This window comes from Lysobacter sp. Soil_N_51 (assembly GCF_057655755.1).
Map to the genome: position 1 here is coordinate 288358 of NZ_JBDGLR010000006.1, position 57671 is coordinate 346028.

A 57671-nucleotide genomic window follows, 5' to 3' on the forward strand; every position below is an offset into this window, starting at 1 on the left:
TTCCAGGCCACGCGCTCGCGGCTGGGGCCGGCGTACAGGCCGGCGAGCATGCCGACCCAGCGGTCGTATTCGGGTTTCCATTGGCCGCTGTAATACACGCTCTGTTGATACTGCTTGATCGTCGCGAACGAGGTCTTGAGTTCGCGCGCATAGGCCTCGTCGACGCTGCGCCACGGCACGCCGAGCGCTTTCCAGTCTTCCAGGCCGATCGGGTTGACCAGCATCAGGCGCTGCGTCGATTGCGGGTACATCAGCGCGTAACGCACGGCGAGCATGCCGCCCATCGAGTGGCCGACGATCGCGGCGCGTTCGATGCCCAGCGATTTGAGCAGGGCCTGGGTGTCGGCGGCCAGTTCGTGCAGGCTGTATTGATGATGCGCGGGCTTGCTGGATTTGCAGAAGCCGATCTGGTCGGGCGCGATCACCCGGTAACCGGCCTGGCTCAAGGCGGCGATCGCCGATTCCCAGGTCGCCGCGCAGAAATTCTTGCCGTGCAGCAGGACCACGCTGCGGCCGTTGGGCTTGGTCGGCCGCACGTCCATATAGGCCATGCGCACCGCTTCGCCCTGCGAGCGGAATTCGCGGTAGGCGACCGGGTAGGGGTAGTCGAAACCTTGCAGTTCCATGCCGTAGCTGGGGCTGGGGACGGCGGCTTCGTTCGCGGCGGGCGTGGCGGCGAGGCTCAGCGCCGGCAGCAGGGAACACAGGATCGCGGCGGGCAGGCGCATGGTCGTCGGCCGGAGAGGGGGGGAAGGCTCATCCTAAAGCAGGTGTGCGCTGGGTGATGCCGGCGCTATAGTCGCAGCGCGCAGTTCCCGTCACTGCCGCCATGGAGGCTTCAAGGATGGAATCGACGATCAAGTGCAGTGCGCTCGCCGCTTGTTTCATGCTCGGTATGAGCGTCGCGCCGGTCCGCGCCGGCGAACGCCTGCCGGTGTTGGACGAATCGCCCGCGTGCGCGCACCAGAAGCTCGGCGTGGTGACGATCGAAGCCGGCAATCGGGTCACCGAGGCGAGCATGGACCCCAACCCGACCCCGGTGAATTACGCCCGCGCCTTCGACCGTCTGGCCGAAGCGGCGGCGCAACAGGGCGGCAACGCGGTGGTGTTGCGGCAGCATCGCGCGACCTACTTCACCCGTTCCGGCAAGCGCACGCCCGAAGCGGTGCATGTGCGGCTCAGCGGCGCGGCGATCCGTCTCGACGGCGATCCGTCGGCGTGCCGGCTGGTCGTGGTCGATCCGCGTGAGTATTCGCACCGGCGCGAGACCGACAAGATCGTGCAGACGACTTCGGATAAGGCGTATCAGTCGGATTGAGCGGTCGGATCGAGCAGCCGCATCGAGCAGTCGGATTGAATGATCGAATTCGGCGGTGAGATCGATCGGGTCGGCGATCGGTGTGGATCGATCGCCGCGGCGACATGCCGATGGATGAGCGGCGTGTCGTTTGTGCAGTGGCGCGACGTGAGTCGGCTTTATTCGGCTTGCTCTGATCGGCTTGGCTCAGGCGGCCTGTTTTGACCGCTCTGTTCTAGTTGGCCTGTTCTAATCAGCCTGTTCCAATCGGCTAGCTCGAATCGGGCGTGCGCCAGCCGCCCCATTCCAGCGACCTGTTCGAACCGGCCGGTGCCAACCGGCCTGAACCGGTCCGGGCCAGCGCAATCGCCCTCAATGCGCCTGGCCGCCCGACTCGCGCAGCTCGCGCACCTGTCTCGCAGCCACCGCGCCGGTCTGCCCGCCATAACGACCGCGCAGCCACTGCGCCAGTTCGGCGACCTGGGCATCGTCTAGCTGATCGGCGAAACCGGGCATGTCCTGCATGCGTTCCAGTCCGGGCAGATCGTGTTCGGGCAGGCCGTCGAGGATCGCGACGATCAGATTGTGCGGATCGGCGTCGCGCAGGCCGCTGTTGCCGAGCAGGGCCGGCGCCACATGCGGCACCCCGGCGCCGTCGCGGCCGTGGCAGCCGGCGCACAGCGCGTAATAGCGTTGCCGCGCCGGCGAGGCGTCGTCGCCGGCCGCGAGCTTCGGGATGGCCGCGGGCGGCGGCGGTGTGTCGCCGCTGAGATAAACCGTCAGCGCATCGAGATCGTCGCCGCGCAGCCGGCTGCTCGACAGATTCACCACCTTGAGCATTTCGTCCGACGCCACCGCATGCGGGCCGATGCCGGTCGCCAGATAAGCGCGCAGGCCGGCGCGATCCCAGCCGCGCGCGGCCAGCGCCTGTGGCGTCAGCGCGGGCGCGGCGAAACGGCCGAGTGCGTTGTTGCCGGCCAGCGGACGATCGCGATCGACTTGTCCGAGCATTCCGCGCGGGCTGTGGCATTCGCCGCAGTGGCCGAGCGTTTCGACGAGGTACTCGCCGCGTTTCCACGCCGCCGACTGGCCCTGCGATGCGGGCTTGGCGGCGTCCCCGGCGAACAGCCAGTTCCAGGCATGGATGCCGGTGCGGATATTGAACGGGAAGCCCACACCGTTCTTGCGGTTCTCCTGCTTCACCGCCGGACGCGTCATCAGATAGGCGTAGATCGCGTCGCTGTCCTCGCGGGTGATCGTCTTGTACGACACGTACGGCATCGCCGGATACAGCTGATGGCCGTCGCGCGCTTCGCCGCGGGTGATCGCGTGGAAGAAGTCGTCGGCGCTGTAGCGGCCGATGCCGGTTTCAGCGTCGGGCGTGATGTTGGTGCCGTGGATGACGCCGAACGGCGAGGCGAGCGGCACGCCGCCGGCGAACGGCGCGCCGCCGGCGGCGGTGTGGCAGGCGGCGCAGTCGGCCGCGGCGGCCAGGTAGTTGCCGCGTTCGATCTGGGCGGGCGTGGTTTGCACTTGCACGGCGGGGCCGCGGTGGTACCAACGCGTGATCAGCCAGTCCACCAGCAACCACACCAGCGCGATCAGCGCCAGCCAGAACAGCAAGCGCAGGATCGAACGTTTCCAGCGGCGTCGGCTCATGGCGCCTTCTCCGCATCGCCGCGCTTGGCCGCACGATCGCTGACCAGCCCCGGCGTTTCCAGCACCAACTGCTTCACCGCCTGGTAATAGCGCACGTAACCGGTGCAACGGCACAAATGCGGATTGAGCGCCTCGGTGATCGTGTCCTCGACCTCGGCCGTCGCGATCGGACGTTTGGCCAGGCGTTCCAACAGCACCGTGGTCGCGTTGACGAACCCCGGTGTGCAATACCCGCACTGGAAGCTGAAGTGATCGAGAAACGCCTGCTGCACCGGCGACAGTTCGACGATCCGGCCGCTGTCGTCGCGCTTGGCGTGGCCTTCGACGGTGCGGATGCGCTTGCCGTTGAAGTAATGCGCGCCGGTGATGCAACTGCGCACTTCGCGCGGGCCTTGCTCGTCGTCGACGATCACCGTGCAGGCGCGGCACACGCCCTGGCCGCAACCGAAGCGGGTGCCGGTCAGGCCGAGGTATTCATGCAGCACGTCGACCAGCATCATGTCCTCGGGCACGTCGGCCGGGGCTTGCGCGCGGCCATTGATGTGCAAGGTCAGCGGAAGGGTGCGGATGCTCGGGCTGCTCATGCGCGCGCCTCCTGGTCGGGTTCGGTCATGGACGTGGCTTGCGGCGGCTGTGTTTTCGACGCTTCGGCCTGGGCAAAGGCGGCGAGGATCTTGTCCGGGGTGATCGGCAGTTCGCGCAGGCGCAACCCGGTCGCGTGCGCGATCGCGTTGGCGATCGCCGGCACGATCGGGATCATCACCACTTCGGCCATGCCCTTGGGCGCGTCGGTCGGCGACAGCGGAGGCAGCACTTCGCCGCTCTGTTGCCATACCGCGACATCGCGCGCGCGCGGCAGGGTGTAGCGGTTGAAATTCCAGGTGCCGTCGCCGGGACCGCCTTCGTACAGCGGCAGGAATTCGTGCAGCGCATGGCCGATGCCCATCGCCACGCCGCCCTGCAACTGGCTCGACACCAGTTCGGGCACGATCTGGTTGCCGCATTCGAGAATCGAATGGTGATTGAGCAAGTCGACATGCCCCGTGGCGGTGTCGACCGCGACCTCGGCGATCGTGCCGATCGCGCTGTAGTAGACGACGCCGGCGTTGTTGCGCTGCACCGGCGGATAGAACACCCGCGTACGTTCGACGATGCGGTAACCGTTCGCGGTCGGCGTGCCCGGCCCGTCGGCGCTGCCGTCGCCCCAGCGCAAGGCGAGGCCGTCGAGCGGCAGGCGCGGATCGTCGCGCAGCGGAAACTCGGCTTCGGTCCATTGCCAGCGATTGAAGTAATGCACGACCGCGCCGGTGGCGAGGCCGAGTTCGTAGGCCTTGGCCGCGAGTTGCTGCAGGCTCAAGGGCTGCAGTCCGGCCGCGCTGAGTTTGCCTTCGACCCAGCGCGCGTCCTCGCGCCGCGCCACCAGCGGCGCCAGCTGGCCGCCGCCGAAGCCCTGGCTCCACAGCGCCTGCGCCGCCGGCCACAGGCCCTGAGTGAACAGCAGACGCGCGGCTTCGCGGCTGCCGTGACTGAAGAAATAGGCCGAATTGCTGGCGCTGCTCGGGCTGGCGTAGTTCGGCGTCCAGCGCGGATTGCCGACGTGCGCGTCCTGGGTGGCCTGCGACATCAGCCACGGGTCGTCGGTGGCGAACATCGGCAATTCCGACCATTGGGTTTCGCCGGTCAGCACCTCGTCGGCCGGCCGGCCGAGCCATTGCGCGCAGACCGCGGCCTGGCTGGTGGCCATGCCGGTGCCCATCTCGATGCCGGTGTGGCGCAGCGCGATGCGGCCGTCGCGGCTGAGCGCGACCTCGGCGAACGCGGACTCGCCGCCGGTGCCGTAATCCTTCTGCACGCAACCGAAGCCCACGCCGTAACGCTTGCCCGGATGCGCGGCGTCGTACTCGGCCTTGCGCTTCGCGCGCTGCGTCCACAGCGGATGCTCGCGCGATTTCTTCAGCACTTCGTCGGCCCGCTGCAGCCCGGCGGGGATCGCGCCCTGGGTGTTCTTCATCCCGGTCGCGAACACGTTGCGCAGGCGCAGTTCGATCGGATCGAGCTTGAGCTCGGCGGCGATCTCGTCGATCAGCATCTCGGTCGCGCCCATGCTCTGCAAGGTGCCGTAGCCGCGCGCGGAACCGGCGTCGAGCGCGCGCGAGGCGATCACGGTGCTGCTGAGGTCGCTGCGCGGGAAGTAGTAGATCGACTGCGCCGCGGTCGCCGCGACCAGGCACACCGACGGCGAGAAATTCATCCGCCCGCCGCCGTCGCCGAGCATGCGCCCCTGAAACACTTCGAAGCGGCCGCTGGCGCGATCGAGCTTGAGCCGATAGTGCATGCGGAAGCTGTGGCGCTTGAGGCTGGACTGGAACTGCTCGTAGCGATCGTTGGCCAAGCGCACCGGTCGACCGTTTCCATACAACGCCGCCATCAGCACCACGAACGGGAACGCGTTGTGATCCTTGGAGCCGTAGCCGACCGTGTAGCACGGATGCAGCACCAGCCGTTTCACTCCGAAGCGGCTCGCGGCGAGCATCGGTGGGCCCAGTTCGGCGATCTCGTTCGGCGACTGGGTGGCGCTGACCAGATGCACGGTGCCGGTTTCGGCGTCGAACCAGCCGTTGCCGTTGTCCAGCTCCATCGCCGCGGTGTCGATCGATTGCGAGAAATACTCGCGTTCGAACACCAGCTTGCCGTCGCCGGGACGATCGAGTTCGGCCGCCATCGCGTCGGCATGCGCCACGCCCTGCGCGTCGAGCTTGCCGGCGGCATCGCCGGTCACCCATTGCGGGTTGTGCTTCTTGTAGCCGCTGGGGAACAGCACGGTGTCCTTGTAGCTCGAGTACGCGTCGTCGTCGAACGCGCTGGCGCCGCCGACCCGCACATAGCGGAACGTGGCCCACGGGTCGCGTTCGAGCGGCCCGGTCTGCGCGCCCCAACGGATCAGCTCGTCGCGGAACTTGAGCCGGCTCTTGGCGGCGCGGAAGCGGGCGAAATCGTTCCAGATCAGCAGCGCCACCGCCTGGCCAAGGTAGGCCGGGGTCTTGCCTTCGGGCAGCAGCAGGTCCTCGCCGTAGAAGGGCGGAAACGCGACTCCGTCGCGGGCCAGGTCGGCGGCGGTGACGGTGCGGTCGGGCTGCAGGTCGGCCGGCAGCGAGGACAGGTCGAAGCCTTGATAGACCCGGTCGGCCTGGGTCACGCGCAGCAGCATCGCGTGGGCCTGTTCGCGCGGCCATCCAGGCAGGTCGTGCGAACGCATGTCGTAGCTGAAGAGTTTTTCGCCGGTGACCTTGGCGGTGGCGTCGGTGCGGTAGCGGATGCGGCCGGTGGCCGGGTCCCAGGGCATCGGCCGCAGGCGTTCTTTTTCGAACAAGGCCGCGAGCGCGGCGCTGCCGGGGGCGGCGACGTAGACCGTAATGCCGGCGACCACGCTGCATTTGAGGAAGTCGCGACGGCTCAAGCGGGCTGGCATGGGCGGGTGGCTCCGGCTGGCTCTGCCCGATAGTAGGCCCATGTGGCCTGGGAAAACACGGTGAAATTCGCGGCTGGCGGAGGCGGTGTGGTCTGGCGGTGCCGGCGTTGGTCGCGCAGGGCGAGGCGGATGGTTTTAGGGGCGTGGGTTTAGCCGCACGATGTTGTCCCGATCGCATCGCATCCGCGTCGCGCCTGATCGGAAAGCGACGGGACCAAGCTCCCCACCCACACAAGATTACGGGGCGTGAGCGGCCGGGGTGGCTGGCGACGACGGCAAGGCCTCGTCGCACCATTGCCGTATCGCGCGCGCGGCCTGTTCGGGGCAGGCCTGCAGGATGAAATGCGGCGCATCGATGTCCACGCATCGCACCTGCGGCTGCGTATGCTGGATCGCCGACAGACTGTCGGGTCCGACCAACCGGTCGCGGGTCGCGCGCAGGTACAGTAGCGGCAGATCGATCTCGCCCAGCGCGGCGGTCGCGTCGACCGTGCGCACCGCATCGAGCCGATGCGCGAGCACCGCCGGCCGCACCGCATCCAATGTCGCCTCAATGCGCGCGCGCCATCGCGCGTCCGACCAACGGCCGAGCATCATTTGCGCGATCAGCGGGACGGGAACGCGCGACACCGGCAGTTTCGTCGCCCAGCGCGGCAACATCGCGGCGGACCAGGGCGACCACGGCGGTCGGGGTGAACGCGCGAACGACGCGCACAGCGCCAATCCGGCCAGGTTCGGCGGCCGTTGCGCGGCCAGCGCGATCGCTATCGGGCCGGAGAAGGATTCGCCGAGCAACAGATAGGGCCGGTCGGCCGGCAATTGCGGTTGCACGAATGCCGCGAGCTCGGCGTAACCCAGCGCGCGATCGCACGGATAGGCGATGACCTGGGTGTCGAAGCGCGGCGCCATCGCGGCGATGAAGTCGTCCAGCAAGGCGCCGGTGCCGTCCATGCCGGGCAGCACCAGGCAGCGCATCGCGGTCATGACGCGCGCGGCGCGTCCAGTTTCGCCGCCAGACGATCCAATGCCTTGAGCATCATCGATCGGTGCCGCGCGAGTTTCATCCAGGTCGGCAGCCGCGCGACCATGGTCTTGTTGCCGGCCGTGCGGTATCGCTCGCGCTGGTCGGCGGCGATGTAGCGCCTGAGCTCATCGATGTGTTCGGCGTTGTAGACCCACAACAGGCCGGCGCGGGTGCGTTCGATCAAGCGCAGCGGCAGGCCGAAATGCGGGTCGTGACCTTCGTTGTCGTGTTTGCGGCTGGCCGAGAGCGCGACCTCGCTGCTGTGTTTGCAGATCGGGCAACGCACCGCGACCGTGTCGGGGTGCGGGGTCCGCCGCGATTCGATAAGTGCGACCGGGGCTGTGCCGAAGCCGCGTTGGATCTGATTCACGCGCAGCCACTGATGGCCGCAATAGCCGCAGGGACGACGGCCGGTCAGGTGCACCTGGCCCAACCAGTCATTGCGTTCGCTGCGTGCGTCAAGCTGGCAATGCGTACACAGGAAGGCGGTCGTCCATTGCCGGTCCGCCCAGCTGGCGCGTACGACGCCGGCCTGACCGCAGCGCGGGCACACGACTTCGACGCGCTCGGCGAACGATGTCAGCCACTTGCCGGCATCTCGATGGCGCAGCGGTCCGTTCACCGCATCAGCACTCGATGACGTTGACCGCCAGGCCGCCGCGCGAGGTTTCCTTGTACTTGTCCTGCATGTCGCGGCCGGTGTCGCGCATGGTCTTGATCACCTTGTCCAGGCTGACCTTGTGCTTGCCGTCGCCGCGCATCGCCATGCGATAGGCGTTGATCGCCTTGACCGCGCCCATCGCGTTGCGCTCAATGCACGGGATCTGCACGAGACCGCCGATCGGATCGCAGGTCAGGCCGAGGTTGTGTTCCATGCCGATTTCGGCAGCGTTCTCGATCTGGCTGGTGGTGCCGCCGAGCGCGGCGACCAGGCCGGCGGCGGCCATCGAACAGGCCACGCCGACTTCGCCCTGGCAGCCGACTTCGGCGCCGCTGATCGAGGCGTTTTCCTTGTACAGGATGCCGACCGCGGCCGCGGTCAGCAGGAAGTTGCGCACGCCCTGCAGGTTGGCGCCGGGGCAGAAGCGATCATAGTAATGCAGCACCGAGGGAATGATGCCGGCCGCGCCGTTGGTCGGCGCGGTGACCACGCGGCCGCCGGCGGCGTTTTCCTCGTTGACCGCGAGCGCGTACAGATTGACCCAGTCGAGCACGGTCAGCGGATCGCGCATCGCCGCCTCGGGCTTGGTCGACAATTCGGCGAACAAGGCCGGCGCGCGCCGCGACACGTGCAGGCCGCCGGGCAGGGTGCCGGTCTGGCGGATGCCGCGCGCGACGCAGGCCTGCATCGCGTTCCAGATTTCGTCCAGGCCGGCGTTGATCTGCTCATCGGTGCGCCACACGCGCTCGTTGGCCATCATCATCTCGGCGATGGTCAGGCCGCTGCTTGCGGCCTGCGCGAGCAACTGGTCGCCGGAGTGAAACGGATAGGGCTGATCGGTGGTGTCGGCGACGATGCGGTCTTCGGCCGCTTCGTCCTGGTTGACCACGAAGCCGCCGCCGACCGAGTAGTAGTCGCGGGTGGCGATCACGTTGCCGTCGGCGTCGAACGCGGTGAAGCGCATGCCGTTGGTGTGGAACGGCAGTTTCTGCCGCTTGTTCATGATCAGGTCGTGCTTCTCGTCGAAGCCGATCTCGTGACGGCCGAACAGGTTGATCCGCTTGCTCTTGCGGATGCGTTCGAGCGCGGCCGGGATGATGTCGGGGTCGATCTGGTTCGGCCAATGGCCTTCCAGGCCCATCAGCACGGCTTTGTCGGTGCCGTGGCCGCGCCCGGTCAGGGCCAGCGAGCCGAACACCTCGGCGCGCACGCGCGCGGTGCGGGCGAGGTCGGCGCCGGGTTCGCCGCTGCCGTTGCCTTCGATCAGCCAGCGCTCGATGAAGCGCGCGGCGGCGCGCATCGGGCCGACGGTGTGCGAGGAACTCGGGCCGATGCCGATCTTGAACAGGTCGAAACTGCTGACTGCCACGGGCTTGCTGCTCCAACGAAGGGGGTCGGGCGTTGCTGGCGTGCCGCGCGGACCGGCGCACTGGTCGGGCCGCGGGGTGTTGAGCGGCGTATTCTACGCGCGCCCTGCCGCGGCGAGTGCCGCGCTGTTCACGCGCGTGGTATCGACCGTGGCAGGTTTTCCCGCCATACCGCAGCGAATTGACGATGAGCCCAAGCCGGACTGTGCTGACTTTGTTCCAACGCGACGATTGCCATCTATGCGACCTGGCGCTGGCGGTGTTGGCGCAGGCGCGTGCATCGGAGTTCGACAGTGTGTTCATCGACGACGATGAGGCGCTGGAGGCGCGCTATGGCGAGCGCGTGCCGGTGTTGCGCGACGAGGGGCGTGGGGTGGAACTGGATTGGCCGTTCGATGCGGGGCGGGTGGTTGATTGGTTGGGCGCGGCTGGGCGGGAGTGAGGGTTGCTGCGGATGCGGCGGGTAGGAGCGGCGTAAGCCGCGATTGCGTGATCACAGCGACCTCGCAGTTCGCGTCGTAGCTGCGCTCCCACGGTCGCGGCTCACGCCGCTCCTACAGGTAGGCCATGTGGCTCTCACCTGAAGTCAGATTTCATTGCCAGCGCTGCGAAGCCACTGGCTTGCGATAACAAAAGCACACCCGGAGGGCGGCGCACATGGATGTGCGCCGTGCACCACCGAGACAGGATGTCTCGTGTGGTGCATGCCCGCGAACGCACCGCACGCGCGGGCACTTGATCCATAAAAAAGCGTTTTTCTTTGGTTACCTTTCTTTTGTCGCTTTTGACAAAAGAAAGTAACTCGGCCGCTCGCGGACGAAAGCTGCTGATCTTGTTTTTGGCTTGAAGATTTTGAAGCTTCAAAACTTTGGAGCTTCAAAGCCTGAAGCAAGATCAAAAGCTTCCGCCACTAAAGCGGCGGGTCACTTTCTTTTGTCAAAAGCGACAAAAGAAAGGTAACCAAAGAAAAACGCTTTTTTTGGATCAAAGGCCCGCGAGTGCGGTGCATACGCGGGCACGCGCCACACGGGACATCCATGTCCCGGTGGCGCGCGACGCGCATCCATGCGCGTCGCCCTCCGGGTGTGCTTTTGCTCTCGCGAATTAGTTGGTTCGCAGCGCTGGATGGACTGCGCGGCTTCAGGCCCAAGCCTAAGGTGCATGGCCTACCTGTAGGAGCGGTGCGAGCCGCGACATCGCTCGATCAGGTCGCGAAGAACATCGCGATCGGAACGAAAAGCGTCGGGGCTTGAGCCCCTCCCACAAAGACTTCGTGCTCAAGGCGATCGACAAGGCGCCAAGCGGCCGCGTTGCGATTGAAGATGCCACGTTGCGGTGGGGAAGAGGCGCGTTGCAACCTCAAACGTGGGGTTGCGGTCGGTGAACCATGACGCGTCATCAACCCATCAAGCATCGCGGTAATGTCGCATCACGACGCCATTGCGATACCGGCGCGTCGCCGCGCGAATAAAACACCGGTGGATGTTCCACCCACGGCGCGCCATTGCGGCGCGCCGCGTCGATGCGCTTACTTCGCCGGCGCGAACACGACCTTCGTGCTTACCGCCACTTCGTTGGGAATGATCGACGTGTCGGCCCAGTCGCCGCCGCCGACGCCGAAGTCCAGGCGCTTGACCGTGGCCTTGCCGGTCAGCACCGGTTTGTCGCCGGCGGTCCAGGTGAAGTTCAAGGTCACCGGCTTGGTCGCGCCGCGCAGGTTCAGGCTGCCGTCGGCGGCGTAGTTGTTGCCGCCCAGGCTGCGGAACTTGGTCGCGGTGAAACGCGCCTGCGCGAACTTGGCGATGTTGAAGAAATCCGCGCCCTTGAGGGTGTCGTCGCGCTCGGCGTTCTTGCTGTTGGTGCCGGCCAGCGGGATCACCACGTCGAGCTTGGAGGTGTCCAGACGCGCCGGGTCGAAGCTCAGGCGCGCGGTGAAACCGGGGAACGTGCCGGCGAATACTTCGCCCTGGTACTTGGTGGCGAAGGTCAAGGTCGAGCCGGTCTGCTGCACGTAGTCGGCGGCGAACGCGGGCGCGGCGGCGAACAGGGCCGCGGCCAGGGCGAGGGATTTAATCTGCATCGAGGGTCTCCGAGGTGGAGGAGGGGGAGGAACCGGGAGGAAGGGCGTCGAGGGTCGAATCGCGTTCGGCCCGGCGGCCGCGCGGGCCTCGCGGCAGCATCCGGGTCAAGGTGTCGTCGTTCTGGAACAGGTGGTGATAGAACGCAGCGCCGGCGTGCGCGACGACCAGCGCCAGCAGCAGCCAGAAACCGTATTCGTGGACTTGATGGCTGAGCTGCGCGAGCTCTTCGCCGCGCGGCGCGATCTTAGGCAGGTTGAACAGGCCGAAGTACTGCAGCGGATAGCCCGAGGACGAATTGAACACCCAGCCGGAAATCGGCAGGGCGAACATCAGGACATACAAGGCCCAGTGGGTGAGCGAGGCGATGCGTTCCTGCCAGTGCGGGGTGCCTTCGACCGGCTTGGGCGCGCCGGCGTAGAGCCGCCACAGCAGGCGCAGCACGACCAGGGTCAGCAGGGTCAGGCCGAGCGATTTGTGCAGGGCGTAGATCTTGATCTTCGACGGCCCGTTGCTCATGTCGGTCATGACCAGGCCGATCACGGCGATGGTCGCGATCAGCAGCACGACCAGCCAATGCAGCAACTGGCTGACGGCGCCCCATCGGTCGGCGGTGTTTTTCAGAGTCATCGGCTGGGCTCCGGTTGGGGCTTGGCTGCGCCGGGGTCGGCGGGTTGGGGCGTGCTGGGTTGATCCTGCGCGGGTGGAGTATCCGCGGGCGATGTGTCGGCCGCGTCGTCCGCGGGTCCGGCACCGGCCGCGGCCGGTGCAGCGCCGACGTATCTGTCGCGCACCGCTTCGGCTTCGATGCGCAGTTCGACGTCGTCGCCGATCACCGATTTCCATGCGTCGATGCCGAATTGCGCGCGGCTCAGGCGCGCGCTCGCGGAAAAGCCGGCGGTGCGGTGGAACGGCGGCAGCGGATGGCGCTTGAGCTGGTTGAGCTTCACGTCCATGCACAGCGGCTTGGTCACGCCGTGCAGGGTCAGTTGGCCGCAGACCTGGGCGCGGTCGGGGTCGCCGGCGACCGGTTCGGTGCGTTCGGACACGAAACGCGCGAGCGGGTAGCGCTTGCCGTCGAGCAGGTTGGCCGCGAGCGTGGCCTTGTTCCATTTCGCGTCGCCCATCTCGAGCCGGGTCAGCGGCACCTGCACGTCCAATTGCGCGCTGCGCCAGTCGTCGCGATCGAAGCGCAGGGTGCCGGCGCTGCCGGACACGGTGCCGATCGCTTGCGAGAAACCGGCGTGGGAAATGGCGAACATCACCCGGGTGTGCACCGGGTCGAAGCCGTAGGTCTCCAGCTCCGCGGCGGCGGCCGCCGACGGCAGGGCCGCGAGCACGGTCAGGGCGATGGCGCGGCGGTGGATGGCGGACATGGCGGCTCCTGCAAGGTCCGGGGATTCTAGGCACAGCCGGGTAAGGTCGTGTCGAGTCGTGCGCAACGATCCGTTTCGGACGGCCGGTCCAGGCTTGATCGACCGACCGCTCGACGGCTCGATCGTCCGGGCAATCGACGGGCCAATCGACAGGCCGTCTCAGCATGGACTCCGGCCACGGCCGGCGCGGCACCGAAAATACGTATTTGCTTCGCGCGGCCCGATCGTCGAGCCTAATGCCTGGGGACATGGACTGCGCGCGCCCGGCAAAACTGTCAGGCGGGCGTCAGTGCGGGGTCAGGTCACTGTCAGGATAGAGTCATCGGCCGCCAGGACGGCGCGTCGGGGGAGAAGGAAGCCGGATGCTGCGATCGCTGTTATGCGCCTGCCTGGGCCTGTGCGCCGCCTTCGCGGCCGGCGCCGCCGTGCCCGAAGCGCCGCGCGCGCGCATCATCGGCGTGGCCGACGGGTTGCCGTCGAGCAAGGTCAACGGCATGGCCTTCGACCATGCCGGCTATCTGTGGCTGGCCACGACCGACGGCCTGGCGCGCTACGACGGCATCGGCATGAAGGTGTGGCGGCACACGCCCGGCGATCCGGGTTCGCTGCCCGGCAACGACCTGACCCTGGTCACGGTCGACGATCGCGACCGCATCTGGGTGTCGGCCGAGGGTCGCGGCCTGAGCATGATGGACGCGCGCCGCGCCGGCTTCGTGCATTACCGCCGCGCCGAGCAGCCGCGGATCGGCAGCGACGACACCTTCGCCGTGGCCAGCCGCGACGGCGAGGTCTGGTTCGGCACCTACGGCGGCGGCCTGCACCGGCTCGATCGCGACGGCCGCATCCACCGCTACATGCCCAAGGACGGCGATCCGCACAGCCTGCCGTCGCCGACAGTGCTGTCGCTGAGCTTCGACGACCACGGCGATCTGTGGATCGGCACCTTCAAGGGCCTGGCGCGCTGGACCGGCAACGATTTCGAACGCATCGCCGTGCCCGGCCCGGACCCGACCCCGTGGGTGATGTCGGTCACCCCGGTCGGCGATCAGCTGTGGGTCGGCGCCAAGACCGGCCTGTACCGGCGCGAGCGCGACGGCCGCTGGACCGATCCGGACTATTCGGTGATGTTCGGCAATCTCAACGCGGTGCTGACCCTGGCGCCGGACCGCGACGGCAATTTCTGGCTCGGCACCCAGCGCAGCATCTGGCGCGCGGCGCCAGGCGCGGTGCCGCTGCCGGTCGCGTTGGGGCCGGCGCGTCCGGCGCGACCGGTGCAGCAGATCGTCGGTCAGGACGATGGCTCGTTCTGGTTCCCGCTGGCCGGGGTCGGGGTGGGTTATCTGCGTTCGGACTGGCGCCGCATCGCCCAGTACTCGCGCGAACGCGGCACCTTGTCGAGCGAGCTGTACACCGCGGTGACGCCGTCCTCGCGCGGCGGTTTCTGGCTGATCGGCGCGCGCGGCGAGATCGAGCGGCTGGGCCTGGACGGCGTGGTCGAACCGGTCACCGACGGCCCGCACGATGCGATGGGCAAGGGCGGCATTCCGAATGCCGCGGTCGAGGACCGCCAGGGCCGATTATGGATCGCGACCAGCCGCAATAATCTGGTGCGGATCGATCCGTCGGGGATCTGGCGCGACTGGACCGTCGACACGCCCGAACCGGTGCTCGGCGGCGAGCCCGACCGGATGGTGATCGCGCCCGACGGCACCCTGTGGATTTCCTATCTCACCGAAGGCCTGCAACAACGCGACACCGACAGCGGTCAGGTGCTGGCTTCGATCCTGGTCGGCACCCAGCAGGGCATCGGCAGCGGCGATCTGGATTCGATGGCGTTCGCGCCCGACGGCGTACTGTGGATCGCCTCCGGCCAGGGCCTGCTGCGCCGCGACGCGGCCCGCAACGTCATGCGTCCGGTGCCCGGGCTGCCGGTCGACCGGGTGTTCGGTTTCGTGTTCGAAAGCGCGTCCAGCCTGTGGTTGCAGCGCTTGAACGGGCTGGAACATTACACGCTCGACAGCGGCGGCCGCTGGCGGCTGGAATCGCGCGCCGGGGTCGAGGACGGCATTCCCGCGGTCGAAGGCACCGGCCTGTTCCGCGATCGCGGCGGCAAGATCTGGTTGCCGACCTCGCGCGGCCTGTTCCGTTGGGACCCGCTGCGCCGCCAGTTGCGCCGCTTTGGTGTGCAGGACGGCATGAGCAGCCAGGAATTCCTGCGCCGCACTTCGGTGTTGACCCGCGACGGCGTGCTGGCCGCGTCGTTGTCGGACGGCAGCGTGGTGTTGATCGACACCGCCTTGCCCGATCCGCCGCCGCGTCAGCCGCGCCTGCAATGGCATCAGCTCGACGTGCGCCGGCATGGGCGCTGGGTGCCGCTGCCGTTGCAGAACCCGGCGCGCGCGTCGGGTTCCGAGCGCGCCTCGCGTTACGAATCGATGCCGTCGCTGGCGCCGGACGATCGCGAGATGCGCGTGCAGATGCGCCTGCTGTCGTTCGACGATCCGCAGGGCAATCGCTATTACACCCGCCTGGACGGTTACGACAACGACTGGGTCTCGGTTGGCGAAACCGGCGAGCGCGTGTTCGCCGGCCTGCCGTCGGGCAACTACCTGCTGCATGCGCGCGCGGTCGACGCCAACGGCAATGTCGCCGAAGAACGTACGTTGGAATTCAACGTGCGCCCGCCGTGGTGGCGCACGCCGCCGGCGTTGGCGGCGTTGATCGGATTGATCGCGTTGGCGGTGTGGTCGGGCGCGGCGGCGTGGCGTCGCAGGCTCAAGCGGCGCTTGTCGTGGCAACGCGCCGAGCACGAGCGCGAAGTGGCCAAGCAGGCGTCGTTGGCGAAGACGCGCTTTCTGGCGACGCTCGGGCATGAGGTGCGCACGCCGATGACGGGTGTGCTGGGGATGAGCGAGTTGTTGCTCGACACGCAACTGGATGAAAAACAGCGCGGCTATACGCAATCGATCAGACGCGCTGGCGAACATCTGTTGCGGTTGGTCAACGACGCGCTGGATCTGGCGCGGATCGAGTCGGGCAAGCTGGAACTCGCCGACGAAGCCTTCGATCTGCGCGCGCTGGTCGATCAGGCCGCCGAGTTGATGCGGCCGCTGGCGCAGCAGCGCGGCTTGAGCTTCGAGGTGAAGGTCGCCGCGAGCGCGCCGCAGGGCCTGCGCGGCGATCCGAGCCGGGTCTGCCAGGTGCTGATGAACCTGATCGGCAACGCGATCAAGTTCACCGAGGTCGGGCGGGTCGGGCTGGTGGTCGAAGCGCTGTCGCCGCAAGGCGTGCGTTTCGAAGTCGCCGACACCGGGCCGGGCTTGAACGAAGAACAGAAGGCGCGACTGTTTCGCCGCTTCGAACAGGCCGAGGGCGCGCGCACCGCGGCGCGTTACGGCGGCAGCGGGCTGGGCTTGGCGATCTGCCAGGAACTGGCCGCGGCGATGGAAGGACAGATCGCGGTGTACAGCGAGCCGGGGCAGGGGGCGCGGTTCGTGTTCGATCTGCCTTTGGCTGAAGTAGATCCGCCGCGGGTGGTTGCGGGTTCAACGCCGGAGCCTTCCTTGCGTGGCTTGCAGGTGGGGCCGTTGGCTTTGCTTTTGGTCGAAGACGATCCCACCGTGGCCGAGGTGATCGCCGGCCTGTTGCGCGTTCAGGGCCATCGGGTGACTCATGTCGCCAACGGTCTGGCGGCGCTGGCCGAAGTGGCGACCGCGAATTTCGATCTGGCCTTGCTCGATCTGGATTTGCCCGGCATCAACGGCCTGGACCTTGCGCGCCAGTTCCGCGCACAAGGTTTCGCCCAGCCGCTGATCGCGGTGACCGCGCGCGCCGATGCCGATGCCGAACCGCAGGCCAGCGCGGCCGGATTCGACCGCTTCCTGCGCAAACCGGTGACCGGCGCGATGCTGGCCGATGCCTTGCGCGCGGTGTTGCAACCGGCCGCGGAACCGGCGGTCGGCGACTAAGCCACCGCCGCGATTCGATCGCTGGGCGATGCAGCGGACCTAGCGCGTGTAGGGCATGAGCCCGACGCGTTTGCTTCGCTTCGCCCGATCGCTTCGAGTGCGTCGCAATTGGAGCCGCTGCAGGCGACCCGACGACAACGATGCGCTGCCTCAACGCAACCGCTTCGGCGCAGAACCGTGACGTCGCGCGTCTTTACCCATGATTCGACATGGATCCACGCCCCGCCCCGTGGCCCTGCGCGGTCGCGCGCTTGCGCCCGACCGGGGCCGTTGCGACGATAGCGCACCGGCCTTACCGGGAGAGAATCGCTCGCGGTCCAGGAGGAGTCCGTGTTGGGACGTAATCTGTGTCTGCTCCTGCTGTTGTTGTTCGGCGCTCAGTTCGCCATGCAGGCGCAGGCCCGCCTTCCGGAAACCCCGCGCTTCCGCCGCTTCGGCCAGGAACAGGGGCTGCCCAAGTCGGTGCTGGCGATGGAACTCGACCAACAGGGCTATCTGTGGATCGCCACCGAGGACGGCCTGGCCCGCTACGACGGCGTCGCGTTCAGCACCTGGCGCCACACCATCGGCCTGTCCGGCTCGTTGCCGGACAACATGCTCGAAGACCTCTACATCGACGGGCGCGACCGGATCTGGGTCGCCAGCCGCGACGGCCTGGCCTGGCTCGGCAGCGATCGCAAGGAATTCGTCCGCGTCGCGTTCGGCGGCGCCGATGCCTCGTGCAGCGACGATGTGTCCTACCTGACCGGCACCCCCGACGGCGCGATCTGGACCGCGACCTACGCCGGCCACATGTGCCGCATTGCCCCCGATGGTCGCAGCGTGCAGCGCTTCGTGCCCGGCGTCGGCGCCGGCGCGCGCCTGCCGCCCGGGCCGATCACCGCCTTGCTCGCCGATGCGCGCGGCCGCTTGCTGGTCGGCACCTTGCACGGCTTGACCCGCTTCGATAACGGCCGCTTCGGCCCGGTCGGCCGCGACGAAACCGCCGGCGTGCGCATCGGCGAGTTGTCGCAGGATGCCGACGGCGCGGTCTGGGTCGGCAGCCAGCGCGGCCTGTTCCGGCTCGACGCCAACGACCGCCTGACCCCGGCGCCGTGGCAGCTGGGCGAGGAAGCGGCCAACGCGATCGTGATCGGCGACCTGACCGGCGGCCGCTGGATCGGCACCACCGCCGGCCTGTACCGGGTCGACGCCGACAACAACGTGCGGCTGTTGCAGGACGATGCCGGCGACGGGCTGTGGGACCGCCGCAGCGGCCTGATGCAGATGCTGCGCGACAACGAAGGCGGGATCTGGTTCGTCACCTATTCGCAAGGCTTGGTGTATCTGCCGCCGGACTGGAATCGGTTCGCGTCGATCACTTCGGTCGGCAGCAGTCAGATCGACCGGCTTGATGCGCGCGACATCGCGCCCGACGGCGACGGCGGCTTCTGGCTGCTGACCGCGACCGATCTGTACCGGCTGCGGCGCGGCAGCGGCGAACTCGAAACCGTCGCCGACAGCCGCGGCCTCGGGCTGAAGTGGATGCACACGCTGTTCCTGCGTCCCGACGGCACGCTGTGGATCGGCCATTCCACCGGCCTGAGCCTGTTCGATCCGGCCACCCGCCAGGCGCGGGCGTGGCCGTTCGCCGCCTCGTCGAACGCTGCTTCGCAGGACCTCGGCGCGACCGTGTGGTTTCTGCACGAGTTGCCCGACGGCGGCCTGTGGCTGTGGTTCTCCGACGGCACCGTGCATCGCTACCGCGTCGACGGTACCGAACTGCCGCCGGGCGAGGCCGAACGCGTGCTCGCGAGCAGCGGTTTCGTGACCGGCGCCGGCACCTTCGTGCAAGGCCCCGACGGCCAGCCCTGGTTCGCGGGCATCGCCGGACTCAAGCGCTGGGACGGCCAGCGGTTCGTCGCCGTCGCCGGCGGCGATATCGACGATATCCAGGTGATGAGCTTCGCCGGTCCGCAGCGCCTGTGGCTGGCGCGCAAGGGCGCGCTGGAGGCCTACCGCTGGCAGGACGGCCGGCTGCGGCCGGAACTGCGCATCGACAACAACGCCGGCTATCCCGACACCAATGTCTCGGGCCTGCTGGTCAGTCGCAACGGCACGGTCTGGGCGACCACCGCGCGCGGTCTGCTGATGATGTCGCCCGACGCCAAGCGGCTGCGCCTGTTCGGCCTGGGCGACGGCATTCCCAATGTCGAACTGACCCGCACCTCGCCGCATCGCGGCGCCGACGGCGTGGCCGCGGCGCTGTCGCTGGACGGGCTGGTGCTGTTCGACCTGGACACGCCGTTTCCGGCCGCGCGGCCGCCGCGCCTGACCCTGGAAAGCCTCAGCGCGCGACGCGAGGAGGACGAATGGTCGCTGCCGGTCGATCGCGGCAGCATCCAGCTGGAATCCGACGATCGCGATCTGCGCGTGGTCGCGCGGCTGATGTCGTTCCTGGATCCGCGTTCGCACGTGTATCGCTTCAAGCTGGAGGGCTACGACCCGGACTGGATCGAACAGCGCGCCAACGGCGAGCGGGTGTTCTCGCGCCTGGAACCGGGCGACTACCGCCTGCTGGTCAAGGCCGCGGGCGCCGACGGCATCTGGTCCGAACCGGTCGGATTTTCGCTGCACGTCAAGCCGCCGTGGTGGCGCGCGACCTGGGCGCAGATCGTGTTCGCGTTGATCGCGCTGGCGTTGCTGGCGATCGGCGCGATCGCCTATCGCCGCCGCCTGGGCCGGCGCAGCGACTGGCAGCTGGCCGTGCACAAGCGCGAAGTCGCCGAGCAGGCCTCGGAGGCGAAGACCCGATTCCTGGCCACGCTGGGGCATGAGGTGCGCACGCCGATGACCGGCGTGTTGGGGATGAGCGAGTTGTTGCTCGATACCGACCTGGATGAGCAGCAGCGCAGCTACACGCAATCGATCAGACGCGCTGGCGAACACCTGTTGCGGTTGGTCAACGACGCGCTGGATCTTGCCCGGATCGAGTCGGGCAAGCTGCAACTCGAAGACCGTGCGTTCGACCTGCGCGCGATGGTCGAGGAAGCCGCCGAGCTGATGAAGCCGCTCGCGCGCCAGCGCGGGCTGGAATTCCGCATCGACATCGCCGACAGCGCGCCGCAGGGCCTGCGCGGCGATCCGAGCCGGGTCCGCCAGATCCTGATGAACCTGCTCGGCAACGCGATCAAGTTCACCGAGCAAGGCACGGTAAGCCTGCGCGTGGAGGCGCTGGCGCCGCAGGGCGTGCGCTTCGAAGTCGCCGACACCGGACCGGGGTTGAACGAAGAACAGAAAGCGCGTTTGTTCCGTCGCTTCGAGCAGGCCGAGGGCGCGCGCACCGCGGCGCGTTACGGCGGCAGCGGGTTGGGTCTGGCGATCTGTCAGGAACTGGCCGCGGCGATGGATGGGCAGGTCGCGGTGGTCAGCGAGGCGGGGCAGGGGGCGCGGTTTGTTTTGGATTTGCCGTTGTTGGAGGTGGAGGTGCCGCGGGTGGCTTTAGCTTCAACGCCGGAGCCTTCCTTGCGTGGCTTTCAGGTGGGCGCGCTGGCTTTGCTTTTGGTCGAAGACGACGCCACCGTCGCCGAAGTCATCGGCGGCCTGCTGCGCGCGCAAGGGCATCGGGTCAGTCACGTGCCTAACGGCTTGGCCGCGCTGGCCGAGCTCGCGACCGCGCGTTTCGATCTGGCCTTGCTCGATCTGGACCTGCCCGGCATCAACGGCCTGGATCTGGCCCGCCAGTTCCGTGCCCAGGGCTTCACCCGCCCGCTGATCGCGGTGACCGCGCGCGCCGATGCCGAGGCCGAACCGCAGGCGCAGGCCGCCGGCTTCGGTGTATTCCTGCGCAAGCCGGTGACCGGGGCGATGCTGGCCGAGGCGATCACCACGGTGCTTGCGCGCGCGGACGGCGATTGAATGATTGCACTGGGTTGCATGCCGCATGGACGCGTCGAACCGCAAAGGAAAGCCCCCAACACGCGACCGGCATCGGTGCGCCCGCGTGGCCTGCGCTGGGCGTGGCTGTTGCTGGTCGCGCTCGCGTCGGTGTTCGCCTCGGTGTCCGCGCCGGTGTTCGCCGGTCTGCCGGAAACGCCGCGCCCGCGCCAGCTGACCGTCGCCGACGGCCTGCCGTCGAACACCATCAGCCGCATCGCCGAGGACCGCTTCGGCTATCTGTGGATCGCCACCAGCGAAGGGCTGGCGCGCTACGACGGTATTTCCTATCAAGTCTGGCGGCGCGAACAGGGCCTGCGCGACAACTACCTGTGGGCGGTGCATGTCGACGCCCACAACCGGGTCTGGATCGGCACCGGCCAGTCGGGCCTGGCGATGCTCGATACCGACCGCAAGACGTTCCGCTATTACAACCGCGCCAACACCCCGGGCATGGGCGACGACTCGGTCTGGTCGATCGCGTCCACGCCCGACGGCGCGCTGTGGTTCGGCACCCAGCACGGCGGCCTGCATCGCATGGCCAGCGACGGTTCGGTCACCCGCTACATGCCGCGCGAAGGCGACCCGCGCAGCCTGCCCAGCGACGGAATTTCGAATCTCGCCGTCGCCCCCGACGGCAGTCTGTGGATCAGCACCCTGGCCGGCGCGGCGCGCTGGACCGGACGCGATTTCGAACGCGTGCCCGAGCACGCGCTCAGTTCCGATCTGGTCAACACGATCAGTTTCGAAGCCGACGGCACCGCCTGGTTCGGCACCCCGCACGGCGTCGGCGTGCGCCGGCCCGACGGGCGTTTTGAGGCCAAGCCGTGGGCGCAGGTCGCGCCGGGCATGAACGTCCTCGATGTGTTGCGCCGCGATCGCACCGGTCAGTACTGGTTCGATCTGCCGCAAGGCCTCGGCATCGGCACCATCGACGGGGTCAGCGTGGTGCCGTTGTTCAGCACCGCCAGCCAGGGCCTGGTGCGGCCGAGCTGGTCGGGTGCCTACGAAGATCGCGAAGGCGGCCTGTGGTTCGCCAGCAACGGCCACGGCCTGTGGTATCTGCCGCCGAACTGGCGCCAGTTCTCGGTGTTGACCCGGCGCCTGGAGGATCCGACCACCTTGTCGAACGCGCACGTGCGCGGCATCGCGCCGGCGCGCGGCGGCGACATGTGGCTGGTCGGCAGCGGCGGCGTGCTCGACCGGCTCGATCCGGAAAGCGGAAAGATCACCCACGTCGCCAAGGATTTCAGCGGCAACCTCGGCCTGGAACGGGTGCTGCAGGATCGCCACGGCATGGTCTGGGTGACCTATTACGGCGGGCTGGCGCGGATCGACCCGGCCACCGGCGCGCACCGCAACTGGAGCGACAGCGACAGCCGCGATCCCGCGCCCGGCGGCACCAGCGAACTGGTCGAGAGCCAGGGCCTGCTGTGGGTGATCGGCAGCGACGGCGAGCTGCAGGCGCGCGACGCCGACGGCCACGTGGTCGATGCGTTCAAGTTCGGCGAGCGCGGCCTGCCGGAGTACCTGACCCTGGAGCTGGCCGGCAACGGCCTGGACGACGAGCTGTGGATCAACACCTCGCAGGGGCTGTGGCGCTTTAACGGCAACACGCGCCGGTTCGAACGCGTCGCCGGTTCGCCGCAGGTGCAGATCGATGCGTTCGCGCTGGAAGGCCGACAGCGGGTGTGGATCGCGAGCTTCGGCGAACTGACCGCGTACCGCTGGGACGGCCTGCGCCTGCGCCGCGATTTCAGTATCGGCGCGCGCCAGGGCCTGCCGTTGACCGATGCGCGCGGGCTCACCGTCGACAGCGCCGGACGCCTGTGGATGACCACCACGCGCGGTCTGGTGCGGGTCGATCCGCAGGCGCGCTCGGTGCGCGTGTACGGGGTCAAGGACGGCCTGCCGAGCCAGGAATTCGGCGGCAAGCCGGTGCCGCGCCCGGGCGACGGGCGCATTCTGATCGGCAGCCCGGAAGGCTTGATCTTGTTCGATCCGGCGGTGGTGCGTCCGGCCCGCGATGCGCCGCCGCTGGTGATCGAAACCATCGAAGTGCGGCGCGGCAATCAAAGCGTCGCGTTCGCGACCAACGCCGGCGTGGCCGCGAACGCGCCGGCCGACGCCGGCAAGCGCGCGGGCGCCGGCCGCGCCACCGTCGATGCGATCGCCGCGGCGACCGCCGGACGTCGCTCGTCGGTGCCGGCGGTGCGCATCGCCGACGGCGATCGCGATCTGCGCATCGTCGCGCGGCTGCTGTCGTTCAACAACGCGCAGACCAATCGCTATCGTTTTCGTCTGAGCAATTACGACCCGGGCTGGGTCGATGTCGGCGCCAACGGCGAGCGCCTGTTCTCGCAGCTGCCGCCCGGCGATTACCGGCTTGAGATCATGGCCAAGACCGCCGACAACGTGTGGACGCCGGCGCAGGTGATCGACCTGCACGTGGATTCGCCGTGGTGGTGGAGCTGGTGGGCGCTGGCCGGGGTGCTCGCGCTGTGCGCGCTGCTGATGCTGTGGGTGTTGCTGGCGCATCGCAATCGCTTGCAGCGGCGTTTGTCGTGGCAACGCGCCGAACACGAGCGCGAGGTGGCCAAGCAAGCGTCGCTGGCGAAGACGCGGTTCCTCGCCACATTGGGGCATGAGGTGCGTACGCCGATGACGGGTGTGTTGGGGATGAGCGAGTTGTTGCTCGATACCCAACTGGATCAGAAGCAGCGTAGTTACACCCAGTCGATTCGCAGCGCTGGCGAACACCTCTTGCGGTTGGTCAACGACGCGCTGGATCTGGCCCGGATCGAATCGGGCAAGCTGGAGCTGGCCGACGAGCCGTTCGATCTGCGCGCGCTGGTCGACGAGGCCAGCAAGCTGATGGCGCCGCTCGCGCAGCAGCGCCGTCTCGCGTTCGAAGTCATCGTGGCGGCGAACGCGCCGCGCGGGCTGCGCGGCGATTCCAGCCGGGTCTGCCAGGTGCTGATGAACCTGCTCGGCAACGCGATCAAGTTCACCGAGGAAGGCAAGGTCAGTCTGCGGGTCGAGGCGCTGACGCCGCACGGCGTGCGTTTCGAAGTCGCCGACACCGGGCCGGGCTTGAACGAAGAACAGAAAGCGCGATTGTTCCGCCGCTTCGAACAGGCCGAGGGCGCGCGCACCGCGGCGCGTTACGGCGGCAGCGGACTGGGCCTGGCGATCTGCCAGGAACTGGCCGCGGCGATGGAAGGGCACATCAGCGTCCACAGCGAGCCGGGGCAGGGCGCGCGGTTCGTGTTCGATTTGCCTTTGGCTGAAGTAGACCCGCCGCGGGTGGTTGCCGGGTCGACGCCGGAGCCTTCCTTGCGTGGCTTGCAGGCGGGGCCTTTAGCTTTGCTTTTAGTCGAAGACGATCCGACCGTCGCCGAGGTCATCGCCGGGCTGCTGCGCGTGCAGGGCCATCGCGTGACCCACGTCGGCAACGGCCTGGCCGCGCTGGCCGAGGTGGCTACCGCCAACTTCGACATGGCCCTGCTCGATCTCGACCTGCCCGGCATCAACGGACTCGACCTGGCCCGGCAACTGCGCGCGCAAGCCTTCGCCCAGCCGCTGATCGCGGTGACCGCGCGCGCCGATGCCGACGCCGAACCGCAGGCCAGCGCGGCCGGTTTCGACCGGTTCCTGCGCAAGCCGGTGACCGGCGCGCTGCTCGGCGAGGCGATCGATGCGATGCGCCCGAAGCTGGCGCCGCGGCTGGGTTGAGCGCGGTACCGGTGCGGGCGAAGCGCTGTGAGGCGACACCAACTCGCGCCGATCGCCGATAAAAGAAAAGCCGGCGAAACGCCGGCTTTCTTCGTTGCGACCGCGCCGGACTCAGCGCGCGCTCAACTCGTGCACCGCCTGCACCAGCACGCCGACGTGGTCGGGATTCATGTCCGGCGACATGCCGTGGCCGAGGTTGAACACGTGGCCTTCGCGCGAACCGGCATTGCCGTCGCGGTAATCGTCCAGGGCGATGCGCACTTCGTTGCGGATCGCCTCGGGCGTGGCGTACAGGGTGACCGGATCGAGATTGCCCTGCAGCGCGACGCGCGCGTCGATGCGGCGCGCGGCTTCGCCCAGGCCAATGGTCCAGTCCACGCCGACCGCTTCGGCGCCGCTGGTCGCGAGTTCTTCCAGGTAGGGATCGTTGCCCTTGCCGAACAGGATCAGCGGCGCGCGATCCTCGGCGTCGCCGCGCGGCAGTTCGGCGGCGATGCGCTGCAGGTAGCGCAGCGAGAACTCGCGGTACATCGCCGGCGACAGCACGCCGCCCCAGGTGTCGAACACCTGCAACGCCTGCGCGCCGGCGAGGTGCTGGGCCTTGAGGTATTCGATCACCGCGTCGGTGACCACGCTCAGCAGCTGGTGCATCGCCGCCGGATCGTTGAGCGCGAGCGACTTGACCTTGGAATAGTTGTCGCTGCCGCCGCCTTCGATCATGTAGCAGGCCAAAGTCCACGGGCTGCCGGAGAAACCGATCAGCGGCACCGAGTTATTGAGTTCGCGGCGGATCGTGCGCACCGCGTCCATCACGTAGCGCAGTTCGGTTTCCATGTCCGGCACGGCGAGCTTGGCGATGTCGTCGGCGCTGCGGATCGGGCGTTCGAACTTCGGGCCTTCGCCGTCGGCGAAGTACAGGCCCAGGCCCATCGCGTCGGGCACGGTGAGGATGTCGGAGAACAGGATCGCCGCGTCGAGCGGAAACCGGCGCAGCGGCTGCAGGGTGACTTCGCAGGCCAGCTCCGGGTTCTTGGCCAGATTGAGGAAGCTGCCGGCCTGGGCGCGGGTGGCGCGGTACTCCGGCAGGTAGCGGCCGGCTTGGCGCATCAGCCACACCGGGGTGCGGTCGACGGGTTGGCGGCGCAGCGCGCGCAGGAAGCGATCGTTGGTGGGGGCTTGGCTGGTCATGTGGGGTCGGGCTGGCCGGTTGTTCGTAAGGATGTGAGGTGGGTGCGGGGGCGCTTGGAGAGCAAGAGCAAATCCCCCTGGCCCCCGTTTTACAAAGGGGGGAACCCGGTAGGTGGGTATAGCGGTGCGCGTGGCTTCGCGGGTGTGTGCGACTGCGTTACCGCAGCGACCGCGGCGCGGTACGAATCAATCCGAAGCGGCGCGACTGCAACAACCGCGTTCCACCCAGAAGGATTCCCCCCTTTGCAAAAGGGGGGGCAGGGGGGATTTGCTTTTCCCGCCCGACCGATTCGACCCCACACCCCAGTCATCGCGGCGCTTCAGCGCCCTGACTGAACATCAACTGGAACCCGCGCTTGAGCTGCTGGTCGCGCGCCTGCTCCAGCGCCTTCAAGGCGCCGTCGTGATCGAGGAACACCTCGCGCCGGACCGTGCTGCGACCGCCGATCTGGCCGGTCTCGCGCACCAGGGTCCAGCCGCCGAGCAAGTCGGGCTGAAGCATCAGTTGCACGAAGCGCGGGGCTTCGCGGCCGTCGGGCCGTTGTTGAAGGAGTAGGCGCACCGGCCGATTGTAGCGGCTGCGGGGCGGCATCCGGGTGGGCAGGGTGTCGCGGTCCCCGCGTGGCTGCGTTGCAGCCATGGCGCTGTCGGCCGCGGTGAGACTGAGACAACCCCGCGCCGCCGGCCCTCACACCCCGCGAAAACCCCGCCGGTAGGCCGACGGCGAAGTCCCCAACCGCGCCGCGAAATGCTGGCGTAGCGAGGCCGCGGTGCCGAAACCGGTCTGCGCGGCGATCGCGTCCAGCCCGTGCTCGCTGGTTTCCAGCATCCGCTGCGCGCGCGCCAGACGCTGCCCGGCCAGCCATTCGCCGACGGTGGTGCCGGTGGCGTCGCGAAAATGCCGGGTGAAGCTGCGCCGGCTCATCAGCGCGCGTTGCGCCAGCGCATCCAGGCTGTGGGCTTGATCCAGATGCGCCAGCGCCCAGGCCAGCACCGCGGCCAAGCGGTCGTCCTGGGCCGAGGCCGGCAGCGGTTGCTCGATGTATTGCGCCTGCCCGCCCTGGCGATGCGGCGCGACCACCAGCCGGCGCGCGACCCGGTTGGCGATCTCGGCGCCGTGCCGGCGCCGCAACAGGTGCAGGCAGCAGTCAAGCGCGGCGGCGGTGCCGGCCGAGGTGGTGATGCGGCCATCGTCGACATACAGCACGTCGCGTTGCAGTTCGACCCGCGGATAGCGCGCGGCGAAGTGTTCGCTCCAGCCCCAGTGAGTGGTCGCGCGGCGGCCGTCGAGCAGGCCGGCCTCGGCCAGCACATACGCGCCCAGGCATAGACCGACGATATGCGCGCCGCGCTCGTGCGCGCGCCGCAGCGCCTTCAGCAAGGTCTCGGGCGGACGCTCCTCGCCGTCGCGCCACGACGGCACGATCACCGTATCGGCCCAGTCCAGCGACTTGAGTCCATGCCGGGTGGCGATGTCGAAACCGGCGTGGGTGCGCAGCGGCGCCGGTTCGGCCGCGCACACGCGCAAGTCGAAACGCGGCAGGTCGCCCTCGCCGCGGTTTTCGAACACCAGGCAAGGCACGGACAGGTGGAACGGGCTGATCCGGTCGAAGGCGACCACGGCCAGGCGACTCATCGCGATCTCGGTATTCATGGCCCGATTCTATCGAATATTGTCGTTCGGGCCACTATCGGCTCGGCCGGCGCGAGCGAACAATGAGCGCCACTTCCTTCCCTTCCTTTCTGGAGCACGGCCATGAGCATCGAAACCCGCAAGCGCGCCCTCGTCGTCATCGACGTACAGAACGACTACTTCGCCGACGGCCTGCCGATCGAATACCCGCCGGTCGAACGCACCCTGCCCAACATCGGCCGGGCGATGGACGCCGCGCGCGCCGCCGGCGTCCCGGTGGTGGTGGTGCAGAACACCGCGCCGGCCGGAACGCCGGTGTTCGACAAGGCCTTGCCGGGTTGGCAGCTCAACGACGTCGTCGCGGGCCGTCCGCGCGATCACTACATCGAAAAAAATCTGCCCAGCGTGTTCGCCGGCACCGACTTCCAGGACTGGCTGCAGGCCCGCGGCATCGACACGATCAGCGTGATCGGCTACATGACCCACAACTGCGACGCCTCGACCGTGTTCGAAGCCGCGCATCTTGGCTATCACGTCGAATTCCTGCACGACGCCTCGGGTTCGCTGTCGTACGAAAACAGCGCCGGCTTCGTCAGCGCCGAGGAGATCCACCGGGTGTTTTCGGTGGTGTTCCAAAGCCGCTTCGCCGCGGTGGCGAGCACGGACGAATGGATCGATGCGGTACGAAGCGGCGCGAGCCTGCAGGTCGATAATCCGTATGCGTCGAATCAGCGGGCTCGCGCGCGCAAAAAGATCGCGGCCTGATTTGGTGGGTTGTTCGATGGGTTGAGTGAAACGATGAAGCCTCGCGCAAGCGAGGCTTCATGGTTATCTGTGGATAGAAGGCGACAGCGGCGCCGAAGCGATGGCTTTTCAGTTCTGCGCCAAAACGCCCAACACCGCCTCATCCGCCACCCCCGACACGATCCGCGCCGCGCCGGCGGCATCCCACAGGATGAAGCGCAAACCGGCCGCGTCGGCCTTCTTGTCCAGGCGCATGCGCGCGAGCAGCGCCTGCGGATCGAGCCCGGCCGGAATCGCGGTCGGCAGGCCCAGGCGTTCGAGCAGGCGTTGCAGACGATCGGCATCGGCCGAACCGGCGCGACCCAGCGCGGTCGACAATCGCGCCGCCAGCACCATGCCGACCGCGACCGCTTCGCCGTGATTCAAGCCATCGCCGGTAGTGCCGGCATAGCCTTGCTCGGTTTCGATCGCATGGCCGAAGGTGTGGCCGAAATTGAGCATGGCGCGGTCGCCGCGTTCGAACGGATCGCGCGCGACCACCTCGGCCTTGTAGCCGCAACTGCGCGCGATCGCCTCGGCCAGCGCCTCGTCGTCGCGCGCCAGCAGCGCGTCGGCCTGCTGTTCCAGCCAGACCAGGAAACTCGCGTCGAAGATCGCGCCGTACTTGACCACTTCGGCCAGGCCCGCGCGCAGTTCGCGCTCGGGCAGGCTGCGCAGCGCGGCGGTGTCGGCGATCACCGCGCGCGGCGGATGGAAGGCGCCGACCAGGTTCTTGCCGGACGGCAGGTCGACCGCGGTCTTGCCGCCGACCGAGGAATCGACCATCGCCAGCAAGGTGGTCGGCAATTGCACGCAGTCGATGCCGCGCATCCAGCAGGCCGCGGCGAACCCGGCCAGATCGCCGACCACGCCGCCGCCGAGCGCGATCACGGTCGCGTCGCGGGTCGCGCCCAACTCGGCCAGCGCGTGCAGGCATTCGCCGAAACGGGCCAGGGTCTTTTCGTGTTCGCCCGAGGGGATCACGAAGCTCGCCACGCTCAACTGCGGCTTGGTCGCGTTCAAGGCCTGTCGCACACGATCGAGATAAAGCGGCGCGACGTTGCGATCGCTGACGATCAACGCATGCCGCCCGCGCAGCGGTTTGGCCAGGCGCGCGCCGTCGTCGAGCAGGCCGGGGGCGATCTCGATGCTGTAGCTGTTGTCGCCTGCGACTTCGACCTTGCGGACCGCGCTCATGGATTGACCTCGGAAACGGATGGGGACGGCGGCGCGGCGACGCGCTGCCAATGACGATCTAGCGCGAGCGCGAGCTGGGTCGCGGCTTCGGCCGCGGTCATCGCGGCGGTGTCGAAACGCAGGTCGGCGACTTCGGCATAGAACGGCGCGCGCGCCTGGGCCAGATCGCGCAGCACCTGTTCGCGGTCGCCGCGCGCGAGCAACGGCCGGCTGCGATCGGCGGCGAGCCGTTCGAGCTGCTGTTCGACGCTGACCTGCAACTGCACCACGAACCCGCGTTCGCGCAGCAGCCGGCGGTTGTCGGCGGCGAGCACCGCGCCGCCGCCGGTGGCCAGCAGCAGACCGTCGGTTTGCAGCAGTTCGGCGAGCACCGCGCTTTCGCGCGCGCGAAACCCGGCCTCGCCCTCGTGTTCGAAGATCGCGGTCACGCTGGCGCCGGTGCGTTGCTCGATTTCGCGGTCGGCGTCGGCCAGGCGCAGGCCGTAGCGCTCGGCCAGGCGCTTGCCGATGCAGGTTTTGCCGGCGCCCATGGGGCCGACTAGGATCAGATTGCTCGCCGGATTCATGCCGCGATTGTAGGCCAGCCCGGCCCGCGCTTGCGTGGCCTTAACGCGGACCGGCCTAGGCTCTGCGTTCCGTCGCCGCCCCGCGCGCGCGGCGGCCGCGTCGACTCAATCGTTTCATCCATAACCGTTTCCAGGAGAAAGCCCATGTCGGTCGCCAAGGTCATCGAACTCAACAGTTCCTCCACGCTCGGCATCGAGGACGCGGTCAAGACCGGCCTGGCCAAGTGCGCCGAATCGGTCAAGGACATCCAGGGCGCCTGGGTCAACGACATCAAGGTCGTCACCGATGCCGCCGGCAACGTGCAGGAATGGCGGGTCAACCTGAAGGTTACGTTCGTGGTGAAGTAAGCCGCGGTAACGCGAGCTGCCGCGCGGTCTTCGTGCGGATCGGCCTTCGGGTCGGAACGATGACCCCGGGGTCCCGCAACGCGGGGCGTCGGGGTTTTGTTTTTGCTCGTCATTGCCGCGAACGCGGGCTCCGCTTTACTTCGGCGAAGCCGAATATCCAGGGCTCTACCGAATCTGAGGCGCCATGTCTGGTCACACCGCCTTTTGCTCGTCATTCCCGCGAACGCGGGAATCCAGCGACTTGAACGTAGGTCAGGCAGACGTCGTCGTTACCGATGTAGCGCCAAAGTCACTGGATTCCCGCCTTCGCGGGAATGACGGTAGGTGGGAGCGTGGTTATTGGTTATTAAAGATCTAATTCGCCAAACCCACGCACCCATCAAACCACCCGCCGCCCCTCATCCAACCTCACCGTCCAATCCGCGATCCCCGGCAACTCAGCCAACGCCTGCCGGCTGACCCGCTCGAACAGGCTCACGAACCGTTCGACCTGCTCCCGCGTCATCGCCTGACGCTGCGGCCGTTTCGCCTGCATCGCCTGCTCCTGCTGCCAACGCCACTCGGCGACGATGCCGAACCCCGGTGGTTGCAGAAACAGCAGTCGATCCAGGCGCGACCACAACGCCGGATAGGCTTGCGCCAGCGCACGATTGCAATACGCGCGCCACGCGCCGTCGCGATCGTGCTCGCGTTCCAGCGCATTGATCGGGGCGCGCAAGGCATCCTCGTCCTGCGCCGGCGTTTTCAGAAACCAGCCCTCGAACACGGTCAGATCGACCGCGCCGACGCGGCGCCAGTGCGACGGCGACACGCGCGTATCGCGCAGCTTGTCGAAACGCGGCAAACGCGTGGGCTCGCCCGCGCGCAGGCGGTCGAGCACGTCGCAGCCCAGGCCCAGATCGTGGGTGCCCGGCGGCCCGCGCGTGGCCAGCAAGGGATGCACCGCGCGACCCAGGCGCAGGCGTTCGCCGCGGCCCAGGTAGAAGTCGTCGATCGACAGCGCCGCGATGGACAGTCCGCGCTGCCGCGCCAATGCCGCCACTTGCCGCGCCAGCGTCGATTTGCCGCTGCCCTGCACGCCGCAGATCGCGTAGATTCGCGCATCCGCCGCCAGCGCATCGTCCAGCACCGCGGCGACCAGCGCTGCATCGAAACCCGCGGTGGCGGGGCTGCTTTCGACGGACGGATGTTCGGCGGACAGATGCAGGCGCGGCGACATGGGATCACAATAGCGCAATGACCACGACCCACGACCTGCTCAACGAAGCCCTCGCCACCTTCGACACCCTGTTCGAAGAAGCCCGCGTCGCCGGCGAGCCCGACCCCACCGCGATGACCGTCGCGACCGCCTCGCTCGACGGCCGTCCGTCCGCGCGCACCGTGTTGCTCAAGGCCCACGACGCGCGCGGTTTCGTTTTCTACACCCATCTCGACGGACGCAAGGGCCGCGAATTGCAGGCCAATCCGCACGCGGCGCTGTTGTTCCACTGGCCGCGGGTGCGGCACGCGGTGCAGGTGCGGGTCGAGGGCGCGGTGGAAATCGTCGGCGACGCCGAGGCCGACGCGTATTTCGCCACCCGCGCGCGCGGCAGTCAGCTCGGCGCGTGGGCGTCGAAGCAATCGGAAACCCTGGACGGCCGCGACACCTTCGAACAACGCCTGGCCCAGGTCGAACAGCAGTTCGAAGGCCGCGAGATTCCGCGGCCGCCGCGCTGGACCGGGCTGCGCGTGCGTCCGGAAAAGATCGAATTCTGGTACGGCGCCGATTTCCGCCTGCACGAGCGCTGGCTGTACGAATCCGATCGCGCCGGCGAGTGGTCCAAGCGGATGCTGTATCCGTGAAGGCCGGTTGGAGCGTGCGTCGCGCCGAAGCGGCGGATCGGGCCGCGTGGTCGCTGCTGCGCGAAGCGCTGTGGCCGCAGGAAGACGCCTCGCGCCATGCCGACGAGATCGACGAGCTGCTGGCGCGCCTGCACAACGCGGCGGCGTTTCTCGCGCTCGACGCCGACGGCATCGCGCGCGGCTTCGCCGAAGCGACGTTGCGCGGCGATTACGTCAACGGCACCGACGGCTCGCCGGTCGGGTTTCTAGAAGGCTGGTACGTGCAGCCCGAGTTCCAGCGCGAAGGCGTCGGCCGGGCCTTGATCGAAGCGGTGGAGCGCTGGACCGTGCAATGCGGTTGCAGCGAACTGGCGTCCGACGCGTTGCTCGACAACCTCGACTCGCATCGCGCGCACGAGGCGTGCGGCCTGAGCGAAACCGAACGCGTGGTGTACTTCCGCAAGCGTCTGCGCGCCGACGGCTGACCGGCCGCCGTCGCGCTCAGCGCTCGCGCTTGTACCAGAACGCTTGATCGATGCGCGCCATGCCGGCGCGTTCGTAGAACCCCACCGCCTCGGGAACCGAGGCCAGGATCAGGCTCACGGTCGGACCGAGTTGGCGGCGGGCTTCGTCGAGCAGGCCCTTGCCGATGCCCAGGCCTTGTGCGGTCGGCGATACGGCGAGTTCGGACAGATAGCAAGACCACGAGAAGTCGGTGAAACACCGGGCCACGCCGATCAGTTCGCCGTGCGCGTGATCGCGGCGCGCGGTCACGATCAGGTTGGCGTGATCGAGCATGGTCTGCAGGCGGGCCGTGTCGTCGACCGGGCGGATCGCGCCGAGGCCGGAATCGACCAGCACGCGGCGAAAATCGGCGACCTCGATCGTGGCTTCGCGGGCGTAGACGATGGCGGGCGATGGGCTCATGCGCGGCAAGATCGCATCGGGGGTGGGGGTGCGCAATTGATGTTCGTCATGTTCGAGATTCGAGATTCGAGATTCGAGATTTGAGATTGGGAACCCGTGGCTTTTGGCTTGGGATCAAGATCAAGATCGAGATCGAGATCGGGGTTTGGTATTCGCGACTGGCTGCGAACCACGCAGCTTCCAGCCGAGCTCCGAGGTCTTTTGTGGGAGGGGCTTCAGCCCCGACGCTTTCGTCTCAGATCGCCGCATCCACTGATGAGTAGTCGGCATCATCGCGGCTGAGCGAAAAGCATAGGGGCTGAAGCCCCTCCCACAAAAGACTTCGCAGACCTTTCAGGTTTTGCAGGACTGGCGCCAGAAGCGACAGCGATTTCGGCACGCGGGGATACCGCCCTCAGCCGGCCCTTCGCTTAGCCCATCCCTCAATCACCTCGCCCAACGCATCCAGCCCCGCCGTCAGCGCCGCCGGCCCGGGCTGCAGGATGATCGGCGACTTGATCTCGTGCAGTTCGCCGTCGCGCACCGCCGGCACCTCGCTCCAGCCTTCGCGCGCGGCGACTTGCTCGGGACGGAATTTCTTGCCGCACCAACTGCCCAGGATCAGTTCGGGCGCGCGGCGCACCACGTCCAGCGGATCGGCCAGGATGCGGTCGCGCGCGAGCGACATCGCCGCGTGCTCGGGAAACACGTCGTCGCCGCCGGCGATGCCGACCAGTTCCGAGACCCAGCGGATGCCGGTGATCTGTGGCGTGTCCCATTCCTCGAAATACACCTTCGGCCGCCGCGGCAGCGCGGCGGCGCGTTCGCGCGCGAGGGCGATGCGCTGTTCCAGTTGCGCGACCAGCGCGCCGGCGCGGTCGCCCGCGCCGACCAGCGCGCCGAGCCGATGCACGTAATCGAGGATGCCCTCGACGCTGCGGTGATTGCTGATCCACACCTCGATGCCGTGCTTGATCAGCGCGCTGGCGATGTCGGCCTGGATATCGGAAAACCCGATCACGAAATCCGGGCGCAGCTTGAGGATCTCGCCGATCTTGGCGCTGGTGAACGCGCTGACCTTGGGCTTTTCCTTGCGCGCGATCGCCGGGCGCACGGTGAAGCCGCTGATGCCGACGATCCGGTCCTGCTCGCCGAGCAGGTACAGGGTTTCGGTGGGTTCCTCGGTGAGGCAGACGATGCGTTGCGGGCCCATGCGGCCTTTGCGGTGAGTAAGGAAGCGCGATTGTCGGTCAGCGCGGGATTTGGCGCGAGGTCGCGGCCTGGCTTGCGGCGCATGGCGCGACCGCGAAACCGCGCACTTTGGCTGCACTGCAGCAATTAATCCGCGAAAAGCCCGCCGCATTCACCGCAATCTCGCCCATTCATCACAATTCACCCCCGTATGGTGCGCTGCGGCGTGCCAGAACCATACCCGTTCGTACAGTCGACGCGTCAGTACCGCTGACGTCCACACACGATCGGGAGGGATCATGTCGCGACTCCGTTTAGGCCGCCTGCTCGGCGCGCCCTTGCTTTGGGCCGGCCTGTTGTTGGCCAGCGCGTTTCCGGCCGCGGCCGACGATTACACCAAGACCCGCTACCCGGTGGTGCTGGTGCATGGCTTGTTCGGTTTCGATTCGATCGCCGGGGTCTACGGCTATTGGTTCGGCATTCCGCAGGCGCTGACGTCCGGCGGCGCCAAGGTGCATGTCGCCCAGGTCACCGCGGCCCAGTCCAACGAAGTGCGCGGCGAAGAGCTGATCGATCAGCTCGAAACCCTGCAGGCGCTGCATGGCTACAGCAAGTTCAATCTGATCGGCCACAGCCAGGGCGGCCCGACCGCGCGTTACGTCGCGGCGGTGCGGCCGGATCTGGTCGCGTCGATGACCTCGATCGGTTCGCCGCATGCCGGCAGCAAGGTCGCCGATTTCGTCGGCACCGCGCTGCCCGAAGGCTCGCCCTTGCGTCCGCTGGTGGCGTCGTTCGTCAACGCCTTCGCCGATCTGATCGGATTGGTGTCGGGCAGTAACACGCCGCAGGATTCACTGGCCGCGTTGAAGGCGCTCGACAGCGCCGGCTCGGCGCGTTTCAACGCGCGCTATCCGCAAGGCAAGCCGAGCACCGCCTGCGGCGCGGGCGCGGCGAAGGTCAACGGCGTCGGTTACTACTCGATGGGCGGCACCTCGCGTTCGACCAACGTGTTCGACGGATCGGACGTGGCGATGGTCGCCGGCGGCCTGTTGTTCGGCGGCGAAGCCAACGACGGCCTGGTCGGCCGCTGCTCCTCGCATTGGGGCCAGGTGCTGCGCGACGACTACGACTGGAATCATCTCGACGAGGTCAATCAGATCGCCGGTTTGCGCGGAGTCTTCAGTTCCAGCCCGACCAGCGTCTACCGCGCTCACCTCAACCGCCTCAAGAACGCCGGTCTGTAATCGATGCGGCCCAAGGCGCTCACGATCGCGGCGGGCCTTGCGCTCGCCGCGGTCCTTTCGGCGTGGTGGTGGGGTTCGGCGCCGTGGCTGGATTCCAAGCCGCTGGTCAGCGAGACGGATGCCGGTCCGATCGGCGAGCCAAGCGAGCCAAGTGAATTTGCGCCGCACGACGAACGCACCGCGAATGCATCCGCGACCGCGCCGTCGTCCGGCGATTCGCTGCGCGATACCGAGGTCGACGGCGCGCTGCGCCTGGACGCGCGCGGCCAGCCCTTGCCCGATCGCGAACTGCGCCGCCTGTTCGATTACTTCCTGGCCCGCAGCGGCGAGCAGTCGCCCGAGGCGATCCGGTCGGCCTTGTTCGAGTATTTGCAGAGTCAATCGTCAGCGCAGGGACTGCGGCCCGAAGCATTGGCGACGGTGCTGGCCTGGTTCGATGCCTATGTCGCCCTGGAACGCGATTCGATCAGCATCGCCCAGCGCGAACCCGAGCCGGCGGCGGCGATGGCGCGGGTGCGGTCGCTGCGCCGCGAACGCCTGGGGCAGGTGCTCGCGGACAACTGGTACGCGCAGGAAGAACGCGACTACGATCGCGCCGATGCGCGGCGCAAGCTGTGGGCCGATCGCAGCCTCGACCCGGCCACGCGCGAACGCCGCCTGGCCGAACTCGGTGCCGATCTGGACCCGCAACAGCGCGAACTGCAAGCGCAGAGTGCACGACTCGACGTAGCGATGCAGCAAAGCCGCGAGTTCGAACGCAATCGCACCGATGCGGGCACGCGTTTCGCCGAGCGCGAAGCGCTGTACGGCCGCGAGGCCGCGCAACGTCTGGCCGAACTCGATCAACGCAAGGCGCGATGGAACGACCGGGTGCGCAGCTATGCCGCGCAGCGCCAGCGGGTGCTGGCCGACGTCAACCTCAGCGATGCGCAGCGCCAGCAGCGCCTGTCCGGCTTGATGCAGGGATTCGATCCGAACGAACGTCGGCGCGTGGATGCGTTGACCCGCAACGGGATGTTGCCGGGGCAGTGAGGTGGCGTTGTCGATTCGTAGACGTGGCCTGCGCCGTTGGCCCGAGGTCGTTGTCGCGGCTCACGCCGCTCCTACAGGAAGCCCATGTAGGAGCGGCGTAAGCCGCGACCGCGAAACCCCGCCCACGTCGCTGCGATGAGGGCGCGACGGCGCCTCACGTTGCCGCGCCGCAATGCAACTTCAGAAGAAATCCCGATTGAACTTCAACAAATGCCGCTTTCCATCCTCACCGACCACCGTCACCTCGAAGCGCAGCGTATCCGGCGGCGACACCGTCGCCACGCCGACGTAATCCAATAGCTCGCCATCGCGCATTTCGCGCACCGCCACGTCCTGCTTGCGCCCGAGCAGATCGCCCACGCTGATCGCGACCTTCGCCGGCAACGACACCGAGGTCGCGTCGTCGCCCTTGCGCAAAGACACCACTACCAACACGGTGCGCGCGTCGTGGGCGGCGCCGTAACGTTGGGCGATGGCCGGCGACAACTGCGCGGTCTGGATCGCGCTGGCGCGAATGCTGACATCGCCCGCGCGCACCACCTCCTCGCTGCGCGCGGCGTTGCCGTCGGGCTGCCGCGCCGAGGGTTCGCGCCCGCAGCCCGCGAGCAAGGCCAATACGCAGCCAATCAAGAAATATCGGGCGACGCGGTTCATTCGTTGGCCGCCGACAGTTCGCGTCCGCGCCGGGTCGCCGCGGCGATCGCGCTATCGACCAATTCGCGGAAACCGCCGGCTTCGAAGGTCTCGATCGCGGCCTGGGTGGTGCCGCCGGGCGAGGTCACGCGCGTGCGCAAGACTTCGGCGGGCTCCTCGCTCTGGGTCAGCATGGTCGCCGCTCCGAGCAAGGTCTGCCGCACCAGCGCGCGTGCCGCCTCGCTCGACAGGCCCTGGATCTGGCCGGCCTGCTGCATTGCTTCGGCGAGCAGAAACACATAGGCCGGGCCGCTGCCGGAGACCGCGGTCACCGCGTCCATCTGCGCTTCGTCATCGATGCGCACGGTCGGTCCGACCGCGTCGAGCAGACCGGCGGCCTGATCGAACCGTGACGCCGCGGCGGCATTGGCGTACAGGCCGGTGATGCCCACGCCAAGCAAGGCCGGCGTGTTCGGCATCGCCCGCACCACCGCGACCTCGCCGCCGAGCCAACGGTTGAGCTGGCTGGCGGTGATGCCGGCGGCGATCGAAATCGCCAGCGGACGCTGCGCGCGTGCCTGCTCAGCCAGGGATGCGCAGACTTCGCGCATCACCTGCGGCTTGACCGCCAGCAACCACACCGACGCGCCCTCGGCCGCGGCTTGCGCATTATCGAAACAGGCCACGCCGAAATCGCGCTGCAGCGCTTCGCGCAAGGCCGCGACCGGCTCGGCCACGCGGATGTCGCCCGCCGCCACGCCGCGCGCGACCAGGCCGCCGATCAGGCTGCGCGCCATATTGCCGCCGCCGATGAAAGCGACCGGGCCGATGGGAAGGGAAGAGGGTTCGGACATGAGCGACCACGCGGTTGAAGAATCCGGCTCAGGATAACAACCGCGGTGGCTGTCCGCCGTCGCTGGCTCGCGCTTGCCGCGCTGTGCGTGAGTGGGCGAATGCGGCGGTTGACCGGAGTTCGCACCGGCACGGCGTCGCACAGGCCGTACAGATCGCGCATGTCGCGCATGTCCGTCGGGTTTGTTCGATCGTCGCGCCGACGCGGACGAGTGGGGCGCCGACGACTGCCAAGGTCGGCCGAGCGCACGGTGCTAACCTGCTGGCGATCGATCGGTCACCGCCCATCCACCCAACCGTTCCAGGTCGCCGCCATCAGCATCAGCCTCTACTACGACGCGAAACGGGAGCTTCCGTTGAACGACGCCGAACAGCGGCGCCTGGATGCGATCGTCGCCGAATTCGGCAAGTCCGCCGAGATCGAGCGCTATGAAACGTCAGGCAAGGGGCTCAACTGGGAAAGCTTCACCCTTTACGGCGCGGACCGATTGCGCGACGGCAAGGTGTTGGCCGGCGCGACCAAGCTGCCCGACAACAAGGCATTCGCGGTCCACCAGGGCGCGCGCCACTGGGTCGATTGCCTCAACCGGATCCGTCGCGAGGTATTGGCCGATGCGGTCTGGAGTGTGCAGATCGACGACAAGGCGCTGTTGTGGGACGACAAGAGCGGCTGGCACGACGAAGCCTCCGACGGACTCGCCGCGTTGTGGTTGGGTTGCCTGCTGAGCGCCCCGTTGCGGTTGTTCGCTCGCTGAGCGGCGCCGCTGTCGGTATCGCCTGATTCCCGAATCCCGACTCACCTTGACTCACCCCGTCGCCCGCACCCGCGCCCCGAACAACGCCGTGCCGATCCGCACCATCGTCGCGCCCTCGGCGATCGCGATCGCATAGTCGTCGCTCATGCCCATCGACAAGGTGTCCACCGCCGCGCCGTGCTCCGCCGCGAGCGCATCGAACAGCGCCTTGGCCTTGGCGAACGCCGGCCGCCGCAGCGCCGGGTCGTCGTGCGGGGTCGGGATCACCATCAGCCCGCGCAGCCGCAGCCGCGGTTCGGCCGCGATCGCCGCCGCCAGGACCGGCACGTCCTCGGGCCGGCAGCCGTGCTTGCTGGCCTCGTCGTCGATATTGACCTGGACCAGCACGTTCAAGGGCGCCGCCTGCGGATCGCGGTGGCGGGCCAGGGCGGTCACCAGCTTGGCCCGGTCGACGGTCTGCACCCAATCGAACAGCGTCGCGGCCTGCGCCGCCTTGTTCGATTGCAGATGGCCGATCAGGTGCCACTCCAGCGCCAGACCGGCCGCGGCGGTGCCGGCGATGGCCGCGCGCTTGGCCGCGGCCTCCTGGACGTAGTTCTCACCGAATGCCGTTTGCCCTACTGACGCCAGATTCGCGACCGCTGTCTCATCTTTGGTCTTACTGACCGCAAGCAATCGAGGAACCGGCCTGCCGGCGTCATGCGCCGCGCGCTGCAACTGATGCAAGATATCGTGCAAGACGTGCTCGGGCACGTGGGGAATCCTGTGATGAAGGGGCTGGATCGGCCATGCCGTTCGGGGGCTATACTGCCTCTTGGGGGTGGTTTGGTTCCAGCTTAGAGTTGCATCTGACCACAAAGCGGCTGGGCCCAATGTGGCTGGCTTTAACGGACCCGGCTGACGGGTCCCTGCAGTGCGGGGAGCACGCATGGATATCGCCGAATTACTGGCGTTCTCGGTTAAGAACAAAGCATCCGACTTGCATCTGTCGGCGGGCCTGCCGCCGATGATCCGGGTCGACGGCGACGTGCGCCGGATCAACATTCCGGCCCTGGACCACAAACAGGTCCATGCGCTGGTCTACGACATCATGTCGGACAAGCAGCGGCGCGACTTCGAAGAATTCCTCGAGGTCGACTTCTCCTTCGAAATCCCCGGCCTGGCGCGTTTCCGCGTCAACGCCTTCAACCAGAACCGCGGCGCCGGCGCCGTGTTCCGTACCATTCCCTCCGAAGTGCTGACCCTGGAGGACCTCGGCTGCCCGCCGATCTTCCGTCAGCTGATCGAACAGCCGCAGGGCCTGATCCTGGTGACCGGGCCGACCGGCTCGGGCAAGTCGACCACGCTCGCGGCGATGATCGACCACATCAACAAGAACGAGTACGCGCACATCCTGTCGGTGGAAGACCCGATCGAATTCGTGCATACCTCGCAGAAGTGCCTGATCAACCAGCGCGAAATCCATCGCGACACCCACGGCTTCAACGAGGCGCTGCGTTCGGCGTTGCGCGAAGACCCCGACTACATCCTGGTCGGCGAGTTGCGCGATCTGGAAACCATCCGCCTGGCGCTGACCGCGGCGGAAACCGGCCACTTGGTGTTCGGCACCCTGCACACCTCCTCGGCGGCCAAGACCGTCGACCGCATCATCGACGTGTTCCCCGCCGGCGAAAAACCGATGGTGCGCTCGATGCTGTCGGAATCGCTGCGCGCGGTGATTTCGCAGGCGCTGCTCAAGAAGGTCGGCGGCGGCCGTACCGCGGCCTGGGAAATCATGGTCGGCATCCCGGCGATCCGAAACCTGATCCGCGAGGACAAGGTCGCGCAGATGTATTCGGCGATCCAGACCGGTCAGGGCTACGGCATGATGACGCTCGATCAGCATCTGCAGGATCTGGTCAAGCGCGGCATGATCCTGCGCCCGCAGGCACGCGAGTACGCGAAGGACAAGCGCCTGTTCGACTGATCGCGCGCGCCGGCGCCGCGCTGCGCGCGCCGGCTCGAGCCCTCGGACGAATCGGCCTTGGCACGATTCCCCCTTAGCTCCAGACCTCCCGAGGAGGTAGCCCCATGAATACCCCGGCCCCGACCAACCCGACCACCGCCTCCGGCGCGATCGACTTCACTTCCTTCCTCAAGCTGATGGCGCACCAGCGCGCCTCGGACTTGTTCATCACCTCGGGCATGCCGCCGTCGATGAAGGTCCACGGCAAGATCAGCCCGATCACCCAGAACCCGTTGACGCCGCAGCAAAGCCGCGACCTCGTGCTCAACGTGATGAACCCGCAGCAGCGCGAAGAGTTCGAAAAGACCCACGAGTGCAACTTCGCCATCGGCGTGACCGGCATCGGCCGCTTCCGCGTGAGCTGCTTCTACCAGCGCAACCAGGTCGGCATGGTGCTGCGCCGGATCGAGACCAAGATTCCGACCGTCGAAGAATTGAACCTGCCGCCGATCATCAAGACGCTGGCGATGACCAAGCGCGGAATCATCCTGTTCGTCGGCGCGACCGGCACCGGCAAGTCGACCTCGCTCGCGGCGATGATCGGCTACCGCAATCTGAACTCGACCGGCCACATCATCACCATCGAAGACCCGATCGAATTCGTGCATCGCCACGAAGGCTGCATCATCACCCAGCGCGAAGTCGGCATCGACACCGACAGCTGGGAAGCCGCGCTCAAGAACACCCTGCGCCAGGCGCCGGACGTGATCATGATCGGCGAGGTGCGCACCCGCGAAGGCATGGACCACGCCATCGCCTTCGCCGAAACCGGCCACCTGGTGCTGTGCACGCTGCACGCCAACAACGCCAACCAGGCGATGGACCGCATCATCAACTTCTTCCCGGAAGACCGTCGCAACCAGTTGCTGATGGACTTGTCGTTGAACCTCAAGGGCGTGGTCGCGCAGCAGCTGATCCCGACCCCCGACGGCAAGGGCCGCCGCGTCGCCATGGAAATCCTGCTCGGCACCCCGCTGGCCCAGGACTACATCCGCGACGGCGAAATCCACAAGCTGAAAGAGTTGATGAAGGACTCCGTGCAACTGGGCATGAAGACCTTCGACCAGGCCCTGTTCGAGCTGTACCAGGCCGGCGAGATCAGTTACGAAGACGCGCTGCGTTATGCCGACTCGCAGAATGAAGTGCGCTTGCGGATCAAGCTGGCGCAGGGTGGTGATGCGCGGACTTTGTCGCAGGGGTTGGATGGGGTTGAGGTGGCTGAGGTTAGGTGATTGCGGCCTGTTTCGTCTCACTTAAAAGAAACCCGGCTTAGGCCGGGTTTTTCTTTGCTGTCTTTGGAGTGGATCGGTGGCAAATGTGACATGGCCCCGTACGTACGAAGATCACGTCTTCTACGTCTTGATGGGGGCAGCGGTCAGGTAGATCATCTGCTTGGGTAAGGTTTGGCTCCGGCCTGGGGTGAACTGCACTCAAAGCCGGATATACGACGTCACGGAAGCCTCGTCCGCAGTAGCGGTGTGTTCTCATTGGATGTTAAGCATGATTTCCAGATACCTTTCCCGGCTTGCTTTCCTCGTCTTTGCCTCCATGGGGCTGTCGAGCCTGCCGCTCGACGTATACGCGGTCGATCGCTATTGCGCTCAACGCTTCATGCCCGCAGGCGAGTCGGCTTGCTTCAACACTCTGCTTGAAGCAGAAGCTTTCATAAAAACCGAGCCGGCTACACCGATCGGGAACTCGTTACTTGAACAAGTCGGCCAACGTGGAATCTCCCCGGGCAAGTACCTCTACGAATACGGCGTGCGGAGGCGTGAGCTTGAGGCATTCGTGGGGGACTTCTATCAGGCCGGTAGTCCCTTGGGCACCGTGCGGTGCAATTCCGTCGTGCCTGGCGTCGCGGCGCCCGACGGATCGTTATGGTGCGACGACGAGGCTGCGCTGGCGGAGAGAATAAGAAGGTCTTCTGCTTATGGGACTACTTATCCACCCGGCTTCTACTCAGGATCCTATGACGTCGCCGTGCCTGTGCAGTGGTCGATCGAGTCACCGGAAAACTACAGATATGTAAAGGTCGCAAGAGGGCAGCCTGGGCCCTCGAGGCGGATTTTCCACGTGCAGTTATCGAATGGTGGCACTCACGATTGGACCGTCGCGCGGTTCGATTGGTACCGCTGTCCAGCCCTGTTTCAGGCGTTAGGCGCAAACACGACTACCGAGCCGCCTAAATGGCCGTTGGTGTGCAAAAACAACGCGCGTGGATCGATCACGAAACAATCCGCGCAATACGACTCCTGCTGCAAGGATGGTAATCCGGTAGTCGCTGCAACCGGCAACAAGGAGTACAAAGAATCGGACTTCTCTTGGATAGCTGGAGATTTTGTTCGCAGCTACAACTCCGTGGGCGATTTTCAGCTTAAATCCGGTATGGGAGACAACTGGGCGCATTCGTTCTCGACCCGGCTGATGATGTATCAGGGGTTGCCGCAGACATGGTTGCGATCCGATGGATATTTCGAGTCACTGAACTTGGTCACCGCCGGGAACTATCGCTCCTACAATCGCGAAGGCGTGATCCTGACGCGCGAGCAGGACGCCGTGGCCACGGAGCTGGGGTATTGGCGATTGTCGACTCTTGGCGGCGAGCTGCTCTGGTTCAATGAAACGGGGCGTTTGGTCAGTTTCGACAGAGGCGGGCAGACCTTCAAACTTGAATATTGCGCCGATGCGGATGTGCAAAGTGGCGCCTGTCTTGCTGTCGGCGATCTGCTGCGTATCGTCAGTCCGACCGGTCGTTCTCTGACGATCCTGTATTCGTCTGTAGCGCCTATAAGCAACGAGGACAATGGCGTGCGGATCAGCGCGATTACTCTCGGTGGGGTAGTGCAAGTCGAATACGGCTACGACGCATTGGGACGCCTGATTCTCGCGAGCAAGGGCGGGGCGGCGGCTGGCGAAGGCACGGAATATCTATACGCCGAGCCGGCTCATCTTTGTAAAAATGCGACTGGCTCTACCGTGGCGGGTTGCGATGTCGCCAATTTTCCGCGCTTGTTGACGGGTGTGATTGACGAGGCCGGTCAACGTTATGCCACCTATGAATATGACGAGCTTGGGCGGGTCGTCGTCAGCGAACATGCCGGTGGCGTTGGGAAAGTGGCCCTCAGCTACACGGACGCGGGTCCAGCAACTGTGTCGCTTCCCGATGGTTCGACCAAGCTCTACAACTTCTCGGCTGATATCCGCCAGCCGACCAATATCAGCTTTTCCACAAGCGACGGTTCGACGTCCGGCGTCCAATCGGCAAATTATTCGAACTATCGCCGCACTTGGTCGCAAAGCGCGAGTGGCGCACGTACCACGTATACCTACAATCCGTTCCAGCAGACCAGCCGAAAGGAAGGATTGACGTCGGGTAGCGGTGTGACCGCATACACACGAACGGTAGAGACGGATTGGTTGGCGACTTATTCGAAGCCTGTCGAGCGGCGCACGTTGGACAACACCAATGCACTGGTAGCCAAGTCGAAGTGGACCTACAACGATCGCGGCCAAGCCCTGACATCGACCCAGGTCGATCCAGTCACCGCGGCTGAGCGAACCGTAACCACCGCGTACTGCGATTCCAGCGACGTGACGGCCGGCATCTGCCCGGTCGTGGGCTCGATCAAATCGGTCGACGGCCCTCGCGCCGACGTGAACGACATCGCCAGCTACACCTACTACCCCAGTGATTACGCCGCCTGCGCCACGTCGCCGGCCACCTGTGCCTACCGCAAGGGCGATCTTTGGAAGATCACCAACTCGCTGGGCCACGTTACCGAGTTCCTGCGCTACGACTACAGCGGCCGCCTGCTTTCCAGCAAGGACGCCAACGGTGTCGTCACCGATATGGACTACCTGCCGCGCGGCTGGTTGGCCAGCACGAAGGTGCGCGGCCCCGACGCCGGTTCCGAAACCGATGACGTGATTACCCGCTATGAGTACGACCTCATCGGACAGGTCAAGAAAGTCATCCAGCCCGACGGCGCCTTCATCCGCTACGAGTACGACGCGGCGCACCGTCTGACCGATATCTACGACAACGCCGGCAACCGCATCCACTACACGCTCGACGCCGCCGGCGCGCGGACCAAGGAAGACACCCGCGACAGCAACGGCGCGCTGAAGCGCACGTTGTCGCGGATCTACAACCAACTCGGTCAGTTGAAAACCGCCAAGACGGCCTACGATCACCCGACCGGCTTCACCTACGACGCCAGCGGCAATGGCGATGTCACCACCGATGCCCTCGGCCGTAAGGTCGACAACGATTACGATCCGCTCAATCGTCTGGCCAAGACCTTGCAGGACGTCGGCGGCATCAACGCCAAGACCGAGTTCAAGTACGACGCGCTGGATCGCCTGACCAAGGTCACCGATCCGAAGAATCTCGACACCACGTATGCCTACAACGGCTTCGGCGATCAGGTGCAGCTGATCAGTCCCGATACCGGCGTGTCGACCTATACCTACGACAGCGCCGGCAATCGCAAGACCGAAACCGACGCGCGCAACATCACGCGCACCTACAGCTACGACGCGCTCAACCGCCCGACCGCTGTCGCATACCCGACCACCAGCCTCAACGTGGGTTACGAGTACGACGCAGTGCCCATCGTTTGCGCCGCGGGCGAGACCTTCGCCAAGGGCCGCTTGTCGCTGATCACCGATGCGAGCGGCAGCACCCAGTACTGCTACGACCGCTTCGGCCGCATGGTCCGCAAGGTGCAGACTACCAACGGCAAAGTGTTCGTGGTGCGCTATGCGTACACGCTGGCGGGGCAGTTGAGCAGCCTGATCTATCCCGACGGCGCGGTCGTGACCTATCAGCGCGACGCGCAGGGCCGCATCAGCCAGATCGACACCAAGCGCGCGGTCGCGGGCGCGGCGACCGAAGTGCTGTTGAGTCAGGCCACGTATCACCCGTTCGGCCCGACCGCGGGCTGGACCTATGGCAACGGTCGTACCTTCGCGCGTCCGGTCGATCTGGATTACCGCACCACGGCCGTCATCGATCCGTCCGCCGGTGGTCTATCGGTCGGTTTTGGCTTCGATGCGGTCGGCAATATCGACAAGCTCACGCCCGCAGGTGCGACGAATGCGCTGTTGACCTTCAGCTACGACGCGCTGAATCGATTGACCGCATTGCGCGATGGGCCGACCAATACGGCGATCGAGGCGTATACCTATGACGCCACCGGCAATCGTCAGAGCGTCACCACGGCTAATGGCACCAAGACGTATACGTACCCGACCGATAGCCATCGTCTGGCTCAGGCTGGTGCGGATAGTCCGCGCAGCTATGACGCCAGCGGTAATTCCATCCAGATCGGTGGGAACAGCTTTGTTTATAACGATGCTGGTCGTAGTAGCGAACTCAAACAAGGGGCCACCCTCGTTCAGACCTACGTCTATAACGGTAAGGGTGAGCAGGTTCGCAAATACACCGCGGCCAATGATCGCTACACGGTCTATGACGAAACCGGCCATTGGCTGGGTGATTACGATGGAAGCGGCAACGCGATTCAACAGGCGATCTGGATGGACTTGTTGCCTGTTGGCTTGCTGGATGGAGCTCAGTCGCAACAGATGCTTTATTACGTGGAGCCTGACCACCTAAGCACGCCGCGTAGTGTCATCAACCCTACTTCGAACGTAGCGGTTTGGAATTGGGATTTGAAGGGTGAGGTATTTGGAGGGAGTCAACCCAGTCAAGATGCCGATCAGGATGGCAAGGCGTTTGTTTTAGACATGCGTTTTCCCGGTCAATTTATTAACTCGATATCTGGGATAAGCTATAATTACTATCGCAATTATGATCCTGCTTCTGGGCGTTATGTTGAAAGTGATCCTATTGGCCTCGCTGGCGGATTCAGTACGTACTCTTATGTATTTGGACGTCCCTTGCAGTTCATTGACCCGCGAGGTTTGGAGTTACAATGCGTCAATGGCGAAAACGCCATACGCGAATACAATATTGTTACCGGTAAAATCGAGAATATGGGTTATCGAGCGGCTGTATTTTGCAATGGTGGCGGAGGGTCGTGTAAGTACGCCTGCGTGAATGACAAGGCGAGGTGCGATTCCCAAGTGGCTCTTTATCCATATGCCGTCGCTGCTGCGTGTGCCCTTATAAGTGGCGGGCGAAGTGGTGGGGTGGCCGGTTTTAGAGCAAGCACGGCGTGTGGTTTTTTTACCGCGTCTATTGATTCCAGTAAGCTTCCGGATGCTTGTCGCTATATTTACCGCCAGTGTGTCGATCGATGCGATAATTGCGTGAAAGACTAGTTTTTTTGAGCTAAGAGAATGAATTTACTTAAGGCTTTTTTCTATCTGGCGACTTCGCTGATTCCTGTGGTTGGGGTTTTGCTTTTGGTAGGGGGCGAGCGGTTGTTCGCATCGGCGGAGGGGCGGGCAATGTTTTTCTTGTCGCTGATAGTTGGAGTTATGATTCCGAAGGTTTTAAGTGGCCGGAGTGGTGGCGGCTAGAAAATTTGTTTAGTTCGCTCCCGGCGACGTTCTCCAAGACGCTCTGCACGAGTTCTTGGATAACGGAACAGGGGCGGAATGGACTTTCGGAAATAGTCTCTCTCGCTCCTGTTCGCTCGCCAAATTAGGGGTCGGAGTGGACTTTCAAGCAGCTCGTGCAGGGGAGTTGGATTGCGTAAAGAATCCCCTTACGTTTGGGCAAATTAGGGGTCGGAGTAGGCTTTCGAAAAAGTCTACTCCGACCCCTATTCCCGACCCCTATTCCCGTATTGGGATCATTAAGATGCGTAGCTTGTTTGCCGTTGGTGTTCTGATCGCCTGTAGCGCATGCGGAAACGCTGACCTTCAGCGCGTTGCTTGTGGCGAGATGCCGAAGCTTGATCAGTTGAGTGGTGTCGAACGGCAAGTCATCGAAGATGCAGTGAAGCGGAATAAGTCGGAATGCGGGCCGAATTTTTCCGAATGCATTGCGACTGTGCAAAGAAAGAACGAACTAATGGTTCGCCTACAGACGAAGGTCTTTGATCCAAAATCCAAGAAGTGCGTCTCCATCATTGGCGGCACATGGTTCGAGAGATATTCTCCTAGTGGTGTTCACCAGGAAACGCTACGTAGTTTTTAGTGCACTCCGTGAATGGAGTTGCGGGCAACGGTTCCAAGCTCGCGTCCTGATCTCGCATAACAACAAAGCCCGCATCGCGGGCCTTGTCGTTTGTGGTGAAGTGGTTGGTTACGACTGGCTGGCCAGCATCGAGTCGAGCACCTGTGCGATGGCACGTTGCTTGGCCGCTGGCAACGCTTGGATTTGTTCGAGCTGCTGTTGCAGCTTCGGCGCCGGCCCGCGCTTGCCGGTGCGCTTAGCCGGGTTGCCGAGCAGTTCTTCGACGGTCACGGCCAGCAATCCCGCCAGGCGCGGCAGATGCGAGATAGGCACGCGGCGTTTGCCGCTCTCGTAGGCGGTAACGGTCGAAAAAATAGGGGTCAGAGTAGACTTTTTCCGAAAGTCCACCCGGCCCCTCATTCGGCGGTGTGCGAAAATTGATGCAATCTGACCACTTCCAACAGTTGGCCGACAAGAAATGAAAGACATCCCGGACTGGACCGGTGACTGCTACATCACCGTGCATGATGACGATAACTCTACGTTCGAAGGCGTGGTCGAATTACTTCGCCGCTGCATTGGTTTCGGACTGGACAATGCACAGGGGTGGGCGCGGCATATCACTCGTAATGGCAGCGCGCAATTGGGGCCGTGGACACCCGCGATCGCGCAGTCGATTCTCGATGAGATGGCGCGCCTGGCCCCCATGTATGGCTGCCGCACACTCCACGCGGTGCTGGAGGCATCGCCCGAGCAGGCCGCGCCCGCCAGGCCGCGTCCGACGCAAAAAGCGCATCAAATCCTCAATGAGCTCTTTGACGGCTGGCCTTGCGACAGTCTGGTTATCGTCAAGCGCGAGTTTCCTGCCTACCTGCGCGTAGATGTGCAGAAGGCGTTGGATTCGCTGACGATGGGTGTGCGCCGTGTAGGTGTCCACAGCCGTAATCGTTACGACGCATCGGACTTGGCCGCGTTGGTCTCCGAACGGGATCAGGCCAAATTGATCGGAGCACTCCAGTTCGAGGATATCGACATCGGAGAGGAGCAGCCCGTGCGCTTGGCGACGAATTGCCTTTCGCTGATCAATGATGAAAAGACACCGCTGGCCATCTGGGTCAACCTGCGCTCAGATCACTCCGATAGCCAGCAGTTGAGCGTGGAAATCATGGCGCCTCCCGGCGACGAGGCCGCTGTAAAAACAGGGGCAATGCTCGATGCGATCGAGGCGGCCGTGGCGCACGGCCGAAGCTACCGCGGCAAGGTGCTGTCGCTGGAGGCAAGCCAGAGCTTCAGTGGCCTGTCGGCGAACTCCTTGACAGTCCACTTCCGCTCGCCAGTCGCGGAGCATGAGCTCGTTTTGCCGGATGCCGTCAGGTTCGCGTTGGACCGGCACATCATTCGCTTCGCCGCCGAACGCGATGCGCTCAAGGCACTCGGTCAGTCCGGACGCAAAGGCGTGCTGTTGTACGGGCCACCCGGCACGGGCAAGACCCATACCATCCGCTACCTTGCTGAGCGCCTGAAAGACCACACCACGTTTCTGGTGACCGCTGAACAAGTGGGGCTGATTGATGTTTACTTCCGACTGGCCCGCTTGTTCGCGCCATCGGTCATCGTGATAGAAGATGCCGATCTGATCGCTCGTCAGCGTGAGGAAATGAATTCCGCCTGCGATGAGGTAATGCTCAATCGCCTGTTGAACGAGATGGACGGCTTGCGATCCGATGCCGATATTTTCGTGATTATGACCACGAACCGACCACAGGCCCTGGAAGCTGCGTTGATTCAGCGTCCAGGGCGCATAGATCACGCTATTGAAGTGCCGGTTCCAGATGCCGCATGCCGGAGGCAGTTGCTGCGTCTGTACGGAGGCAGTTTAGTCATCGAGTCAACGGCCTTCGAGAAGCTGGTTGAACGCACTGATGGAGTGAGCGCGGCTTTCATCAAGGAAATCGCGCGCCGCTTGGCCCAGCAATCCATCGGCGCCGGACACCCAGGTCAAATCGATGCAGCGGATCTGGAAGCGGTTCTGGAAGAAATGCTTTCCGAGCGCGATGGTTTGAATTTGCGCTTGCTGGGTGGCTCGCCAAGCGCGGCAGCGGGTGGGAGCTGAGCGTCAGAGTTCCTCATCCGTATCGAACAGATGGCGAAAGTATTACTCTAGCGTGTGCGTGTAGGAATTCCCTCGAAATTCGAAAATTCTCGGTATCGCTATGGCGGTTGACGGCGCCGCTTCCGGTTCGTCAGTACAGAATAGGGCGGGCGAACTTTCCCGAAAGTCCACTCTACCTCCTGATTTGCGGTGCATATCCTGCTGGGCTCCGTGACTATGAATAATTTTTGGCTAAGCGTGAGTTCTATGTTGTTATTTTTTGGTGCCGTAGGCTGCTCATCGAAAAACATTCCATGTGGTGGTCGAGTCTCTCCTTCGGGCTTAAAGGGTGATGCGTTGGTCATTGCTAAAAAGGCTATGGCTGAATCATCGAGGTTTTGTGCCGGAACCTCTGAAGGATGCGATTACATAGTGGCTAAGACGCCGAAAGGGTGGTCGGTAGCGGCGACGCGAGTCTCTCTGGTCGACGAAGGATGCTTGAGCGCGATAGGAGATGAAAAGTTCTATAGCTATGACGACTCGGGTGAGCTCCTGGAAACTATTGATGGGCTTTAGCGAGAACTGATTCATCCTTCTGCCGCCGCTGCTTTTTGCCGCGACGAGAGTGGAGCGTGAGTGCTGACGATGGACGTGAGCGTGTACTCGGTTTGTTCAGCCATGCGCGGGAATTCAGGGGCTGAGTGGGCCTTCGGACAAGTCCATTCGCCGGAATAGGCAGGCAGAGTGGATTATAGAAAAAAGTCCATTCCTGCCCCTGTTTGCTGGGCGATCCACGATGCCGCAAGAAACATGCCGTACATGGCGAATGGAACTTACGGAAGCTATCAGGCGGTGCTGAATGAACTTTCGTTGCACTAATTTCTTGATTGCGCTGATGATTATTTTAGTTGCGTCTTGCTCTGTTGAGGAGGAGCGCGATGAAGTCTGGGTGCGAGGCCGTGGGGTCACAAGTTCGTTCGAGCTGTATAAAGACGGCACGTATGTTTCGAAGGAGAATTGTGATATTTGCCCAGGACGTGAGGTGCGAGGTGTTCGGCGAAGAGATGCGAAAACACTAGTGCTCTCGGCGCGGAGTGGTGCATCGGATAAGGTGTTGGTGGAGCTGGATTACCGCGGTTGCCGTGGATATGTTCCGGTGGAGCACTCGTTCAAGGCCGATAAGCATTTCCCCACGGATATCTATTTTCGATGGCGTGATGAGTGTGCTCGGCATCTATGATTGGTTCGCCGCTTGAAAGTTGGGGTTGGCTTTTTTAGCTTGTTGGTACTAATCGTGCCGTTTCGAAATGGGGATGGAGTGAACTTTCGGAAAAGTTCTTTCTTGCCGCCACTCGCTCGCTGGAGCGAACTGTTGATTCCAGCCGCAAAGGTCGTGAGAACGAGAAGGTCGGAATCAGATTAAGTTTCCCAGCAGCGCGATATCAATCGCCGCGACGATCAATCAAAACTTGATCCCAGCCCGCGCTCCAACGTATCCGGTGTAATCCCCGGTATTCGTATCCACACTTACGCGCCCCGTCAGCCCCAATGACGTGCCGCCCTGGTTGTAGTTGAGGCCGGTCTCGCCGGTGACATTGCTGACGCCATCGCGGCCGAAGCCCACGGTGCCTCGCGCGTAGCCGCTGAGGTTTTCGGAGAAGTCGCGGGTCAGGCCCAGGCTGACGTTGCTGTTCTGGAAGCCCTGGGCGTTGAAGTTCGCGGTGCCGCTGAAGTCGAAGGCGTTGAGGTTGCCCAGGTCGAGGCTGCCTTTGACGGTCGCGCCGTAGTTCGGGGTTGCTTCGGGGCCGAACGGGCCGGCGGTGGCGCTGAGGTTGAAGCTGCTCAGGTCGTTGCTGTAACCGATGCTGCCGCTCACGGTGACGTTGGCCGGGTCCAGGCCGAAGCGGGCGTTCATGGTCGCGTCGAGCGAGCCGGTGTAGTTCAGTCCGAGGTTGACGCCGACGTTGCTGATGTCGGTGTTGGCGATGTCGGCGGCGTTGAAGCCGTCGATGCTGAAGGCCGGCGAGAAGGCATTGAACTCTTCCACGGTCGGTGTCGCCGGGGTGGCGAGCGCGGAGAGGGCGACATCGGCGTAGGTGGCGCTGGTGGGGACGCCGCCCAGCGTCGTCAGTGAGGAGAAGTCGAGCGCGGGCGTGTTGACCTGCATCGCGTTGAGTTGCGACAGCGCGCTCATCGGCACGCTCAGGTCGACCGGCGCGGCTTCGACCGTGGTCAGTGCGGGCGTTGGTGTGGCGTTGACCGCTGCGGCCGCCGCGGCGGCTTCGGCGGCGCGTTGCGCTTCGGCGGCTTCGTTGGCGGCCTGGCTCTGCTGAGCGGAGGCGGAGGAGTTTTGCGAGGAGCCCGAAACTCCGGAACTTGCGTCTGCCATGAGAGTGCTCCTTGGGATGGGGTCCCGTGAGAATCAGCCCTGATGAAAACGGTTTCAGTCAGCGCACCGTAGCAAGTCCCGGGGGGCGCAGAAACCTGGGGGCTGCCCTAGCCGGGGCTTGATCGGGTCGTCGGGTGATGCCGACTGTGGCTGGCGCTGAGGCGAAGCCGGTTCGTGGCCCAGCGACTGTCGTCCGAACCCGTGGCATCGAACGCAGGCTCGCGTCGCTTACCGGAGCCGTTCCCGCGTCAGCATGCGAGCCGGTTGCCTCGCGCGGTTCAAGCCGAACGCCCCGCGTCGGACGCAATCGTCGATCCATGCCGATGGCCGCACGCCACGATGCACCAGCGACCGCGACCGATCGACCCGATCGGGAAGTCGCCGCCACGCCCGCCACGTTCCCTTTGCCCCGGCGCTGATGCCTAATAACCCGATTCCCACGACGGCACCGCAACGCGAGAGGGCAACGAGATCGGCGCATCGCCGGATCGAACGACGCATGGCCAAGGTACTCATATTGGGCCCCCGAGCCCCCGCGGCGCTGGAGCTGGCGCGTCGCTTCGATCGCGCGGGATGGAGCGCTCACGTCGCCGACAGCGTGTCCTGCCGCCTGAGCGCGTGGTCGCGCTCGGTGACGCGCGCGCATCGGTTGCCGCCGCCGCGTTCGCAAGCCGGCGAGTTCGTCGCGGCGTTGGCGCGCATCGTCGCCGCCGAATGCATCGATCTGATCGTGCCGACCTGCGAGGAAGTGTTCTTCCTTTCGCGCTATCGCTCGGCCTTGCCCGATCGCGTGCGGGTGCTGGTCGACGACTTCGAAACCTTGCGCGCCCTGCACAGCAAGCGCTACTTCCTCGAACTGGCGCGCGACTGCGGCGCCAACGTGCCCGACAGCGCGATCGTCACCCGCATCGACGAAGCGCGCGCATGGGCCGCCGGTGGGCCGCTGGTGCTCAAGCCCGAGTACTCGCGTTTCGGCGTGCACGTGCGGCTGTACCCGCGGGGCATGCCGGCCGATGCGGCGCCGTTGGGATTGGCGCAGGACTGGGTGGCGCAGCGCTATTACCACGGCACCGAGCTTTGCTCGTACAGCGTCGCCGATCGCGGCCGCTTGCTCGCGCATTCGGTGTACCGCCCAAGCTACCGATTGCGGCGCAGTTCCAGTTTCTATTTCGAGCCAAGCCCGAATGCGGCGATTCGCGGCTTCGTCGAACGCTTCGTGGCCAAGATCGGTTTCACCGGACAGATCTCCTTCGACTGGATCGTCGGCGACGACGGCCTGGCCACCGTGCTGGAATGCAATCCGCGCGCGACCAGCGGCGTGCATCTGTTCGCCGACGACGACGCGCTGCCCGCGGCGCTGATGGGCGACACCATGCAGTGCATCGAGCCCAGTCTGCATAAGCCGAAGATGCTGGCCGGGGTGATGGTCAGCGCGGGCTTGCTGCAGGCGATCGCGCAGGGCAACGTGCGGACATGGTGGCGTGATTATCGGCGCGCCGATGATGTGCTGGCGTTGCCGGGCGATCGATGCCCGCCACTCGGCGGTCTGGTCGACATGGGCTCGTACGCGGCGATCGCCTTGCGCCAGGGTTGCAATCTGCGCGAGGCGGCGACGCGCGATATCGAGTGGGACGGCGAGCCTTTGCCGGAGCTATGAAGCCCTCGGCGTCCAGCGGGATCGAATCGTTCAACGCGCGCGCGCAGGCGTTCGCGCGAATTCACGCGAAGACGCCATCGGCTGCGTTCGCAGCCAACCTGCACACCGAAGTCGAAACGCTGACGACGGGTGACGTGATGTTTCCGGTCACGGTGAACGATGCGCAGGCCGGCAATGCCTGGGTCTGTTCGCCGCATACGACCTATGGCGACTACGCACTCGAAGAGGCGATCCGCTACGCGCCGCATTGGCTGTCGCCGGCGTTGAACCTGCTGGGCCGCGGCAGCAAGGCCTGGCTGGAGTCGGCGCGGATCGATCGCGCGGTTGCGATCAACAACTGGCTGCTGTCGACCAATCTGTATCCGCCATTGCAAGCCGTATCGTTGGCGGACATGTTGCAACAGGCGCTGGCTCGCTGGCCCGGGCACGCGATCTGGCTGCGTTCGCTCAACGATGCCGAGCATCGCGACTGGCTGGCCGAGTGCGAACGGCTGGGCTTCGCGCTGATCCCGAGCCGGCAGGTGTACCTGTTTCACGACGTCGCGCGTCTGGCGCGCGAGCGGCACAACCTGAAGGTCGATCTGAAACTGGCCGCGAAACAACCCGGCCGCGCGCGCAATGGCGATATCGTCGATGCCGACTACCGGCGTATTGCCGAGCTGTACGAACGGCTGTACATGGACAAGTATTCGCGCTGCAACCCGCATTACAACGCGCAGTTCATGCGCCAGTGGCATCGCGCGGGGCTGCTGGAATTCGACGGGTATCGCGACGAAGCCGGCAGCCTGCTCTGCATCGCAGGACAGTTTCGTCAGGGTCACACGCTGACCACGCCGATCGTCGGCTACGACACTGATCTGCCGCAACGCATGGGGTTGTATCGCTTGCTCACCGCATGCACGTTCGAGCACGCGATCGCCAGCGGCTTCGGCATCAACTTCAGCGCGGGCGCGGCGGGTTTCAAGCGCCTGCGTGGCGGGACGCCGAGCATCGAGTACAGCGCGGTGTATATGCGGCATTTGCCTCGCTCCACGCGGCGCGTTCTGACGATCATCTCGGCGCTGACGCGGCGAGCCGGGGTGCCGATCATGCGCAGGTTCGAGTTGTGAGGGCGGTGGGTCGCCCCGCGCCTGTGCAGACTGGACGGACAATCTGCGCGGCAACGGCAAATCGCGGGATAATCGGAGCATGACCCCCTGGCATGCTTCGCATTACGCACGCTGGTTTCCCGCGCTGTGCGCGGACCGCCTCGGCCACAGGCCGGTGGCGGTGACCGTGCTCGATCGCGCGGTCGTGCTCGGCCGTGCGCGCGATGGGCGATTGTTCGCACTGGAGGATCGCTGTCCGCATCGGCACGCGCCATTGTCGGCCGGGGCTGTCACTGAGTCGGGAATCGCCTGTCCGTACCATGGCTGGCGCTTCGACGCCGAGGGCCGCTTGTGCGAAATCCCGGGCATGCCGGCGGACTGTCCCCTACCGCAGGTGCGGGTGCGCAGCATCGCGGCGCGCGAGCATGACGGCCTGATCTGGCTGCGTCTGGACGGGCGCGACGAAGGCGCGTTGCCGCGCATGTTGAACGAGAACTCCGAGGGTTCGCGGCGGTTCCTGTGGCAGACCCAATGGCAGGCCCATATCGTCGATGCGGTCGAGAACTTCCTCGATCCGCTGCACACGCACTGGATTCATCCCGGCCTGGTGCGCAGCGGCGGCCAGCGGCAGCCGATGACCGCGCGGTTCGAATCCGACGATGCCGGCTTCAGGGTGATCTATCGCGATCAGCCGCAGCAATCGGGTCTGTTGTATCGCCTGTTCGAATCGCCGCGCGAAAGCGAGCAGGCCATCTTCGACGCACCGGGCAGCGCGCAGATCGAGTACCGCTACGTCAACGGCGGAATCGTCCGCATCAGCCTGCATTTCACCCCGCAGACCCGCGATATCACCTCGGTGTTCGCGACCTTGCACGTGCAAAACCGCTGGGCGCCGGCGTGGCTGGTGCGTCGTCTGGTATGGCCGTTCCTCAAGCGCGTCAACGATCAGGACGCGCGCATGCTGGCGATGCAGTCGGCCAATATGCAGCGCTTTCCCGGCGCGCGCGGCGCATCGACCCAACTCGATCTGGTGCGGCCGTGGGTCGAGACCTTCTGGCAGACCGGCGAAGCGCCGGCCGATGAGCAGGCCCGCGAGGTGCGGATCCTGCTGTAAGGCCGGTGCCGGGGCTCAGTTCAGTGCGAGTCCGTCGTCGGCTTCTTGTCCGCCGCGACCGGCGCGGAAGTGTTGTCCGACTTCATTGCCAGCCGCGTCTTCGCGCGTTCCTCTTCCGAATCCATTTCGAACTGCACCAGCTTGCTGTCGTCGCCGAATTGGAAGTCCGACCAGCGGCGCGGCACCGCCTTGACTTGGCCCGCGCGCATCGCCGGGGCCACGGTTTCGGCGCGATCGCCGAGATAGCTGCGGCCGATCTTGTCCCACAGGCCGTCTTCCAGGCTGTAGACGAAACAGGTCGCGCCGTATTGCACGGTGTTGCACAACAGGTAATCGTTGCGGCCGTTGCGATCGAGGTCCGGCGTCATCAGCACGCATTGCGAATCGGCATTCAGGCAGTCCGGCGTGGGCAGCCGTTGCGCGATCAGGGCCTGTAGCCACACTTTGTCGGGTTGATCGGCGCCCGGCGCGATCTGGATATGCCGCAGCGCGGCCGCGACGGTGTCGGCCTGGGCCTGGACGCGATCGTCCATGGTGTATTCCCATGGGGTTTTCATCTTGAGCACGCGTTCGAGCTTGGTGCTTTGCTTATCGCCGGCGAATCGCGGATCGCTGCGCAGGCCTTGCAGCGCCTCGTAGCCGCGGCGGCCGTTCTGGAAACGCAGGTGGCTGAGGTCGAATTTTTCCGCCGGAGTGCGGCCTTCGCGCAGACGCGCGAGTTGATCGTTGACGGTGAGGCGGTGCGGATCGAGCAGCAGCGAGTTCGCCGCCACCGCGAGCGCCATCGCCACCAGCGAGACGATCACGTTGACCCGCATCAGCCCGTGCAGCCAGCCCAGTCGCGGCCGCAGCGCGGCCCAGGCATAACCGAACGCGTACGCGCTCAGCACGACCGAAGCGAGCACCGCCCACAGGCGTTCGGCGGTCCATCCGTACTGGCCGATACGCAAGGCCAGTGCGTACAGCCCGAGCAACGCGTACACCGGCAGGATCAGCAGCGCCGCTTCGACCACCCGCCGCAGCCAGCGCGGGTATGGCGGTTCGCCGCTGCCGTCTTGGTACACCGCGTTGACGAACAGCACCATCACCGCGATCAGACACATCAGGATCAAGGTCGCCGAGCGGGTCCGCCACAACGCGTCCAGGCCGGTGAACGGCAGGCTGATCACGAACAGGATCGCGATCACCGCGACCAGCGGCAACAAGCCCTTGAAGATCGCGAACAGAATCTGCCGCGCGACCTGCACCGGCCGCTGCTGGGTGCGGCCGACCAGCACGCCCAGGCCGATCATGATGCCGCTGGCGAGATGGATGAAGCTGCGCATGGTGAACAGATCGGCGAAGAACTGGATGCCGATCAGCTTGAACAGCACCGCGCACAGGCCGAGCACCGCCCAGCAGATGCCGACGAACACCGCGGTCAGCAGCAGGGTCAGCGCGTTCTGCCAACCGTGCTCGAACAACTGGGTGTACGACGCGCGCCAGCGGCCGTTGTCCAACCGGCATTGCAGATAGGGCAGGGCGACGAACAAGGCGAT

Annotated in this window: 43 protein-coding genes and 1 pseudogene (2 of these 44 only partly in view); 20 read left to right on the forward strand and 24 right to left on the reverse strand. The window is 65.8% G+C overall.

Annotated elements, in window-relative coordinates; genetic code table 11:
* Positions 1 to 728, reverse strand: the 5' portion of a protein-coding gene (locus tag AC3A4T_RS13125) for an alpha/beta fold hydrolase (protein ID WP_487675793.1). Its footprint begins 298 nt before the window's first position; 728 of the gene's 1026 nt are visible here — the first part of the coding sequence; the start codon lies at positions 726 to 728; its stop codon lies off the left edge, out of view.
* A 116-nt stretch (positions 729 to 844) separates the two neighbouring features.
* Between AC3A4T_RS13125 and AC3A4T_RS13130 the strand changes: the two genes are divergently transcribed.
* Complete coding sequence (locus AC3A4T_RS13130; RefSeq protein WP_487675794.1) at positions 845 to 1318, forward strand: hypothetical protein; 474 nt, start codon at positions 845 to 847, stop codon at positions 1316 to 1318.
* 351 nt (positions 1319 to 1669) lie between these two features.
* On the opposite strand, the gene AC3A4T_RS13135 is transcribed toward AC3A4T_RS13130, so the two are convergent.
* The 6 genes from AC3A4T_RS13135 to AC3A4T_RS13160 all read right to left on the reverse strand — a co-directional run bounded on the left by AC3A4T_RS13135 (position 1670) and on the right by AC3A4T_RS13160 (position 9479).
* Positions 1670 to 2956, reverse strand: coding sequence for a c-type cytochrome (locus tag AC3A4T_RS13135; protein WP_487675795.1), 1287 nt, complete (start codon positions 2954 to 2956; stop codon positions 1670 to 1672).
* Positions 2953 to 3540 carry a (2Fe-2S)-binding protein gene (locus AC3A4T_RS13140; protein WP_487675796.1) on the reverse strand — a complete coding sequence of 196 codons (588 nt, stop codon included), beginning with the start codon at positions 3538 to 3540 and terminating at the stop codon, positions 2953 to 2955. Before AC3A4T_RS13140 ends, AC3A4T_RS13135 begins: the two co-directional genes overlap by 4 nt.
* The gene (locus AC3A4T_RS13145; protein ID WP_487675797.1) at positions 3537 to 6425 is read right to left on the reverse strand and encodes a xanthine dehydrogenase family protein molybdopterin-binding subunit; all 2889 of its coding nucleotides are present in this window, start codon (positions 6423 to 6425) and stop codon (positions 3537 to 3539) included. The genes AC3A4T_RS13140 and AC3A4T_RS13145 overlap by 4 nt, the downstream gene beginning before the upstream one ends.
* Positions 6426 to 6662: 237 nt before the next feature.
* Positions 6663 to 7409 carry an alpha/beta fold hydrolase gene (locus AC3A4T_RS13150; RefSeq protein ID WP_487675798.1) on the reverse strand — a complete coding sequence of 249 codons (747 nt, stop codon included), beginning with the start codon at positions 7407 to 7409 and terminating at the stop codon, positions 6663 to 6665.
* The gene (locus AC3A4T_RS13155) at positions 7406 to 8071 is read right to left on the reverse strand and encodes a hypothetical protein (RefSeq protein WP_487675799.1); all 666 of its coding nucleotides are present in this window, start codon (positions 8069 to 8071) and stop codon (positions 7406 to 7408) included. The genes AC3A4T_RS13150 and AC3A4T_RS13155 overlap by 4 nt, the downstream gene beginning before the upstream one ends.
* Before the next feature lie 4 nt (positions 8072 to 8075).
* Entirely contained in the window at positions 8076 to 9479 is a 1404-nt protein-coding gene (locus AC3A4T_RS13160) for an L-serine ammonia-lyase (RefSeq protein WP_215497685.1), read from the reverse strand.
* A 203-nt stretch (positions 9480 to 9682) separates the two neighbouring features.
* Here AC3A4T_RS13160 and AC3A4T_RS13165 point away from each other — a divergent pair, with 203 nt between their 5' ends.
* On the forward strand, positions 9683 to 9919 hold the full coding sequence (locus AC3A4T_RS13165) for a glutaredoxin family protein (RefSeq protein WP_487675956.1): 237 nt from the start codon (positions 9683 to 9685) through the stop codon (positions 9917 to 9919).
* 1086 nt (positions 9920 to 11005) lie between these two features.
* On the opposite strand, the gene AC3A4T_RS13170 is transcribed toward AC3A4T_RS13165, so the two are convergent.
* The 3 genes and pseudogenes from AC3A4T_RS13170 to AC3A4T_RS13180 form a co-directional block, all read right to left on the reverse strand.
* Positions 11006 to 11557, reverse strand: a complete 552-nt coding sequence (locus tag AC3A4T_RS13170) for a YceI family protein (protein ID WP_487675800.1) — start codon at positions 11555 to 11557, stop codon at positions 11006 to 11008.
* A gap of 85 nt (positions 11558 to 11642) precedes the next feature.
* Positions 11643 to 12185, reverse strand: a pseudogene (locus tag AC3A4T_RS13175) (cytochrome b); the annotation flags it as partial.
* Positions 12182 to 12931, reverse strand: a complete 750-nt coding sequence (locus tag AC3A4T_RS13180; protein ID WP_487675801.1) for a YceI family protein — start codon at positions 12929 to 12931, stop codon at positions 12182 to 12184. The pseudogene AC3A4T_RS13175 and the gene AC3A4T_RS13180, both read right to left, overlap by 4 nt.
* Positions 12932 to 13293: 362 nt before the next feature.
* Between AC3A4T_RS13180 and AC3A4T_RS13185 the strand changes: the two genes are divergently transcribed.
* The 3 genes from AC3A4T_RS13185 to AC3A4T_RS13195 all read left to right on the forward strand — a co-directional run bounded on the left by AC3A4T_RS13185 (position 13294) and on the right by AC3A4T_RS13195 (position 24549).
* On the forward strand, positions 13294 to 16899 hold the full coding sequence (locus AC3A4T_RS13185; RefSeq protein ID WP_487675802.1) for a hybrid sensor histidine kinase/response regulator: 3606 nt from the start codon (positions 13294 to 13296) through the stop codon (positions 16897 to 16899).
* A gap of 330 nt (positions 16900 to 17229) precedes the next feature.
* Positions 17230 to 20796: a hybrid sensor histidine kinase/response regulator gene (locus AC3A4T_RS13190; RefSeq protein ID WP_487675803.1), complete on the forward strand. Its 3567-nt coding sequence runs from the start codon at positions 17230 to 17232 to the stop codon at positions 20794 to 20796.
* Between the two features lie 75 nt (positions 20797 to 20871).
* A complete protein-coding gene (locus tag AC3A4T_RS13195) occupies positions 20872 to 24549 on the forward strand; it encodes an ATP-binding protein (protein ID WP_487675804.1) in 3678 nt (1225 codons plus the stop codon).
* 111 nt (positions 24550 to 24660) lie between these two features.
* On the opposite strand, the gene hemE is transcribed toward AC3A4T_RS13195, so the two are convergent.
* From hemE to AC3A4T_RS13210, 3 genes are all read right to left on the reverse strand, one after another.
* A complete protein-coding gene (gene hemE, locus AC3A4T_RS13200) occupies positions 24661 to 25737 on the reverse strand; it encodes a uroporphyrinogen decarboxylase (RefSeq protein ID WP_487675805.1) in 1077 nt (358 codons plus the stop codon).
* Positions 25738 to 26044: 307 nt separating this feature from the next.
* Positions 26045 to 26299 carry a WGR domain-containing protein gene (locus AC3A4T_RS13205; RefSeq protein WP_036109104.1) on the reverse strand — a complete coding sequence of 85 codons (255 nt, stop codon included), beginning with the start codon at positions 26297 to 26299 and terminating at the stop codon, positions 26045 to 26047.
* A 126-nt stretch (positions 26300 to 26425) separates the two neighbouring features.
* A complete protein-coding gene (locus AC3A4T_RS13210; RefSeq protein ID WP_487675806.1) occupies positions 26426 to 27391 on the reverse strand; it encodes a GlxA family transcriptional regulator in 966 nt (321 codons plus the stop codon).
* 102 nt (positions 27392 to 27493) lie between these two features.
* Here AC3A4T_RS13210 and AC3A4T_RS13215 point away from each other — a divergent pair, with 102 nt between their 5' ends.
* Positions 27494 to 28135 carry a cysteine hydrolase family protein gene (locus AC3A4T_RS13215; RefSeq protein WP_487675807.1) on the forward strand — a complete coding sequence of 214 codons (642 nt, stop codon included), beginning with the start codon at positions 27494 to 27496 and terminating at the stop codon, positions 28133 to 28135.
* A 108-nt stretch (positions 28136 to 28243) separates the two neighbouring features.
* On the opposite strand, the gene aroB is transcribed toward AC3A4T_RS13215, so the two are convergent.
* Both aroB and AC3A4T_RS13225 read right to left on the reverse strand, forming a co-directional pair.
* Positions 28244 to 29350: a 3-dehydroquinate synthase gene (gene aroB / locus AC3A4T_RS13220; RefSeq protein WP_487675808.1), complete on the reverse strand. Its 1107-nt coding sequence runs from the start codon at positions 29348 to 29350 to the stop codon at positions 28244 to 28246.
* On the reverse strand, positions 29347 to 29916 hold the full coding sequence (locus AC3A4T_RS13225; RefSeq protein ID WP_487675809.1) for a shikimate kinase: 570 nt from the start codon (positions 29914 to 29916) through the stop codon (positions 29347 to 29349). Before AC3A4T_RS13225 ends, aroB begins: the two co-directional genes overlap by 4 nt.
* Positions 29917 to 30060: 144 nt before the next feature.
* Between AC3A4T_RS13225 and AC3A4T_RS13230 the strand changes: the two genes are divergently transcribed.
* On the forward strand, positions 30061 to 30264 hold the full coding sequence (locus AC3A4T_RS13230) for a dodecin family protein (protein WP_036109095.1): 204 nt from the start codon (positions 30061 to 30063) through the stop codon (positions 30262 to 30264).
* 379 nt (positions 30265 to 30643) lie between these two features.
* Here AC3A4T_RS13230 and AC3A4T_RS13235 read toward each other — a convergent pair whose 3' ends face one another.
* Entirely contained in the window at positions 30644 to 31483 is an 840-nt protein-coding gene (locus AC3A4T_RS13235; RefSeq protein WP_487675810.1) for a kinase, read from the reverse strand.
* 17 nt (positions 31484 to 31500) lie between these two features.
* Between AC3A4T_RS13235 and pdxH the strand changes: the two genes are divergently transcribed.
* Entirely contained in the window at positions 31501 to 32106 is a 606-nt protein-coding gene (gene pdxH / locus AC3A4T_RS13240) for a pyridoxamine 5'-phosphate oxidase (protein ID WP_487675811.1), read from the forward strand.
* Positions 32103 to 32570: an aminoglycoside 6'-N-acetyltransferase gene (gene aac(6') / locus AC3A4T_RS13245; RefSeq protein WP_487675812.1), complete on the forward strand. Its 468-nt coding sequence runs from the start codon at positions 32103 to 32105 to the stop codon at positions 32568 to 32570. Before pdxH ends, aac(6') begins: the two co-directional genes overlap by 4 nt.
* A 16-nt stretch (positions 32571 to 32586) precedes the next feature.
* Here aac(6') and AC3A4T_RS13250 read toward each other — a convergent pair whose 3' ends face one another.
* Both AC3A4T_RS13250 and AC3A4T_RS13255 read right to left on the reverse strand, forming a co-directional pair.
* Positions 32587 to 33012: a GNAT family N-acetyltransferase gene (locus AC3A4T_RS13250; RefSeq protein WP_487675813.1), complete on the reverse strand. Its 426-nt coding sequence runs from the start codon at positions 33010 to 33012 to the stop codon at positions 32587 to 32589.
* Between the two features lie 394 nt (positions 33013 to 33406).
* Positions 33407 to 34204, reverse strand: coding sequence for an ABC transporter substrate-binding protein (locus AC3A4T_RS13255; RefSeq protein ID WP_487675814.1), 798 nt, complete (start codon positions 34202 to 34204; stop codon positions 33407 to 33409).
* A 277-nt stretch (positions 34205 to 34481) separates the two neighbouring features.
* Between AC3A4T_RS13255 and AC3A4T_RS13260 the strand changes: the two genes are divergently transcribed.
* Together AC3A4T_RS13260 and AC3A4T_RS13265 are read left to right on the forward strand one after the other, a co-directional pair.
* The gene (locus AC3A4T_RS13260) at positions 34482 to 35426 is read left to right on the forward strand and encodes a lipase family alpha/beta hydrolase (protein WP_487675815.1); all 945 of its coding nucleotides are present in this window, start codon (positions 34482 to 34484) and stop codon (positions 35424 to 35426) included.
* Positions 35427 to 35429: 3 nt separating this feature from the next.
* Positions 35430 to 36458 carry a lipase secretion chaperone gene (locus AC3A4T_RS13265; RefSeq protein WP_487675816.1) on the forward strand — a complete coding sequence of 343 codons (1029 nt, stop codon included), beginning with the start codon at positions 35430 to 35432 and terminating at the stop codon, positions 36456 to 36458.
* 180 nt (positions 36459 to 36638) lie between these two features.
* Here AC3A4T_RS13265 and AC3A4T_RS13270 read toward each other — a convergent pair whose 3' ends face one another.
* A complete protein-coding gene (locus AC3A4T_RS13270; RefSeq protein WP_487675817.1) occupies positions 36639 to 37112 on the reverse strand; it encodes a DUF4426 domain-containing protein in 474 nt (157 codons plus the stop codon).
* Positions 37109 to 37945, reverse strand: coding sequence for a pyrroline-5-carboxylate reductase (gene proC / locus AC3A4T_RS13275; RefSeq protein WP_487675818.1), 837 nt, complete (start codon positions 37943 to 37945; stop codon positions 37109 to 37111). Before proC ends, AC3A4T_RS13270 begins: the two co-directional genes overlap by 4 nt.
* 354 nt (positions 37946 to 38299) lie before the next feature.
* On the opposite strand from proC, the gene AC3A4T_RS13280 reads away from it, so the two are divergent.
* Positions 38300 to 38698 (forward strand): hypothetical protein, encoded by a 399-nt coding sequence (locus tag AC3A4T_RS13280; protein ID WP_487675819.1) that lies wholly within the window; start codon positions 38300 to 38302, stop codon positions 38696 to 38698.
* A 51-nt stretch (positions 38699 to 38749) separates the two neighbouring features.
* Here the strand turns inward: AC3A4T_RS13280 and AC3A4T_RS13285 are convergent, their stop codons facing one another.
* Positions 38750 to 39451 carry a YggS family pyridoxal phosphate-dependent enzyme gene (locus AC3A4T_RS13285; protein ID WP_487675820.1) on the reverse strand — a complete coding sequence of 234 codons (702 nt, stop codon included), beginning with the start codon at positions 39449 to 39451 and terminating at the stop codon, positions 38750 to 38752.
* Between the two features lie 175 nt (positions 39452 to 39626).
* On the opposite strand from AC3A4T_RS13285, the gene AC3A4T_RS13290 reads away from it, so the two are divergent.
* From AC3A4T_RS13290 to AC3A4T_RS13305, 4 genes are all read left to right on the forward strand, one after another.
* The gene (locus AC3A4T_RS13290; protein WP_036109068.1) at positions 39627 to 40664 is read left to right on the forward strand and encodes a type IV pilus twitching motility protein PilT; all 1038 of its coding nucleotides are present in this window, start codon (positions 39627 to 39629) and stop codon (positions 40662 to 40664) included.
* 104 nt (positions 40665 to 40768) lie between these two features.
* Positions 40769 to 41935 (forward strand): PilT/PilU family type 4a pilus ATPase, encoded by a 1167-nt coding sequence (locus AC3A4T_RS13295; RefSeq protein ID WP_046655750.1) that lies wholly within the window; start codon positions 40769 to 40771, stop codon positions 41933 to 41935.
* A 268-nt stretch (positions 41936 to 42203) separates the two neighbouring features.
* Positions 42204 to 46991 (forward strand): RHS repeat-associated core domain-containing protein, encoded by a 4788-nt coding sequence (locus AC3A4T_RS13300; RefSeq protein WP_487675821.1) that lies wholly within the window; start codon positions 42204 to 42206, stop codon positions 46989 to 46991.
* Positions 46992 to 47475: 484 nt separating this feature from the next.
* Positions 47476 to 47814, forward strand: coding sequence for a hypothetical protein (locus tag AC3A4T_RS13305; protein ID WP_487675822.1), 339 nt, complete (start codon positions 47476 to 47478; stop codon positions 47812 to 47814).
* Positions 47815 to 47922: 108 nt separating this feature from the next.
* Here AC3A4T_RS13305 and AC3A4T_RS13310 read toward each other — a convergent pair whose 3' ends face one another.
* Entirely contained in the window at positions 47923 to 48201 is a 279-nt protein-coding gene (locus AC3A4T_RS13310; RefSeq protein WP_487675823.1) for a hypothetical protein, read from the reverse strand.
* 70 nt (positions 48202 to 48271) lie between these two features.
* Between AC3A4T_RS13310 and AC3A4T_RS13315 the strand changes: the two genes are divergently transcribed.
* Positions 48272 to 49906 carry an AAA family ATPase gene (locus AC3A4T_RS13315; RefSeq protein WP_487675824.1) on the forward strand — a complete coding sequence of 545 codons (1635 nt, stop codon included), beginning with the start codon at positions 48272 to 48274 and terminating at the stop codon, positions 49904 to 49906.
* Positions 49907 to 51347: 1441 nt separating this feature from the next.
* On the opposite strand, the gene AC3A4T_RS13320 is transcribed toward AC3A4T_RS13315, so the two are convergent.
* A complete protein-coding gene (locus AC3A4T_RS13320; protein WP_487675825.1) occupies positions 51348 to 52274 on the reverse strand; it encodes a hypothetical protein in 927 nt (308 codons plus the stop codon).
* Positions 52275 to 52773: 499 nt separating this feature from the next.
* Between AC3A4T_RS13320 and AC3A4T_RS13325 the strand changes: the two genes are divergently transcribed.
* From AC3A4T_RS13325 to AC3A4T_RS13335, 3 genes are all read left to right on the forward strand, one after another.
* Positions 52774 to 53931 (forward strand): ATP-grasp domain-containing protein, encoded by a 1158-nt coding sequence (locus AC3A4T_RS13325; RefSeq protein ID WP_487675826.1) that lies wholly within the window; start codon positions 52774 to 52776, stop codon positions 53929 to 53931.
* Entirely contained in the window at positions 53928 to 55040 is a 1113-nt protein-coding gene (locus AC3A4T_RS13330; protein ID WP_487675827.1) for a GNAT family protein, read from the forward strand. The genes AC3A4T_RS13325 and AC3A4T_RS13330 overlap by 4 nt, the downstream gene beginning before the upstream one ends.
* 79 nt (positions 55041 to 55119) lie before the next feature.
* On the forward strand, positions 55120 to 56133 hold the full coding sequence (locus AC3A4T_RS13335; RefSeq protein WP_487675828.1) for a Rieske 2Fe-2S domain-containing protein: 1014 nt from the start codon (positions 55120 to 55122) through the stop codon (positions 56131 to 56133).
* Between the two features lie 20 nt (positions 56134 to 56153).
* Here the strand turns inward: AC3A4T_RS13335 and AC3A4T_RS13340 are convergent, their stop codons facing one another.
* Positions 56154 to 57671, reverse strand: partial view of a DUF4153 domain-containing protein gene (locus AC3A4T_RS13340; protein WP_487675829.1) — the 3' portion only. Its footprint extends 324 nt past the window's final position; the window shows 1518 of its 1842 coding nt (coding positions 325-1842); its start codon lies beyond the right edge, outside the window; its stop codon occupies positions 56154 to 56156.

What these genes read in the sequence shown, in the direction of transcription:
- AC3A4T_RS13135 (WP_487675795.1), bottom strand. Translation starts at nt 2,956, where the DNA reads ATGAGCCGACGCCGCTGGAAACGTTCGATCCTGCGCTTGCTGTTCTGG.
- AC3A4T_RS13235 (WP_487675810.1), bottom strand. Translation starts at nt 31,483, where the DNA reads ATGTCGCCGCGCCTGCATCTGTCCGCCGAACATCCGTCCGTCGAAAGC.
- AC3A4T_RS13185 (WP_487675802.1), top strand. Translation starts at nt 13,294, where the DNA reads ATGCTGCGATCGCTGTTATGCGCCTGCCTGGGCCTGTGCGCCGCCTTC.
- AC3A4T_RS13325 (WP_487675826.1), top strand. Translation starts at nt 52,774, where the DNA reads ATGGCCAAGGTACTCATATTGGGCCCCCGAGCCCCCGCGGCGCTGGAG.
- AC3A4T_RS13300 (WP_487675821.1), top strand. Translation starts at nt 42,204, where the DNA reads ATGATTTCCAGATACCTTTCCCGGCTTGCTTTCCTCGTCTTTGCCTCC.
- AC3A4T_RS13225 (WP_487675809.1), bottom strand. Translation starts at nt 29,916, where the DNA reads ATGAATCCGGCGAGCAATCTGATCCTAGTCGGCCCCATGGGCGCCGGC.
- AC3A4T_RS13290 (WP_036109068.1), top strand. Translation starts at nt 39,627, where the DNA reads ATGGATATCGCCGAATTACTGGCGTTCTCGGTTAAGAACAAAGCATCC.
- AC3A4T_RS13215 (WP_487675807.1), top strand. Translation starts at nt 27,494, where the DNA reads ATGAGCATCGAAACCCGCAAGCGCGCCCTCGTCGTCATCGACGTACAG.
- hemE (WP_487675805.1), bottom strand. Translation starts at nt 25,737, where the DNA reads ATGACCAGCCAAGCCCCCACCAACGATCGCTTCCTGCGCGCGCTGCGC.
- AC3A4T_RS13330 (WP_487675827.1), top strand. Translation starts at nt 53,928, where the DNA reads ATGAAGCCCTCGGCGTCCAGCGGGATCGAATCGTTCAACGCGCGCGCG.
- AC3A4T_RS13145 (WP_487675797.1), bottom strand. Translation starts at nt 6,425, where the DNA reads ATGCCAGCCCGCTTGAGCCGTCGCGACTTCCTCAAATGCAGCGTGGTC.
- AC3A4T_RS13270 (WP_487675817.1), bottom strand. Translation starts at nt 37,112, where the DNA reads ATGAACCGCGTCGCCCGATATTTCTTGATTGGCTGCGTATTGGCCTTG.
- AC3A4T_RS13210 (WP_487675806.1), bottom strand. Translation starts at nt 27,391, where the DNA reads ATGAATACCGAGATCGCGATGAGTCGCCTGGCCGTGGTCGCCTTCGAC.
- AC3A4T_RS13335 (WP_487675828.1), top strand. Translation starts at nt 55,120, where the DNA reads ATGACCCCCTGGCATGCTTCGCATTACGCACGCTGGTTTCCCGCGCTG.
- AC3A4T_RS13295 (WP_046655750.1), top strand. Translation starts at nt 40,769, where the DNA reads ATGAATACCCCGGCCCCGACCAACCCGACCACCGCCTCCGGCGCGATC.
- AC3A4T_RS13230 (WP_036109095.1), top strand. Translation starts at nt 30,061, where the DNA reads ATGTCGGTCGCCAAGGTCATCGAACTCAACAGTTCCTCCACGCTCGGC.
- AC3A4T_RS13170 (WP_487675800.1), bottom strand. Translation starts at nt 11,557, where the DNA reads ATGCAGATTAAATCCCTCGCCCTGGCCGCGGCCCTGTTCGCCGCCGCG.
- AC3A4T_RS13320 (WP_487675825.1), bottom strand. Translation starts at nt 52,274, where the DNA reads ATGGCAGACGCAAGTTCCGGAGTTTCGGGCTCCTCGCAAAACTCCTCC.
- AC3A4T_RS13265 (WP_487675816.1), top strand. Translation starts at nt 35,430, where the DNA reads ATGCGGCCCAAGGCGCTCACGATCGCGGCGGGCCTTGCGCTCGCCGCG.
- AC3A4T_RS13130 (WP_487675794.1), top strand. Translation starts at nt 845, where the DNA reads ATGGAATCGACGATCAAGTGCAGTGCGCTCGCCGCTTGTTTCATGCTC.
- AC3A4T_RS13305 (WP_487675822.1), top strand. Translation starts at nt 47,476, where the DNA reads ATGCGTAGCTTGTTTGCCGTTGGTGTTCTGATCGCCTGTAGCGCATGC.
- AC3A4T_RS13150 (WP_487675798.1), bottom strand. Translation starts at nt 7,409, where the DNA reads ATGACCGCGATGCGCTGCCTGGTGCTGCCCGGCATGGACGGCACCGGC.
- AC3A4T_RS13315 (WP_487675824.1), top strand. Translation starts at nt 48,272, where the DNA reads ATGAAAGACATCCCGGACTGGACCGGTGACTGCTACATCACCGTGCAT.
- proC (WP_487675818.1), bottom strand. Translation starts at nt 37,945, where the DNA reads ATGTCCGAACCCTCTTCCCTTCCCATCGGCCCGGTCGCTTTCATCGGC.
- AC3A4T_RS13255 (WP_487675814.1), bottom strand. Translation starts at nt 34,204, where the DNA reads ATGGGCCCGCAACGCATCGTCTGCCTCACCGAGGAACCCACCGAAACC.
- pdxH (WP_487675811.1), top strand. Translation starts at nt 31,501, where the DNA reads ATGACCACGACCCACGACCTGCTCAACGAAGCCCTCGCCACCTTCGAC.
- aroB (WP_487675808.1), bottom strand. Translation starts at nt 29,350, where the DNA reads ATGAGCGCGGTCCGCAAGGTCGAAGTCGCAGGCGACAACAGCTACAGC.
- AC3A4T_RS13180 (WP_487675801.1), bottom strand. Translation starts at nt 12,931, where the DNA reads ATGTCCGCCATCCACCGCCGCGCCATCGCCCTGACCGTGCTCGCGGCC.
- AC3A4T_RS13140 (WP_487675796.1), bottom strand. Translation starts at nt 3,540, where the DNA reads ATGAGCAGCCCGAGCATCCGCACCCTTCCGCTGACCTTGCACATCAAT.
- AC3A4T_RS13250 (WP_487675813.1), bottom strand. Translation starts at nt 33,012, where the DNA reads ATGAGCCCATCGCCCGCCATCGTCTACGCCCGCGAAGCCACGATCGAG.
- AC3A4T_RS13260 (WP_487675815.1), top strand. Translation starts at nt 34,482, where the DNA reads ATGTCGCGACTCCGTTTAGGCCGCCTGCTCGGCGCGCCCTTGCTTTGG.